The 43,160-nt window shown below is 64.4% G+C and carries 49 protein-coding genes and 2 tRNA genes; 30 read left to right on the plus strand and 21 right to left on the minus strand.

The window, feature by feature from the left end:
- Positions 1-29 precede the first annotated feature (29 nt).
- Positions 30-106 (minus strand) — tRNA-Met (locus F3J20_RS26435).
- 227 nt (positions 107-333) lie between these two features.
- Between F3J20_RS26435 and F3J20_RS26440 the strand changes: the two genes are divergently transcribed.
- Positions 334-831, plus strand: a complete 498-nt coding sequence (locus tag F3J20_RS26440; protein WP_167038696.1) for a heme-degrading domain-containing protein — start codon at positions 334-336, stop codon at positions 829-831.
- A 4-nt stretch (positions 832-835) separates the two neighbouring features.
- Entirely contained in the window at positions 836-1,174 is a 339-nt protein-coding gene (locus F3J20_RS26445; protein ID WP_167285136.1) for a multidrug efflux SMR transporter, read from the plus strand.
- Between the two features lie 40 nt (positions 1,175-1,214).
- Here F3J20_RS26445 and F3J20_RS26450 read toward each other — a convergent pair whose 3' ends face one another.
- Positions 1,215-1,604: a hypothetical protein gene (locus F3J20_RS26450; protein WP_167285138.1), complete on the minus strand. Its 390-nt coding sequence runs from the start codon at positions 1,602-1,604 to the stop codon at positions 1,215-1,217.
- A 97-nt stretch (positions 1,605-1,701) separates the two neighbouring features.
- A complete protein-coding gene (locus F3J20_RS26455; protein ID WP_167285140.1) occupies positions 1,702-1,893 on the minus strand; it encodes a hypothetical protein in 192 nt (63 codons plus the stop codon).
- Positions 1,894-2,175: 282 nt separating this feature from the next.
- Between F3J20_RS26455 and F3J20_RS26460 the strand changes: the two genes are divergently transcribed.
- Entirely contained in the window at positions 2,176-2,460 is a 285-nt protein-coding gene (locus F3J20_RS26460) for a DUF1488 domain-containing protein (protein WP_167038608.1), read from the plus strand.
- A gap of 87 nt (positions 2,461-2,547) precedes the next feature.
- On the plus strand, positions 2,548-3,684 hold the full coding sequence (locus F3J20_RS26465; protein ID WP_167285142.1) for an enoyl-CoA hydratase/isomerase family protein: 1,137 nt from the start codon (positions 2,548-2,550) through the stop codon (positions 3,682-3,684).
- Positions 3,685-3,747: 63 nt separating this feature from the next.
- On the opposite strand, the gene F3J20_RS26470 is transcribed toward F3J20_RS26465, so the two are convergent.
- The gene (locus tag F3J20_RS26470; RefSeq protein WP_167038604.1) at positions 3,748-4,173 is read right to left on the minus strand and encodes a hypothetical protein; all 426 of its coding nucleotides are present in this window, start codon (positions 4,171-4,173) and stop codon (positions 3,748-3,750) included.
- Between the two features lie 577 nt (positions 4,174-4,750).
- On the opposite strand from F3J20_RS26470, the gene ssuD reads away from it, so the two are divergent.
- The 4 genes from ssuD (at position 4,751) to F3J20_RS26490 (ending at position 8,200) form a co-directional block, all read left to right on the plus strand.
- On the plus strand, positions 4,751-5,911 hold the full coding sequence (ssuD, locus tag F3J20_RS26475; RefSeq protein WP_167285144.1) for an FMNH2-dependent alkanesulfonate monooxygenase: 1,161 nt from the start codon (positions 4,751-4,753) through the stop codon (positions 5,909-5,911).
- A 98-nt stretch (positions 5,912-6,009) separates the two neighbouring features.
- Positions 6,010-6,861 carry an aliphatic sulfonate ABC transporter permease SsuC gene (gene ssuC, locus F3J20_RS26480; protein WP_167285146.1) on the plus strand — a complete coding sequence of 284 codons (852 nt, stop codon included), beginning with the start codon at positions 6,010-6,012 and terminating at the stop codon, positions 6,859-6,861.
- The gene (locus F3J20_RS26485) at positions 6,858-7,925 is read left to right on the plus strand and encodes an ATP-binding cassette domain-containing protein (protein WP_167285152.1); all 1,068 of its coding nucleotides are present in this window, start codon (positions 6,858-6,860) and stop codon (positions 7,923-7,925) included. The genes ssuC and F3J20_RS26485 overlap by 4 nt, the downstream gene beginning before the upstream one ends.
- Before the next feature lie 59 nt (positions 7,926-7,984).
- Positions 7,985-8,200, plus strand: a complete 216-nt coding sequence (locus F3J20_RS26490) for a molybdopterin-binding protein (protein WP_008922916.1) — start codon at positions 7,985-7,987, stop codon at positions 8,198-8,200.
- 53 nt (positions 8,201-8,253) lie between these two features.
- Here the strand turns inward: F3J20_RS26490 and F3J20_RS26495 are convergent, their stop codons facing one another.
- A complete protein-coding gene (locus F3J20_RS26495) occupies positions 8,254-8,541 on the minus strand; it encodes a hypothetical protein (RefSeq protein WP_167285154.1) in 288 nt (95 codons plus the stop codon).
- Between the two features lie 185 nt (positions 8,542-8,726).
- Between F3J20_RS26495 and F3J20_RS26500 the strand changes: the two genes are divergently transcribed.
- Both F3J20_RS26500 and F3J20_RS26505 read left to right on the plus strand, forming a co-directional pair.
- Complete coding sequence (locus F3J20_RS26500; RefSeq protein ID WP_167038594.1) at positions 8,727-8,924, plus strand: hypothetical protein; 198 nt, start codon at positions 8,727-8,729, stop codon at positions 8,922-8,924.
- 131 nt (positions 8,925-9,055) lie between these two features.
- Positions 9,056-9,298 carry a DUF6566 family protein gene (locus F3J20_RS26505; RefSeq protein WP_167285156.1) on the plus strand — a complete coding sequence of 81 codons (243 nt, stop codon included), beginning with the start codon at positions 9,056-9,058 and terminating at the stop codon, positions 9,296-9,298.
- Positions 9,299-9,542: 244 nt separating this feature from the next.
- Here the strand turns inward: F3J20_RS26505 and F3J20_RS26510 are convergent, their stop codons facing one another.
- The 4 genes from F3J20_RS26510 to F3J20_RS26525 all read right to left on the minus strand — a co-directional run bounded on the left by F3J20_RS26510 (position 9,543) and on the right by F3J20_RS26525 (position 11,801).
- Positions 9,543-9,809: a hypothetical protein gene (locus tag F3J20_RS26510; protein WP_167038591.1), complete on the minus strand. Its 267-nt coding sequence runs from the start codon at positions 9,807-9,809 to the stop codon at positions 9,543-9,545.
- A gap of 366 nt (positions 9,810-10,175) precedes the next feature.
- Positions 10,176-10,251 (minus strand) — tRNA-His (locus F3J20_RS26515).
- Positions 10,252-10,340: 89 nt separating this feature from the next.
- A complete protein-coding gene (gene dusA / locus F3J20_RS26520) occupies positions 10,341-11,342 on the minus strand; it encodes a tRNA dihydrouridine(20/20a) synthase DusA (RefSeq protein WP_167038589.1) in 1,002 nt (333 codons plus the stop codon).
- A gap of 150 nt (positions 11,343-11,492) precedes the next feature.
- Positions 11,493-11,801, minus strand: a complete 309-nt coding sequence (locus F3J20_RS26525) for a hypothetical protein (protein ID WP_167285157.1) — start codon at positions 11,799-11,801, stop codon at positions 11,493-11,495.
- A gap of 378 nt (positions 11,802-12,179) precedes the next feature.
- On the opposite strand from F3J20_RS26525, the gene F3J20_RS26530 reads away from it, so the two are divergent.
- Positions 12,180-13,781, plus strand: a complete 1,602-nt coding sequence (locus F3J20_RS26530; protein WP_167285164.1) for a sulfotransferase — start codon at positions 12,180-12,182, stop codon at positions 13,779-13,781.
- A gap of 65 nt (positions 13,782-13,846) precedes the next feature.
- On the opposite strand, the gene F3J20_RS26535 is transcribed toward F3J20_RS26530, so the two are convergent.
- On the minus strand, positions 13,847-14,206 hold the full coding sequence (locus F3J20_RS26535) for a hypothetical protein (protein WP_240162915.1): 360 nt from the start codon (positions 14,204-14,206) through the stop codon (positions 13,847-13,849).
- Positions 14,207-14,451: 245 nt separating this feature from the next.
- A complete protein-coding gene (locus F3J20_RS26540) occupies positions 14,452-14,676 on the minus strand; it encodes a DUF3820 family protein (RefSeq protein ID WP_167285166.1) in 225 nt (74 codons plus the stop codon).
- Positions 14,677-14,900: 224 nt separating this feature from the next.
- Here F3J20_RS26540 and F3J20_RS26545 point away from each other — a divergent pair, with 224 nt between their 5' ends.
- Entirely contained in the window at positions 14,901-15,953 is a 1,053-nt protein-coding gene (locus F3J20_RS26545; RefSeq protein ID WP_167285168.1) for an NADP(H)-dependent aldo-keto reductase, read from the plus strand.
- Positions 15,954-16,032: 79 nt separating this feature from the next.
- On the opposite strand, the gene F3J20_RS26550 is transcribed toward F3J20_RS26545, so the two are convergent.
- The gene (locus tag F3J20_RS26550; protein WP_240162916.1) at positions 16,033-17,493 is read right to left on the minus strand and encodes a M20 family metallopeptidase; all 1,461 of its coding nucleotides are present in this window, start codon (positions 17,491-17,493) and stop codon (positions 16,033-16,035) included.
- Positions 17,494-17,904: 411 nt separating this feature from the next.
- Here F3J20_RS26550 and F3J20_RS26555 point away from each other — a divergent pair, with 411 nt between their 5' ends.
- Entirely contained in the window at positions 17,905-18,327 is a 423-nt protein-coding gene (locus tag F3J20_RS26555; protein WP_167038580.1) for a hypothetical protein, read from the plus strand.
- A 156-nt stretch (positions 18,328-18,483) separates the two neighbouring features.
- Here the strand turns inward: F3J20_RS26555 and F3J20_RS26560 are convergent, their stop codons facing one another.
- Together F3J20_RS26560 and nodI are read right to left on the minus strand one after the other, a co-directional pair.
- On the minus strand, positions 18,484-19,311 hold the full coding sequence (locus F3J20_RS26560) for an ABC transporter permease (protein ID WP_167285169.1): 828 nt from the start codon (positions 19,309-19,311) through the stop codon (positions 18,484-18,486).
- 189 nt (positions 19,312-19,500) lie between these two features.
- Positions 19,501-20,415 carry a nodulation factor ABC transporter ATP-binding protein NodI gene (gene nodI / locus F3J20_RS26565; RefSeq protein WP_167285171.1) on the minus strand — a complete coding sequence of 305 codons (915 nt, stop codon included), beginning with the start codon at positions 20,413-20,415 and terminating at the stop codon, positions 19,501-19,503.
- A 400-nt stretch (positions 20,416-20,815) separates the two neighbouring features.
- On the opposite strand from nodI, the gene F3J20_RS26570 reads away from it, so the two are divergent.
- Positions 20,816-21,280, plus strand: a complete 465-nt coding sequence (locus tag F3J20_RS26570; RefSeq protein WP_167038692.1) for a universal stress protein — start codon at positions 20,816-20,818, stop codon at positions 21,278-21,280.
- 41 nt (positions 21,281-21,321) lie between these two features.
- Here the strand turns inward: F3J20_RS26570 and F3J20_RS26575 are convergent, their stop codons facing one another.
- From F3J20_RS26575 to lexA, 4 genes are all read right to left on the minus strand, one after another.
- A complete protein-coding gene (locus F3J20_RS26575; RefSeq protein WP_167038574.1) occupies positions 21,322-21,468 on the minus strand; it encodes a hypothetical protein in 147 nt (48 codons plus the stop codon).
- 116 nt (positions 21,469-21,584) lie between these two features.
- Positions 21,585-22,202, minus strand: coding sequence for a DUF2939 domain-containing protein (locus tag F3J20_RS26580; protein WP_167285173.1), 618 nt, complete (start codon positions 22,200-22,202; stop codon positions 21,585-21,587).
- A 141-nt stretch (positions 22,203-22,343) separates the two neighbouring features.
- Positions 22,344-22,697, minus strand: coding sequence for a hypothetical protein (locus tag F3J20_RS26585; RefSeq protein WP_167285174.1), 354 nt, complete (start codon positions 22,695-22,697; stop codon positions 22,344-22,346).
- Between the two features lie 87 nt (positions 22,698-22,784).
- Positions 22,785-23,435, minus strand: coding sequence for a transcriptional repressor LexA (lexA, locus tag F3J20_RS26590; protein WP_167038568.1), 651 nt, complete (start codon positions 23,433-23,435; stop codon positions 22,785-22,787).
- Between the two features lie 312 nt (positions 23,436-23,747).
- Here lexA and F3J20_RS26595 point away from each other — a divergent pair, with 312 nt between their 5' ends.
- The 6 genes from F3J20_RS26595 to F3J20_RS26620 all read left to right on the plus strand — a co-directional run bounded on the left by F3J20_RS26595 (position 23,748) and on the right by F3J20_RS26620 (position 30,424).
- Complete coding sequence (locus F3J20_RS26595; RefSeq protein ID WP_167285176.1) at positions 23,748-24,794, plus strand: sulfate ABC transporter substrate-binding protein; 1,047 nt, start codon at positions 23,748-23,750, stop codon at positions 24,792-24,794.
- 139 nt (positions 24,795-24,933) lie between these two features.
- Positions 24,934-25,893, plus strand: coding sequence for a sulfate ABC transporter permease subunit CysT (gene cysT, locus F3J20_RS26600; protein ID WP_240158753.1), 960 nt, complete (start codon positions 24,934-24,936; stop codon positions 25,891-25,893).
- The gene (gene cysW / locus F3J20_RS26605; RefSeq protein ID WP_205299381.1) at positions 25,890-27,062 is read left to right on the plus strand and encodes a sulfate ABC transporter permease subunit CysW; all 1,173 of its coding nucleotides are present in this window, start codon (positions 25,890-25,892) and stop codon (positions 27,060-27,062) included. Before cysT ends, cysW begins: the two co-directional genes overlap by 4 nt.
- Complete coding sequence (locus F3J20_RS26610) at positions 27,063-28,121, plus strand: sulfate ABC transporter ATP-binding protein (protein WP_167285178.1); 1,059 nt, start codon at positions 27,063-27,065, stop codon at positions 28,119-28,121.
- Between the two features lie 153 nt (positions 28,122-28,274).
- Complete coding sequence (locus tag F3J20_RS26615; RefSeq protein ID WP_167038562.1) at positions 28,275-29,201, plus strand: CysB family HTH-type transcriptional regulator; 927 nt, start codon at positions 28,275-28,277, stop codon at positions 29,199-29,201.
- Between the two features lie 179 nt (positions 29,202-29,380).
- Positions 29,381-30,424, plus strand: a complete 1,044-nt coding sequence (locus tag F3J20_RS26620; protein WP_167285179.1) for an asparaginase — start codon at positions 29,381-29,383, stop codon at positions 30,422-30,424.
- A gap of 542 nt (positions 30,425-30,966) precedes the next feature.
- On the opposite strand, the gene F3J20_RS26625 is transcribed toward F3J20_RS26620, so the two are convergent.
- The gene (locus F3J20_RS26625) at positions 30,967-31,878 is read right to left on the minus strand and encodes a 2-hydroxy-3-oxopropionate reductase (RefSeq protein ID WP_167038559.1); all 912 of its coding nucleotides are present in this window, start codon (positions 31,876-31,878) and stop codon (positions 30,967-30,969) included.
- A 75-nt stretch (positions 31,879-31,953) separates the two neighbouring features.
- A complete protein-coding gene (gene hyi / locus F3J20_RS26630; RefSeq protein ID WP_167285181.1) occupies positions 31,954-32,763 on the minus strand; it encodes a hydroxypyruvate isomerase in 810 nt (269 codons plus the stop codon).
- Between the two features lie 81 nt (positions 32,764-32,844).
- Between hyi and F3J20_RS32460 the strand changes: the two genes are divergently transcribed.
- Positions 32,845-32,967, plus strand: coding sequence for a hypothetical protein (locus F3J20_RS32460; protein ID WP_275691487.1), 123 nt, complete (start codon positions 32,845-32,847; stop codon positions 32,965-32,967).
- Here F3J20_RS32460 and gcl read toward each other — a convergent pair.
- The gene (gcl, locus tag F3J20_RS26635; protein WP_167038555.1) at positions 32,951-34,726 is read right to left on the minus strand and encodes a glyoxylate carboligase; all 1,776 of its coding nucleotides are present in this window, start codon (positions 34,724-34,726) and stop codon (positions 32,951-32,953) included. The two genes, F3J20_RS32460 and gcl, sit on opposite strands and share 17 nt — an antisense overlap.
- A 213-nt stretch (positions 34,727-34,939) precedes the next feature.
- Between gcl and F3J20_RS26640 the strand changes: the two genes are divergently transcribed.
- The 9 genes from F3J20_RS26640 to F3J20_RS26680 all read left to right on the plus strand — a co-directional run bounded on the left by F3J20_RS26640 (position 34,940) and on the right by F3J20_RS26680 (position 42,606).
- Positions 34,940-35,854 (plus strand): substrate binding domain-containing protein, encoded by a 915-nt coding sequence (locus F3J20_RS26640; RefSeq protein WP_167285183.1) that lies wholly within the window; start codon positions 34,940-34,942, stop codon positions 35,852-35,854.
- A gap of 341 nt (positions 35,855-36,195) precedes the next feature.
- Positions 36,196-37,113 (plus strand): RNA polymerase sigma factor, encoded by a 918-nt coding sequence (locus F3J20_RS26645; RefSeq protein WP_167285190.1) that lies wholly within the window; start codon positions 36,196-36,198, stop codon positions 37,111-37,113.
- On the plus strand, positions 37,103-38,242 hold the full coding sequence (locus F3J20_RS26650) for a zf-HC2 domain-containing protein (RefSeq protein WP_167285184.1): 1,140 nt from the start codon (positions 37,103-37,105) through the stop codon (positions 38,240-38,242). The genes F3J20_RS26645 and F3J20_RS26650 overlap by 11 nt, the downstream gene beginning before the upstream one ends.
- 338 nt (positions 38,243-38,580) lie before the next feature.
- Entirely contained in the window at positions 38,581-38,955 is a 375-nt protein-coding gene (gene rpsF / locus F3J20_RS26655; RefSeq protein WP_167038547.1) for a 30S ribosomal protein S6, read from the plus strand.
- 69 nt (positions 38,956-39,024) lie between these two features.
- Positions 39,025-39,324: a primosomal replication protein N gene (gene priB / locus F3J20_RS26660; protein ID WP_167038545.1), complete on the plus strand. Its 300-nt coding sequence runs from the start codon at positions 39,025-39,027 to the stop codon at positions 39,322-39,324.
- Between the two features lie 2 nt (positions 39,325-39,326).
- The gene (gene rpsR / locus F3J20_RS26665) at positions 39,327-39,602 is read left to right on the plus strand and encodes a 30S ribosomal protein S18 (RefSeq protein WP_167038543.1); all 276 of its coding nucleotides are present in this window, start codon (positions 39,327-39,329) and stop codon (positions 39,600-39,602) included.
- Positions 39,603-39,629: 27 nt separating this feature from the next.
- Positions 39,630-40,082 carry a 50S ribosomal protein L9 gene (gene rplI / locus F3J20_RS26670; RefSeq protein ID WP_167038541.1) on the plus strand — a complete coding sequence of 151 codons (453 nt, stop codon included), beginning with the start codon at positions 39,630-39,632 and terminating at the stop codon, positions 40,080-40,082.
- 154 nt (positions 40,083-40,236) lie between these two features.
- Positions 40,237-41,625: a replicative DNA helicase gene (locus F3J20_RS26675; protein WP_167038539.1), complete on the plus strand. Its 1,389-nt coding sequence runs from the start codon at positions 40,237-40,239 to the stop codon at positions 41,623-41,625.
- Between the two features lie 462 nt (positions 41,626-42,087).
- Positions 42,088-42,606 carry a DUF2778 domain-containing protein gene (locus F3J20_RS26680; protein WP_167285186.1) on the plus strand — a complete coding sequence of 173 codons (519 nt, stop codon included), beginning with the start codon at positions 42,088-42,090 and terminating at the stop codon, positions 42,604-42,606.
- Positions 42,607-43,160: the final 554 nt, after the last annotated feature.

Raw genomic sequence — 43,160 nt, forward strand, 5'->3', positions numbered from 1 at the left:
GCAAAAATGCTGTAACCCTTTGATTTGACTGGTTGCGGGGGTAGGATTTGAACCTACGACCTTCGGGTTATGAGCCCGACGAGCTGCCAGACTGCTCCACCCCGCGTCCGTCGAAGAAAAGATTATAGAACAACCCGACAGCCGGCGCAATAGCCATGTAAGGATTAGCTTCATTACGCTTCGCGCGGGCGGCTCGTTGCCGCGCGAGTCCTCTGCCGTACCGCTGCTTGCGCGAGGCCGCCCGCAAACGCTGCGCTAGAATTCCGGTTCCTTACGCGCCTCGCCATGCTTCACGACGGCGAGCGCTTCAACTCTTTCCTCGCTCCGGATTTCATGGATATCGCTCACGATCTGCAGGTGATTGCCACTCAGGAAAAGACCCTCGTGTTTCCGCGTTTCGATGCCGACCGCGCGTGGCAGGTCGGTGTCCATTTGCGCGAGGTCGCGAAGGCGCGCGGCGTTGCCGCCGCGATCGACGTGCGCACTTTCGGCCAGCCGCTGTTTTTCAGCCTGCTCGACGGCGCGACGCCCGATAACGTCGACTGGGCGCGCCGCAAGGGCAACACGGTCGCGCACTTTCGCCGCAGTTCGTACGCGATCGGCCTGAAGATGCAGCTGGCCGGCGCGACGCTCGCCGACCGGCACGGTCTGCCGGTGGCCGAATATGCGTCGCACGGCGGCGCGTTTCCGCTGACGGTGGAGGGCGCCGGCGTGATCGGCTCGATCACGGTGTCGGGGCTGCCGCAGCGCGCCGATCACGAGTTCGTCGTCGAGGCGCTGTGCGCGCATCTCGGGCACGACTACGGCAAGCTCGCGCTTGCGAAGGTCTGACGCGATGCGGCTGCCTCCGTATGCCTTGCTCGCCATCGCGATCGTCGCCGAAGTGATCGCGACCTCTGCGATGCGCGCCTCCGACGGCTTTTCGCGGCTGCTGCCCTCGGCGGTCGTGGTGGCCGGTTACGGCATCGCGTTCTACTGCCTGTCGCTCACGCTGAGGAGCATTCCGGTCGGCATCGTCTACGCGGTGTGGTCGGGCGCGGGCATCGTGCTGATCACGCTGGTCGCGCTCCTGTTCTACCGGCAGGTGCCTGATCTACCGGCGATGATCGGGCTCGGGCTCATCATCTCGGGCGTCGTCGTGCTGAATCTTTTTTCGAAGATGCAGGCGCATTGAGCGGGCGATCCGTACTCGCGCACGTCGAGCGCCGCGCCGCTTACTTGCAGCGCACGATCATCGAGCGGTTCTTGACGTTGGCCGACACGACGTTGGTGACGCTGCCGCCCGCGGTGCCGCCTTCGTCGTTGTCCTTCGAGACGATGTCGTAGCCGGTCGCGCCGCATGCCTTGCCGGCCTGCACGTAGCACGAGGCCCAGCTCGAACCGGCGTCGGCGCCGCTGCAATTGACCGCGAAGCCGGTCTGTCCGTTCGGCAGGTTGATCAGGGTGGTGGTGTTCGACGACGCGCAGCCCGCGAGGCCCGCGGCGAGCAGCAGGGCGGCCGCCGGCGCGATCGCCCGCGACGCGCGGCACACGAGGGCAAGCGCGGCACCTGGCCGGAGACGGTGGAGGCGGCCGGCGTGTCGCGGTTGCGTCGTGAAATGCATCGTGAAGTTTCCTTTCGTTCGGATAAAGAGAGGCGCTGCCGGGCCAGGAGTCTTGTGCCGGCCCGGCAGCGCGCGGCGCGCGTGGCGCCTGCGCCGGTTAACGTATTTCGATCGTAATGCCCGCCGCGCTGACGAGCCGGCGGCTTTCCACGCCGGCCGCTGTGGCCGCGTCTTCCCAGATGCTGATGGCTCTCGGGATGTCGATGTCGTGACTTTCGGCGTAGGCAAACCATCGGTTCGCCGCGTCCGGCTCGGGCAGTTCCTGATTCTGCAGAAAATATTTTCCCATATTGCGCTCGCTGATTTCGGAATCGTGCCGCCGACGTCAAACCCGTCGACGGGATGGAGTGGGCCGATCGGACGGTTCGACCGGCGGGAGCCGCATAAGTGCGGCGGGCGGTGGCCGGTCGGCGCAGAATCCGGCGCTTCCGGCACTGCCTCGGGCGAGCCGCCGCCCGCTGGACCCCGGTCCGGCGGCACGAGTACCATAGCGTGACCCGCGGAGGCCGGCCGCGTCTGGCCGATTATCGCTGGCGCAGCCTTCCCGCCGGAACCTTTTGATGAGGCGATCATGGACATTCGCTTTCCCGCGGACGCGCCCGCTTATCGCGACTCGAATCTGACCGTCGTCTTTCCCGCGCTGGTGGACGGCGAACCGGTGCCGTGCGCGATCTCGGTCGAAGCGCTCGAGGACCATTTCGGCGCCTATAGCGAGGATCTCGAAGGCTGGCTGCGCGCATTCGACGCCGGCCGGCCGCGTATCGAAGCGGTGGCGCGCGAGCATCTGCAGATCAGCAACGGCACGCCGGTGTTGCTGAAGAGCGGGCATTTTCCGCCGGGGCAGGTGGCGGGCTAGCGCCGAATCTGCCCGTAAGGCGCAAAGCCGCGAGCCCGTGATAACGTTCAGTTCCCTCTCACCTCGCGCCGCCGCGCCCTGTTTCCCATGTCCATCTCCGTCTCGCCCGCCGCCAGCGACGAAATCGCGACTCACGTAGCCAACCGCATCGGCTTTATCGAACTGGAGCGGCCCAAGGCGCTCAACGCGCTGTCGACCGGCATGATCCGCGCGATGCACGCGGCGCTCGATCAATGGCGCGAAGACCCCGAGGTGCTCGCGGTCGTGGTGCGCAGCCAGCATGCGCGCGCGTTCTGCGCGGGCGGCGACATCCGCTTCATGTACGAGGCGGCGCAGCGTGGCGATCAGGCATCGCGAGATACATTTTTCACCGAGGAATATCGCCTCAATCACGCGATCTTCACGTATCCGAAGCCCTATGTCGCGCTGATGAACGGCATCGTGATGGGCGGCGGCATGGGCATTTCGCAGGGCGCGCATCGCACGGGCGGGCTGCGGGTCGTCACGCAATCGACGAAGATGGCGATGCCCGAAACGCGCATCGGCCTCTTTCCCGATGTCGGCGCGAGCTGGTTTCTCGCGCGCACGCCGGGGGCGATCGGCCGTTATCTGGCGGTGACCGGCGAGACGATCGGCGCGGCCGACGCGCTCTACGCGGGTCTCGCCGATACCTATATCGACGAGGAGGCGCTGCCCGCGCTGCTCGACACATTGCGCTGCGAACTGTTCGAGCGCGGCGCGGACGTGGTTGCCTGCATCGAGCGCGAGGCGCGCGCGTATCAGGTCGCGCCGCAGCCCGACGAGTCGCCGCTCGCGGGGGCGCGCGCATTGATCGACCGGCATTTCGCGCTGCCCGATGTCGCGCGGATTCTCGCCTCGCTCGACGAAGCGCGCGAGCGGGGTGGCGACGCGGCGGAGTGGGCCGAGCAGACGATCGCGGTGTTGCGCGAGCGCTCGCCGTTGTCGATGGCGGTATCGCTGGAAGTGGTCACGCGCGCCGAGGGTTCGATGGCGGATGCGCTGCGCGTCGATCTCGATCTGACGCGTTCGAGTTTTTTAATTGGCGACACGGTGGAAGGGATTCGCGCGCGCATCATCGACAAGGACAACGCGCCGACCTGGCGAGTCGCTCGCATCGAGGACGTGCGCGCGGCCGACGTCGAGAAGATGTTCGACAGTCCGTGGGCGGAGAGCGAGCATCCGCTGCGCGATCTGCGTGGCTGAAGCACGCTCGAACCGCTGAAGAAGCAAGCGGAGCGAGGCCGGCGCGAGCCGATTCGCCCGCGCTTACGCTTCCTCTTCGCTCGCCATGAACGCGCGCATGAACACGAGCGCGCCCCAGCCCCACATCGCGTTGGCCGCGAAACCGACCGCGAGCCGCGGCAGCATGTTGCCGCTCGGCCAGATGCCGCGCAGCGGATCGACGACGAACACGCTCGCTGCCGTCAGCACGATGCCGCCGAACACGAAGGCCGGCACCCACGGCGCGCGCCGCTGCGGCGCGACGCGCAGCAGCCACGCCATCAGCACGGCCCAAAACGCGCTCCAGATCGCGTTGGCGATGAATTCAGGCAGTCCGAGCGGCAGGAACGGCGCGGTCGAAAAGCCGCTCGGGTCGATGAGGCCGGCGGCGTGCAGCAGCGCCAGCGTTGCTTCGCGAAAGAACAGGGAGGCCAGAAAGCCGGCGACGAACGGCAGGATAAGTTTTTGCATGCATTGCACCGCGCAAGGTACAGGCGGCGCGAATCTGCAAAGCCTGTAGCGGATGATCGGAAAACGTGCGCCATTATATCGACAGGGTTGGCGCCGCCCGTCGCCGCGTGCATAAAGCGCAACACCTGTATGCGCGCGAACCCGTATGCTCGGGCGTCGGGCTAATCACGAAAGCGGAAAACCTAAGCTCAAAAAAATCGTTCAAAAGCCTCGGGCCGCTCCATAGACTGTTTCCTCATGCAGACGGCGCCGGTCGCCGTCATCCGTTGAATCGGGCGCGTTACGCGCACGTTGGTCGAGGAAAGCCGCCGCGATGTTCAGCCTGCCGCCGTCGAAGTATTTCCATTGCCGCGTCGGCATGCGCGCGCGGCCGTGCCACGGCTCGCGGGGCGGTTCGCTCCGTAGCTCGCGCTGTCCGCCTCGCCGCGAGTAAGCCGCCTCCGGCCTGAACCGGCCGGCCATTTTTCAATTTCCCCATGCGTTGCAGCGCGTGGCCGCATGCCGGCTCGATGCGCGCGGCAGGCGCTCGCGCAGCGTTTTCCCATTACTTCGTTAGAACAGGCAGGAGCAACAACTCATGAATGTGTTCTGGTTCATTCCGACTCACGGCGACAGCCGGTATCTCGGTACGTCCCAAGGCGCGCGCGCAGCCGATTACGATTACTTCCGACAGATCGCCGTCGCCGCCGACACGCTCGGCTACGAAGGCGTGCTGCTGCCGACCGGGCGCTCGTGCGAGGATGCATGGGTGGTCGCCTCGAGCCTGATTCCCGCGACCCGGCGGCTCAAGTTTCTCGTGGCGATCCGCCCGGGGCTCTCGTCGCCGGGGCTGGCCGCGCGCATGGCGGCGACGTTCGACCGATTGTCGAACGGGCGGCTGCTGATCAACGTCGTGACCGGCGGCGACGCGGCTGAACTTGCGGGCGACGGCGTGTTCGTCGATCACGACACGCGCTACGAAATCACCGACGAATTCCTGCATATCTGGCGCAAGCTGCTGAGCGCGGCGCATACCAACGACGCGATCGATTTCGACGGCCAGCATCTGCAATCGAAGGGTGGCAAGGCGTTGTATCCGCCGGTGCAGAAGCCGCATCCGCCATTGTGGTTCGGCGGTTCGTCGGCGGCCGCGCACGACATCGCGGCCGAGCACATCGATACGTACCTGACCTGGGGCGAGCCGCCCGAAGCGGTGGCGAAGAAGATCGCCGACATTCGCGCACGCGCCGCGGCGCGCGGCCGGCAGATCCGCTTCGGCATCCGCCTGCACGTAATCGTGCGCGAGACCGAAGAGGAAGCGTGGGCCGCCGCCGACAAGCTGATCAGCAAGCTCGACGACGACACGATCGCGCGCGCCCAGGCCTCGTTCGCGAAGATGGACTCGGAAGGGCAACGCCGCATGGCCGCGCTGCACGGCGGCAAGCGCGGCGGGCGCGAGCAGCTCGAAATCTATCCGAATCTGTGGGCGGGCGTCGGCCTCGTGCGCGGCGGCGCGGGCACGGCGCTGGTCGGCAGTCCGGAGCAGGTGGCCGCGCGCATGAAGGAATACGCGGAACTCGGCATCGAAACGTTCATCCTGTCGGGCTATCCGCATCTGGAGGAGTCCTATCGTTTCGCCGAACTCGTGTTCCCGCTGCTGCCGAAGCGGCTCAACAAGGTCGCGAACGGACCGCTGTCGGGGCCGTTCGGCGAGATCGTCGGCAACCACCATCTGCCGAAGGCGGCGAGCGCGAGCTGAATGGCGCCGTGAGGCGCGCGGGTGTCGCGGCGCCCGCGCGCCAGCGCCACGACGACTTTCGACCGGCCGACTTTCGACAGACAACAAGGACAGCCATCATGACCCCAACCACTTTGAGCGCGGGGCAGCGCGCCGGCGCTGCGGCGCCGGCGGCCGGTACGCGCGCGAATCCGTTGCGCCGCTTCGGCGCGCATCTGCTGCCATGGCTCGCGCCGCTCGCGATTCTGCTCGCATGGGAAATCGCGGCGCGCAGCGGCGTGTTGTCGACGCGCGTGCTGCCCGAACCGCTTGCGGTCGTGAAGGCCGCCTGGTCGCTGATCCAGTCCGGCGAAATGTGGGCCGACGTGCGGGTCAGCACGTGGCGCGCGGTGTCGGGCTTTGCGATCGGCGGGGGCATCGGGCTCGGGCTCGGACTCGCGACCGGGCTGTTCAGGCCCGCCGAAGTCGCGCTCGACTCGACCGTGCAGATGATCCGCAACATCCCCGCGCTCGCGATGATTCCGCTCGTGATCCTGTGGTTCGGCATCGAAGAAGAAGCGAAGGTGTTTCTCGTCGCGCTCGGCGTGTTTTTCCCGGTCTACGTGAACACGTTCCACGGTATCCGCTCGGTCGACGCGAATCTGGTCGAGATGGCGCGCAGCTATGGCGTCAATGGTTTCGCGCTGTACCGGCACGTGATCCTGCCGGGCGCGTTGCCGTCGATTCTGGTCGGCGTGCGTTTCGCGCTTGGGCTCATGTGGGTCACGCTGATCGTCGCCGAAACTATTTCCGCGCAATCGGGCATCGGCTACATGACGATGAACGCGCGCGAATTCCTGCAAACCGATGTGGTAGTGGTCGGCATTCTGCTGTACGCGGCGCTCGGCAAGCTCGCCGACGTGCTCGCGAAAAGCCTCGAACGCGTGTCGCTGCGCTGGCATCCGGTTTATCAGCGAGGAGCAAAAGCATGAGTGCAACGATATTGTCGACGACCTTCGGCGCAGTCGCGGGACGCGATCTCGAAGCCGAGCTCGCGCAGACGCGGGTCGCGGACCGCGATGCAAATGAAGCGCTCGATGCGGGGCGCGGCGGCGCGGTACAGCATGCGCTGGAGCGGGCGCAGTTGCAGACGAAAACGCAGACGCAGACGCAGTCGCGCGAAAAAGCACGACACGGCGCGGGCGATAAAACGCTGGCGGCGGACGGCGCGCTTTCCCGCCACGACGCGCGTTACGACAGCGATTACGCCGTGCAATTGCGCGGTGTCGGCAAGCGGTATGGCGAGCGCCAGGTGCTGTCGGATTTCGATCTGTCGATCGAGCGCGGCAGTTTCGTTGCGATCGTCGGCCGCAGCGGTTGCGGGAAATCGACACTACTGCGGCTCGTCGCCGGTCTCGAAGAGACCAGTTCGGGCGTACTCGAAAAGCGTGCGGCAGACGAGGGGGCGCTCGACACCCGTATCATGTTTCAGGACGCGCGCCTGCTGCCGTGGAAGAACGTGCTGCAGAACGTGATGCTCGGTCTCGGCCGTGGGGCGCGCGACGACGCGCGCGCCGTGCTCGCCGAAGTCGGTCTGCTCGAACGCGCGAACGACTGGCCCGCGCAACTGTCGGGCGGCCAGCGTCAGCGCGTCGCGCTTGCGCGGGCGCTCGTGCATCGTCCGCAATTGCTGCTGCTCGACGAACCGCTGGGCGCGCTCGATGCATTGACGCGCATCGAAATGCACGCGTTGATCGAGCGGCTGTGGCGCGAGCATCGCTTCACCGCGCTGCTCGTCACGCACGATGTGCACGAAGCGGTCGCGCTCGGCGACCGGATTCTGCTGATCGAAGAGGGGCGCATCGCACTCGATCAGCCGGTGGCGCTCGAGCGTCCGCGCGCGCGCGCGTCGGCGGGTTTCGCCGCGCTCGAAGAACACGTGCTGCAACGCGTGCTGAAAACCGGCCCCAACGACGACACGCTTCTGCATCGCGCCTATGGCGAACCGGCGCCGGAGCGGTTCGCGCGTCCGACCGACGTGCGCTGGGCGATCTGACATCCCAATCCGCGGTTCTTACCGATTCGTTTCCAACCGTTTTTCTGGAGTCACTTTAAATGAGCATTTCCGCAATCAACGTGCGCAATCAGTTCAAAGGCAAGGTCAAGGAAATCATTCGCGGCTCGGTGGTGTCCGAAGTCGACGTGGAGACGCCGTTCGGCATCGTCACCTCGGTGATTACGACGCGCTCGGTCGACGAACTCGAACTGAAAGTCGGCTCGGAAGTAGTCGCGCTCGTGAAGTCGACGGAAGTGTCGATCGCGCGGCTGTGATCGCTGCGAGTATCGGGCGCTGACCGAGTTATAGCGCCGGCGCTCGCACGCGCCTATTTCGCGTTCGCGCCGCTTGCGGGCGGCTCGTGTGTCATGCGATCGTTGGCTGGCGTCCGCGGATGCCCGATCGGCATGTTGTCCGGATTGTCCGAACCGCCCGGGCGCGATGTCGTTGCGGGCGGCGTGACCATCGGCGAGTGACGGTCGCGGTTGCTGTCGCCGTCGCGCGATGCCGTGGTTTGCGCGATTGCCGCCGTGCCGCTGCTCGTAAGTGCTGTCGCGAGCGTCGTCGCAAGCGCGATGCTTGTGGCCGCCAGCGTTGTCGATCTGCCTTGCTTCATGTCGTTCTCCTTCGCGGTGCCGCCGACAGGTCCCGGTGCGCTCGCACTGCATGCGCGGCCCATGCCCGCCCCAGCCGCCAATCGTCAGCGTTTGCAGCGCACACCGCGTTCCTGCGCGGCATAGTGAACCTGCATCCGCCGATGAAACTTGCTACGATGAATCAAGCGTTCCGACGGAGACGGCCATGTCGAAGTCCTTGAGTCCCGAAGCGGTTGAAGCGTTGCGGCGTCTGAACGACGTCGGCGTTGGACAGACGGCGCCCGAACTCGCGCAGTCCGTCGTCGCTGAGTTATTGGCGAGCGATCTCGTCGCCGAGTCGGGGAGCGGCGAGGTCGAGATCAACTGCAATGGCCGGCAATATCTTTCCGGCGATTGCGACTGATCCTCAAGCAGGGCATCGAGCCAGGGTGGCCTGATGACGAAGCAGAGTCTCGCGGGTGTCGGCGACGCTCGCGGGATGAGTGCGTCCGCTTTCTTTCATGCATGCGATCAGGCGATACCACGGAGGCGGGCATGGAGCCAAAGGGCCTCGATATGGGGGACTACCAGGAGCGCTACGGAGACTACGACATCGAGGTCGCGGTCGAGCAGGTGCTGACCGGCGTCAAGGCGCATTTTCGGGTGCTGCGCAACGATGCTGTGGTCGTCGACTGGCAACTCGTGCATATCGACAGCTTGTGGTCCACCGAGCATGCGGCGGCCGAGGCGGGCTTTCGCGCGGCACGCGAATTGATTGACGCGGGGCTCCCGCGTTAGCGGCGGATAACCGCAGATAAAGGACGTCGTGCGGATTGGCACATGCATTGGCTGTGGCGCGCTGCGGCACCTGTTTTGCGAACGCCTGCCTTAAGGCGATGGGCTGGCGCGTGGATCCTGCCCATACGTGAGACGACCACGCGGTAAACGCAACTGGGCGCCGGCATCGATACCCGATGCGCGGCGCCCAGATCGATCGCGGTCCGCCCGAGCGGGCCGCGAATCGACGTGACTGCTGATTGGCTTAGTGGCCGAAGAACACCGATTGCGGGCCCGAAGCCGGCTCGCGCGTGCCCGATTGCGACGACACGTTCTTCACGCCGCCGTAGGCATTCGTCGTGGCTTCGTTGCGTTCAGCGGCAACGGTCTGCGCGTTCTGGCCTTGTTGCGAGGCCGGAGCGCCAACCGCCGGACGATAGAACGGTGCCGGACCATAACCGCTTGCAAAAGCGGGAGCGGCGATCGAGGCAGAAGCGGCAACCAGCAGGGCGGCGATGAACTTGGTCTTCATGGTAGGACTCCGATAACGTTCGACTGCATTTCAGGGAGGCGTCGCAGGGAGCTACTGAGGTGTGTCTGCAACGTCGATGGAATGCAGTGTATACCCCTACTATTGAAAATTTGTGCCGATAAACTGAAATTACTATTCCTCGCTGCGAAACAATCTCTCAGACGTAAGCGCGGCAAGGCTCGACGATGATCGGTCCCCATTGACCAAGTTTTTTGAAGCCGAGACCATAGAGCGGGGAGGGTTTAGAAAAGGGAGATAGCCCTTGGAGCCGGAAAAGCGGAGAACAGTGGAAAATCCCAACCCAAAACAAAAACGGCGTTGTGATTTCTCACAACGCCGTTTGCAAAACTTTACCGCTGAATTCTCTGGGGTGGCTGATGGGACTCGAACCCACGACGACAGGAATCACAATCCTGGACTCTACCAACTGAGCTACAGCCACCACTAACATCTGCTTGACTTGCTTTAAAAACCTGTCTCGCCGACGAAGAAACGAGATTATAGGGACTAGATTTGCGTTTGCCTAGTCCTTTATTCAGAAATTTCGACAGGCTCGCGCAGATGCTGTCTTGCTTCGTTGAAGATGGACAGATCGCGCGCCGCGAGCCGCTTGCTATCGGACAGCACGCGCCGCCAGCCGCGCGCACCCGCTTCGCCGCGATAAAGCCCCAGCGCATGACGCGTGATCGCGCCGAGATACGTGCCGCGCGCCATTTCGGCGGCGCAGTATTCGATCAGCTTCGCTTCGACTTCGTCGCGCGTCGGCGGCGTTTGGCTGGAGCCGTAGAAGCGCGCGTCGACCTCGGCGAGCACATACGGGTTGTGATAAGCCTCGCGTCCGAGCATCACGCCATCGACGTGCTGAAGATGCTGTTCGACTTCATCGAGCGTCTTGATGCCGCCGTTGATAATGATCTCGAGTTGCGGAAAATCGCGCTTCAACTGATACGCGTAGTCGTACTTGAGCGGCGGAATTTCGCGGTTTTCCTTTGGGCTCAATCCCTTCAGGATCGCATTGCGCGCGTGAACGATGAACACCTCGCAACCGGCCTGCGCGATCGTGCCGACGAAGTCGCGCACGAAGCCATACTCCTCGACCGTATCGACGCCGATCCGGTGCTTGACCGTCACCGGCACCGAGACCGCGTCGCGCATCGCTTTCACGCAATCGGCGACGAGCTGCGGCTCGTTCATCAGACACGCGCCGAATGCGCCGCGCTGCACGCGCTCGGACGGGCAGCCGCAGTTCAGATTGATTTCGTCGTAACCCCATTGCTCGCCGAGCTTCGCCGAACGCGCGAGGTCATCGGGCTCGCTGCCGCCCAGTTGCAGGGCGACGGGAGCTTCGTCGGGCGTGAACGCGAGGTGGCGCGGCACGTCGCCGTGCAGCAGCGCGCCGGTCGTCACCATTTCCGTGTAAAGCCACGTATGGCGCGAAATCATGCGATGCAGCGAACGGCAATGGCGATCGGTCCAGTCCATCATCGGCGCGACGGAAATGCGACGCGGGCTGGGAGTGCGAGGTACAGACATGGGACGGCGGGGCTTGATTCAAAACGCTAATTTTACCGCAACGCCGTAAATTGCCGATGGCGTGGGCCGACGGCGAGCCACGGGGCGCCGCTGTCGCGGTCATTGCATGCATGTCACGGCATGACGGGCCGCGCCGCCTCGCACGCCACCTCAATGACCATGCCCGCCGCTACTCCACGAACTTCCGCCACCATGTCCGCCGCCATGGCCGCCATGGCCGCCATGGCCGCCATGCCAGCCGCCGCCGTGCCCGTATCCGTGGCCGCCGTGGTAGTAGCAGCACGGACCGCCAAAACCGCCCCAGACGTCGACCGTGCCGTACACCGGCGCATAGGGCGGGCCGTATGCGTACGGGTAATACGGTTGTGCGTACGCGTAGCCCGCCGGCGGCGCGACCACGCATCCGGTCAAGCTCGCTGCCGCCGCTAGCAGCGTCATCGATGCAATGAGCCTGCTCACGATTTTCTCCTTCATATATACGTGAGAAAAACCGCGCGCCGTGGAGTTCAGTGGCATTTGTGTCCGCGCGTTACCGCGCGAGCGCATCGGGACACGGTCGTCACTCATGCTACGCGGTCGAATGCCGTCATGCTCAACCTTGGCCGCAATCTTGCCGCGTCTTACGAGACGACCCCGCGGTAACACTTGGTTAACGATTCGAAACGCAACTGAAGGGCGTGGCTGCTAATTTCGGCCCAGACAATGAGCCTTTGAATCCGGGCCGTTCGATAACCCTGCGCATGCGATTGCGCATGCCGAAGCCGGAAGAAAAGAACGTACCCGCCCTCGAGCCGTTATCGGGCCGCCCGGGCGACGCCTGCCCGAATCCAGTTCTCGATGAAGCACGATCCTCCGCCGGCCACCGCGGCGCAATGGCGCGCCGAAGCCGACGCCTGCCTCGCACGCGCGGAGCACGAAGCCGCATTGCGCTGTTTCGAATCCGCATGCGCGCTCGAACCCGCCGATGCCGGCCATCACGAGCGCCTTGCCGCGACGCTGGTCGTGCTGGAGCGTTTCTCCGAAGCCGAAGTCCGTTATCGCGAGGCCATTGCGTGCGATCCCGGTAACGCCGATCTGCATCACGGGCTCGGCTGGACGCTCGAACGGATGAACCGGCTGGAACCGGCGGTCGATGCCTATCGCGAGGCGGTGCGTGTCAATCCGTGCGCCGACGGGTCGCACAACAACATCGGCAACTGTCTGCAGGCGCTCGGCCGCTTCGAGGAAGCGCATGAAGCGTATCGGCGCGCGATCGACGGGGCGCCGCGCGTGCCGCTCTATTACCGCAATTTCGTGCAGATCCAGCACCTTGCCGCCGACGACCCCGTGTTCGTCCGGCTCGCACAGCTTGCCGCCGATACGGCATCGTTCAATCCCGCCGAACAGGCCGAGTTGCATTTCGCGTACGCCGCGGCGCTGTCGGGCGTGGGGCGTGACGACGAATCGTTCGATCATCTGCTCAAAGGCAACGCGCTGTTTCGCGCCGGCCTGCGCTACAACGAGGCCGAATCGCTCGGACTGTTCGCGAGCCTGCCCGGGTTGCTCAGCGCGGATACGCTGGCGGCCGCGCGAGGTCTCGGCGATCCATCGGCGGCGCCGATTTTTATCGTCGGCATGCCGCGTTCGGGCTCGACGCTGATCGAGCAGATTTTCGCGAGTCATCCCCATGTGTTAGGCGCGGGTGAGCGCACCGAATTCGGCGAGGCGCTGGTGACGTGCATTCGCCGTGACGCCGCCGACCCGTTGCGGATCGATATCGAAGCGTTGCAGCAGGCCGGCGCCGCGCAATGGCGCACGCTGGGCGCCGACTATCTGCAACGGATGCAACGCGTGCTGGCGGAAACCGGGGCGCGCGCGGGGAACGCCGCACCGCGCCACACCCATTTCACCGACAAATATCCGTTCAATTTCATCAACGTCGGCCTGATTCATCTGGCGCTGCCGAATGCGCGCTTCATTCACTGTCGCCGTTCGCCGTTGCAGACCTGTCTGTCGATTTTTTCGCGGATTTTCCACGACGTGCCGTTCGGCTACGATCTCGGCGAACTGGGCCGCTATTACCGCGCGTACGATGCATTGATGTCGCATTGGCGGCGCGTGCTGCCCGAAGGCGTGATGATCGAGATCGAATACGAAGACCTGGTCGACGATTTCGAGGCCAATGTGCGTCGTCTGCTCGCGCATTGCGGACTCGACTGGGACGAGCGTTGTCGCGCGTTTTACCGGACTTCGCGGCGCGTGAGCACCGCGAGTTCGGCGCAGGTGCGCCGTCCGCTTTACCGGACTTCGATACGTCGCTGGCAGCCGCGCGCGGAGTTGCTCGAACCGTTGTTGACGGGGCTGGGGGCGGAACTGGGAGCGGCGCGGGAAATGAGGCGGCGAGAAGAGAGATCGCAGGAGAGAGGACTACCGGAAGCCGACGTAAACAACCCGCCTTGATCCCGGCACGCAGCGAACACGACCGGCACCGGCACCGGCACGAGCGGATAAAAACGTAGCGCGCGTCAACGCGCGATCGCCGCCGCGTGATGCAGCGCAGGGTACACGCCGACGATGAACGCCGCGTAGAGCGCGGCCATCGTCACGCCGGCGGCCGTGCCCCAGATATCGCGCGATGCCGCGCCCTGGCGGAAATGCACGGGCAGCCCGACGATCACATAGCCGATCACGAAGAACACGATGACCGCGCGCACGGGCGACAGATCGTGACCGATAAATTCAAGCAGGGCGGACAGATTGAATGCGGGCATGGACAGGCAGGCAATCGCGCGGTCGGAGGTGTCGCGCGCGAAGCCGGAAGCCGAGAGCGACGAGTGCGAGGCAGCGAGCGGTTCGCTCCATTTCACTCGTGCGGCGAGCTTCATCGCGCGATGACTTATGCGCATTAAAGGCTACGCACTCGCGACACGCAAGAAAAAGACTGTATAAATTTGTACGGCGCCGCTTTGCTTGCAGCGGGCCTGCAAGGCGACTTTCAGCGGGGCTTCACGGCGCTCCGGATGGCTTTCGACGCGAGGGTGCCGGCGTATGTCCGGCGCTGCCTTAATGTCGCTTCAACGTCGCTTCAATAGTGCTTTAACGTTTCCCCGAGGCGACGCCCGAACCGTGCCTAAGCGCCCGCTTCGCGCTTGCGCAATGGATCGAGCAACGGCTTCAGACCGTTGTGATCGATCTCCTGCATCAACGAGAGCAGACGGCCGATTTCGCCAGGCGGAAAGCCCTGGCTCGCGAACCAGTTCAAATAGTGGCCAGGCAGATCGGCAATCACGCGGCCCTTGTATTTGCCGAAGGGCATCACGCGCGTGACCAGCAGTTCGAGTTGTTCGGGATTCATGGCGGATTCATGCGGGGTAATTGCCGGGAAGCCGGCGCGAGGTTCATGAAGCGCGCCGCGAAGGATCGGGCCCGAGGCGCGGCCGCGAGCACGACCATCGAGGCCCGGCAGCGCCGGTCCGGCTTGGGTTCCGCGCAGGCACCGTATTCTAGCCGTGCTGCAGGCAGGGCGCCGGCATGGTAACGTCTGCGCTTTCCGTTCATCTATTCGACAGGACAAGCTAAATGGAATACCGCAGACTCGGTGACTCCGACGTGAAAGTCAGCCAGATCGGTCTCGGCACCATGACGTGGGGCGAGCAGAACACCGAACAGGAAGCGCATGCGCAGATCGACTACGCGCTCGATCACGGCGTCAATCTGATCGACACTGCTGAAATGTATCCGGTGCCGCCGCGCGCCGAAACGCAGGGCTCGACCGAGCGCTACATCGGCACGTGGCTCGCGCAGCACGGCAGCATGCGCGAGAAGATCGTGCTCGCCACCAAGATCACCGGGCCCGCGCGTCAACCGCATAACCCGCGCCATATTCGCGGCGAGGCCAACCAGTTCGATCGCAAGAATCTGACCGAGGCGCTCGACGGCAGCCTCAAGCGTCTGCAGACGGACTACGTCGATCTGTATCAGATGCACTGGCCCGATCGCAGCACGATGACGTTCGGCCGCCCCCTGTATCCGTGGGTCGACGACGCGTACACGGTGCCGATCGAAGAGACGCTCGCGGTGCTCGCCGACTTCGTCAAGCAAGGCAAGGTGCGTCACATCGGCGTGTCGAACGAAACGCCGTGGGGCGTCGCGCAATTCCTGCGCGCGGCCGAAAAGTTCGGCCTGCCGCGCATCGTCAGCGTCCAGAATCCGTACAACCTCGTGAACCGTACCTACGAAGCGGGCCTGTCCGAGTTCGCGCATCGCGATGGCATCGGCCTGCTCGCGTATTCGCCGCTCGCGTTCGGCTGGCTGTCGGGCAAGTACGAAGGCGGCGCGCGTCCGGCCGGCGCGCGCATCACGCAGTTCGAACGTTTCCAGCGCTACAGCAAGCCGCAGGCCATGCAGGCGACCTCGCGCTACGTCGAACTCGCGAAGCGTCACGGCCTGTCGCCCGCGCAGTTCGCGCTCGCGTTCGTCAACAGCCGCCCGTTCGTGACGAGTACCCTGGTCGGCGCGACCTCGCTCGAGCAGTTGAAGGAAAACATCGCGAGCGCGCAGGTGACGCTGTCGGCGGAAGCGCTGGTGGAAATCGACCAGCTGCACGAATTGCAGCCGAGCCCGGCGCCTTGAGCGTGAGGTGAGGGCGAGGTGAGCGCTGCGTGTTCCGGTGGGCCGGGCTGGTCTGCCGGGACACGCCCGTGAAGCTGTTTCAGCCCGCGGCCCTCGCTGCATCTGCCGCTGCGTTCCTGGGCTCATGCGTCGACTCATGCGTCGGTTCGCGCGTCGCCCCATGCGGCGCATTCTCGCCGAGATCCCAGAACAGTCCCGCCATCATCCGCAATCCCTCGCGCACGACCGGGCTAAGCAGATGCTCGTTCGGCGCATGCTGCGAGCAGGCCGGGTACGAATGCGGCACCCAGATCGTCGGCAGACCGAGCGTGTCGGCGAATACGTCGTTGGGCAACGTGCCGCCGAGGTTCGGCAGCACCGCGGTTTTCTTGCCCGTGGTCCGTTCGAGCGACGCGATCGCCCATTCGACCCACGGGTCGTCCGGATTCAGGCGCGTGGCCGGCGCGCCGCGTTCGACGTCGAGTTCGACGAGCTGAAAACCATGCGCGTCGAGATGCGCGCGCAGATGCTGGCCGAGGTTCTCCCAATCGGTGCCGACCACGAAGCGCAGCTGGCAAACCGCGAACGCCGACGGCGGAATCGCATTGACCGGGTTCTCGGGATTGCCGGCCTTGAACGCGAGCACCTCGACGCTGTTCCAGCCGAACACACGCTCGGGCGCCGTGAGACCCGGCTCGCCCCAGTTGTCGTCGATGGCCGGGTCGCCGGGGCCGCCGCCCACTGCGATGTCGGCGAGCGCGCGGCGCACGGCCTCGGGAATCGGCGGCGGACGCAAGCCTGCGACCGCGATCACGCCGCGCGTATCGACGAGACTCGCGAGCGCACTCGCGAGCACGGTGGCCGGATTGCGCAGCAGGCCGCCCCAATTGCCCGAATGGTGCGCGCCGTCGCGCAGGTTCAGCGACAGCCTGAAATTGACCGCGCCGCGCGAGCCGAGGAACACGGTCGGGCGGTGCGCGGCGAGACGCGGGCCGTCGGAGGCGATCAGCACGTCGGCGGCCAGTTCGTCGCGCTGCGCGCGGCAGATCGCATCGAGCCCCGGCGAGCCGGTTTCCTCGCCCATCTCGATCAGCAGCTTCGCGTTGAAGCCGAGCTTGCCGCCGCGCGCCTCGCGCACGCTCGCGAGCGCGGCGAGGTTGATCGTGTGCTGGCCTTTGTTGTCGGCGGTGCCGCGGCCGAACCAGCGTTCGCCTTCGACCGTCACGGCCCACGGCGTGAGCGGCGCGCGCCACTGGCTGTCGTAGCCGCGCACGACGTCGCCGTGGCCGTAGATCAGCACGGTCGGCAGAGCGTCGCCTTCATGACGGTTCGCGATCAGGAACGGTCCGAAGCCGTTCACCGGGTTATCGACGATGCGCGTCTGGAACCCGAGGCGTGTGGCTTCGGGTGCGATTTCGTCGCTCAGATAGGACCGCAGCAGTGCGTCGCGACCGCTTTCCTCGCTCTCGGTGCGAAAGCCGACGCGGCGGTTCAGGTCGGCGAGAAAGGCGCCGGATTCGAAATACCGGGTTGCGTGCTCGATCGCCTCGTTGCGGCTCATGGATGTCTCCGATGCGGGTTGGGCTGAATGGCTCGGGAGGCTGACGAGATCGTCATGCGTGTCATGCCCTGTCATTGAGAGCGATTCTAGAAGCCGGGCTTTTTTGTCACAATGGCCGCATGGCCATGTGCGACACCCAACGGCAAATGTTCTCCAGGATGCCGAATCACGGCCTACACTGTGGTGGACAGCGGCATCCCTCGACAATGCATTGCGTAAAAGGTCACGAAAAACGGCGCAGAGATAACTCAGGAAGTTCGCGGAAGAACCACGCAGAGGCAGCACGGTAACGCCGTCCGCCCGCGATGCTGCAATGCACATCGACGGCGGATATCGACCCGGACAAGAAGCGCGCACCCTCATCGGTACGAGGCGTTCGCTCACAACAGAGCAATAGGACCAGGACATCGAATGGCGCAGCAAAAAACCAATCCCAAACTCGAACAGGCGCTGACGCGCGGCGATCTGGCGATCCGTCAGGCGAACTCGGCACGCGCAACCGCGTTGTTGCGCGCGCTGGCCAAGATGATCGTCGATGCGTCGGCGACCATCGGCGTGGAAGCCTTCACGTTGATCCACGACGGCGACAGGATCTACGATCCCGCCGATGGTTTGTGGCCGCAGGCATTGCTGATTTCGCTCGACGGTCCGGTCGAGGATACCGATCCCGACGAAGTGCGCACGGTGCGGCTTATCGCCGACGATCCGGGCACGGTGTTCCGCGTCGAGTGGCAGCGCGCCGACGGCAAGATCGGACGTCATGAGGGAGGACCGTTCGCGACGGTCGCGTTTATCTCGGACGTCGATATTCCGTGGACCGATGACGAGGATTGATCGGGAGCCAGACTGAGGCGCGGGAGCGCTGCGGTTCAACCCCGCGCGCGGACAGCATCGCGCGTGCCCGATGCCTTGCACGGGTGGCTCACGTTTCTTGCCTGGCGTGACGTGCAGGGTTCCACGGAGTGGGGGCCGCGGCTTGCCGCACTCGGCCTACTTCATCATCCTGCGGCGAAACAGAATCGCGGCTACGACGAAGCCACCCACCGCATACGCGGCCAGCACGCCCGCGTGCCACAGCGCGTGAGCGACCGGCCGCCCGAGCATGACCGGGCGCATCAGTTCGACCGCATGCGCGAGCGGCAACGCGCCGGTCGCGGCCTGCGCGGCGGCAGGCAGTTGCGAGGTCGGAAAGAACACGCCCGAGAGCAGCAGCATCGGCGTGAGCACGAGCGTCTGATAGAACATGAAAAAGTCGTACGACGGCGCGAGTGCCGTCACGATCATCGCGATGCTGGCGAAGGCGAGACCGGCCAGCACGATGACCGGCAAGCCGAGCAACATCGATGGAAAGCTCGCGTAGCCGAGCACGCCGGCCACGAGCATGATCGCGGCGCCCGACAGCATCGACTTGCTGGCTGCCCAGATCACCTCGCCGAGCACGATATCACCGAGCGTGAGCGGCGTGTGCATGATCGCTTCCCACGTGCGCTGCACGTGCATGCGCGAAAAGCCCGAATACATCGACTCGAAACTCGCCGACATCATCACGCTCGAAGCGACCGTGCCCGCCGCGAGAAACGCGATGTACGAGACGCCGTCGACGTGCCCGACCATCAGCCCGAGTCCGAGGCCGAGCCCGAACAGATAGATCATCGGGTCGGCGAGATTGCCGAACATCGACGCAAGCGCGAGCTTCTTCCAGACCAGATAGTTGCGGCGCCACACCGCGATCCAGTTCACGGCGTTGGCGGGGAAAGCGGCGAACGGTTCCTGTGCCGAAGGCGTGCCGCCGTGGGTTTCGTAGGTGCGTGCGTCCATGAGGTGTCTCGGGTTGTTCTCGCGTGTCTGGCGTTTACCGGGTGCACCGGGTGTCTGCTTTGCGCGATTTTCTCGGTGGCGTCCCTTGTTTGCGGTTTCTATCCGGTTGCCGCATCTATTGTGCGACGTCGCGGCCGCTTATGCCTCGCGTGCCGGGCATGTTTCGACGCCTCGTTTCGATGCGCGTTCTCAATCCTGCATCTCGCGGCCCGTGAGCCGCAAAAACACGTCTTCGAGATTCGCCGGCCGATGCAGATAGCGCAGATCGGCGCGCTGCTTGAGCCGCGCATGCACAGGCTGCGCGTCGTTCACGTAGCAGAACAGGGTTTCGCCGCTGATCTCGGTTCGCTCGGCGAGCGGCGCGAGTTCGTCGCGCAACGCAAACGGGTCGGCGCCGTAGATCTCGATCACGTCGCAGCCGATCTCGGAGGCGATCAACTCGCTCGGCGCGCCCTCGGCGATCTTGCTTCCTTCCTCGATCACGCAGAGCCGATGACATAGCCGCTCGGCTTCTTCCATGAAGTGCGTGGTCAGCAGGATGGTTTTGCCGCGCGCGAGCAGCGAGCGCAACCGCTCCCAGATCAGATGCCGCGCCTGCGGATCGAGCCCGGTGGTCGGCTCGTCCATGATCAGCACGTCGGGGTCGTTGATGAGCGCACGCGCGAGCGTGAGGCGTCGCTTCATGCCGCCCGACAGTTCGCTCACGCGTGCGTCCGCCTTGCTTTCGAGCCGCGCGAATTCGAGCAGTCCGGGCACGGCCGCGCGGCATTGCGCGGCGCTCAAGCCAAAGTAGCGGCCGAACACGAGCAGGTTTTCGCGCACCGTGAAATCGGGATCGAGGTTGTCGAACTGCGGCACGACGCCGACGCGCGCCCGCGCCACGCGCGCACGGCCCGGAATCGGCTCGCCGCACAGGCGGATTTCGCCGGCATCGGGCGACGCGATGCCGAGCAGCATGCGCAAGGTCGTGGTCTTGCCCGCGCCGTTGGGGCCGAGCAGGCCGAAGCATTCGCCCGCATTGACATGGAACGACAATCCATCGACGACCGTTTTTTCGCCGTAGCTTTTCCTGACCTGATGGAATTCGATAGGGGCGGCAGGCATGGATCGATGAAGGCTCCGGAAGAACACGCTACGGCAGGCAATGGACGCGGTGCGCGCGGATGGCCGCAACGGCTACGAAAGCAGTCCATTCTAGGGCATTGTCGAGCGAAGACGCCTGCAGCCCTGTTGGGCGTAGACGCGTGTTGGACATCCTTCAGGCACCTATCGTGCTGGGGAATCGATGCTCGGGGGCGACGCTGAACGGAGCGTCGCCACGCCACGCGATATTTTTTGCGCTGCCATATTTGCGTGCAAAACCGGGCCGATGCCGCCGCAACGTCCGTGCGGCCTGCATTAACCTGTAGCGACTACGCACTTAGCGTTTTCCATCTCTTGCAAGCTGAATTGCGGCGCACCATGATTGACTCAGACCGCGCTTTCCGCGCGAAGGGAGAAAATGATGGCGAGCTACCAGAAAATCCTGTTGTGCTACGACGGCTCGCGCGAAGGCCGTAAAGCCCTGCGTTGCGGCGCCGATCTGGCGTTGGACCTGAAGGCGGAAACGCATTTGCTGTCGGTGGTCGACATGCGTTCCAGCATCGCGCAAAGCGCGGGCCTGTTGACCGACGTGGCCTGTGGCAGCTTCGAAAAAACCGCCCGCGAGATTCTGCAGGAGGGCGTGAACTGGCTGACCGAGCGCGGCGTGAACGCACAAGGGCATTTCGCGTTCGGCCATCCGATCGACGAGATCGCCAATCTCGCCAATGAGTTGCAGGTCGATCTCGTGGTGGTCGGTCATCGCTGCCGGACCGGCTTGTCGCGCTGGTGGATGGGCGCGGGTAATACGCCGCTGCTCGATCGCGTGTCGTGCAGCATTCTGGTCGCGTGTTCGTCGGTGCAGGAGCAGCAGCAGGCCGCAGCCTGACGCGGTGATGTACCGATGAGCGTTGCCTGAGCAACGCTTGCTTATGCAAGATGAGGCACGATCACGCGCGGGATTTCGACATGGCGCGATCGTGCATGAGAGTTGACGCGTGCGGCTCGTTGCGTGCCGGTCTGAATGAGGGCTTGCACGAAGGTCTGAATGACGGCCTGAATAACGGCGAGCGCCATTGAAAGACCTCGATGCGGTATCGAACAGCGCCGGGCGTATCGAAACGCTTGTCGCATCCTGTCGAGTGGCCGGCTACGATAGCCGGCCACTTGTCCATTCAGATCAAACTTCCCATTCACTCGTTCAGATTGATCGCGGCGAGCTTCCACGTGATCAGACCTTCGCGGCGGAAGATGGCCGAGTAGTTCGCATTGCCTTCGCCGCGCCGGTACGTGATGACGAATTCATTGAGGCTGCGATAACCGGCCGTGCTTTGCCGCGCGGGCGGTGCCGCATTCGGTTGATTGGTGTTGTTTGCGGCGGGTGGCGCCGGCTGGCCTTCCGTGCCCGCGGCAGGCGGTGCCGCCGGCTGCTCGCCCGGGGTGCCGCGTGGCGGCATGCCGTTCAGCAGGGCCGCGACACCGTCTGGTGTCGCATAGGCATCGACGTGCGGACCGATCAACGTCACGCCGATCACCGCGCCAATCGTGGCTATCTTGTTACCGGCGTCCGCTTCGAGCCGGCGCGTCAGCATGTCGGCCACCTGCAGCTTGAGGCTGTCGCGTAACGCGGGAAAGTCGACGTATGAATTGACGGTTTGCACGTCTCGCGCATCGGCCGCGCGTTTGAGATTGTTCACCGCGATATACGGCGACGCATAAATAAACCCTAGCGCGGCAATCACGATGACCACGATCAACGTGATAAGTAGTGGCCGGGTGGCACTGCCCTGGATGCGTTTCTGAACTCTCATCGGATCGGACTCTCCCGTCAGGTTGGGTCTAACGTGGACCACGGCGAGGACGAAACGATCCCAATATCACGCGAATACCTGAACACAGGAAGTACGCTCCGCGTTCATTCACAAATTATTCAGGACTCGCTCAGAATTTGCTCAGGACTCGAACACCGCGCCGTGCATATTGGCTTCGTCGGCTATGCAGCGATCGATCATACGGCATACGGCCTCGATCGTGCCGACCATGATTAATCGCGATGGCCCATGATAGACGCGCACCGGCGCGCGACGCGACGGCTCGGCCGTATTCAAGCCCGAATTCAGCGAGACGCGCGCGAATGCCGGCAACGACGACGGCAAGCCGGAGCTTGAAGCGGGCTCGTCGAACAGCGACGGCGTGTGCTCAGCGGGCGCTTCGATCAGTGGGCAGGGCGTGAGCTTGCGCAGATGGCGCAGATGGCGCAGACGGCCGAACTGGCGAAAAGGCAGCAGACGGGCAAGACGTTCCATGAGTCTCTCCAGGCGATGCGAGGTAAATGCAGCTTGGGTTGGACAAACCGGCGCGAGCGGTCCTGGCGGTACGGACGTACCAGCCAATCAGAACTCGCTCGGGCGAATCAGCCCTACGGCGATCCCTTCCAGCGCGAAATCCGCGCTGCCGGTTGCCACGAAGATGTTTTCGTAATCGGGGTTTTCCGCGATCAACTCAATGCCGTTCGAGCGGCGCTTCAGGCGCTTGACCGTGACGTCGTCGCCGAGCCGGGCAATGATGATCTGGCCGTCCTTCGCTTCGCTGCGCTTTTGCACCGCGAGCAGGTCGCCGTCGAGAATGCCCGCGTCGCGCATCGACAGGCCGCGCACCTTCAGCAGGTAGTCGGGCTTGCTCGAGAACAGCGCCGGGTCGCATGCGTAGTGCTGCGAGATATGTTCCTGCGCGAGGATCGGGCTACCCGCCGCGACCCGGCCGATGAGCGGCAGCGACAACTGCATGAGGCCCGCGTGCGGCAGCGTGAACTGGTGCGGCGCATCATCCTGCCCGGACAGCAGGCGGATGCCGCGCGAGGCGCCGGCCGCGAGCTCGATCACGCCCTTGCGGGCCAGCGCGCGCAGATGTTCTTCCGCCGAATTGGCCGAGCTGAAACCCAGTTCGGCCGCGATTTCGGCGCGGGTGGGCGGAAAGCCGGTGCGTTCGATCGCGCGGCGGATCAGATCGAAAACCTGCTGCTGTCGTGCGGTGAGTTTTGTCATGGCCACTGTATGTATGAACAGGTGACTGTATTTTTATACAGTATTCGGCGCATTTCAAGCTTTACTTTAAGTTCTCGAAACGGGGGACGTTCCGGCGTCGCTTTGGGGCGTCATCGCGGCTGTTTGGTCGTTACAGCGCCGCGCCCGTCTGCCGTTACCACTTTTGCGTATTAAAAAATGAAGAAACATTATTTTTAATGATGAAAGCGCTTCGATAGACTGGCTTCCGGGTTGGCGCTCATGTGCACGTGACCGCGACGCAAAACAACAGCAGATTCGCCGAGGCGGATCATCACGCGGAGAAAAGTTGACATGAACCATCGGCAGACGGGGCTTACGGGCAGGACGAAACGATTCATCGCGGCATTGGCCGTCGGCGCGGCGGGCGCGCTCGGCATGTTCGGCGCGAGCGGGGCGGCGCATGCCGACACGACGCTGCTCAATGTGTCCTACGACCCGACGCGCGAGCTGTACCAGGACATCAATCAGGCCTTCGGCAAGGAATGGAAGGCGAAGACCGGCGAGACGGTCAATTTCAGGCAGTCGCACGGCGGCTCGGGCGCACAGGCGCGCTCGGTGCTCGACGGCCTGCAGGCCGACGTCGTGACACTGGCGCTCGCTTACGACATCGACGCGCTCGCGAACAAGGGCCTCGTCGACAAAAACTGGCAGAAGCGCCTGCCCGACAATGCCTCGCCCTACACGTCGACGATCGTGTTCCTCGTGCGCAAGGGCAACCCGAAGCACATCAAGGACTGGGACGATCTCGTCAAGCCGGGCGTGTCGATCGTCACGCCGAATCCGAAAACCTCGGGCGGCGCGCGCTGGAACTACCTCGCCGCGTGGGCGTACGCCGAGCACCTGCCGGGCGGCAACGCGCAGACGGCGAAGGCGTTCGTCGGCAAGCTCTATAAAAACGCGGGCGTGCTCGATTCGGGCGCGCGCGGCGCGACCACGAGCTTCGTGCAGCGCGGGATCGGCGACGTGCTGATCGCCTGGGAAAACGAGGCGTTCCTGTCGCTGAAGGAATTCGGCCCGGACAAGTTCGAGATCGTCGTGCCGTCGGCGAGCATTCTTGCCGAGCCGCCGGTCGCGGTGGTCGACAAGGTCGTCGACAGGCATGGCACGCGCAAGCTCGCCGAGGCCTATCTGAACTTCCTCTATAGCGAAGAGGGCCAGGAGATCGGCGCGCGCAACTTCTATCGTCCGCGTTCGAACAAGGTGCCAGCCGAGCTGACCGCGAGGTTTCCGAAGCTGAAGCTCTACACGGTGGACGATTCGTTCGGCGGCTGGGCTAACGCGCAGAAGACCCATTTCGCGGACGGCGGCGTGTTCGATTCGATCTATCAGCCGCAGTAACAGCGGTTGCCGCCGCGCCTGAAAACGAGCGCGGCGGCAATGCCGCATCAGGCAGCATAAGACGACATAAGGCAACGCGCGGCGCGGCGGCGCGCGGGCCATCCGCCGCGCGAGCATCAACCCTGAACGAGTATCCAGCATGACCACGTTGACCTTTCGCAAGCCGAGCGCATTGCCCGGCTTCGGCCTGACACTCGGCATCACGGTGGCGTATCTGAGCCTCGTGGTGCTGATTCCGTTGGCATCGACCTTTCTGAAGACCTCGACGCTCGACTGGGACCAGTTCGTGCGCGCGGTCACCTCGCCGCGCGTGCTCGCGTCGTATCGGCTGACGTTCTTCTCGGCGCTCGGCGGCGCGCTCATCAACGCGGCGTTCGGCTTTCTCGTCGCGTGGGTGCTGGTGCGCTACACGTTTCCGTTCAAGCGCATCGTCGATGCGGTCGTCGATCTGCCGTTCGCGCTGCCGACCTCGGTGGCCGGCATTTCGCTCGCGGCCGTGTATGCGGGCAACGGCTGGATCGGCCAGTTTCTCGTGCCGCTCGGCATCAGGATCGCGTTCACGCCGGCCGGCGTGCTGGTCGCGCTGACGTTCATCGGCCTGCCGTTCGTGGTGCGCACGGTGCAGCCGGTGCTGGAGGAGTTCGAACGCGAGCAGGAAGAGGCGGCCGCCTGCCTCGGCGCGTCGCGCTGGCTCACGTTTCGCCGCGTCGTGCTGCCGGCCGTGTTGCCGGCGCTGCTGACCGGCTTCGCGCTCGCCTTTGCGCGCGCGCTCGGCGAATACGGCTCGGTGATCTTCATCGCCGGCAACGTGCCGATGAAATCGGAGATCACGTCGCTGCTCATCATCACGAAGCTCGAACAGTACGACTACGCGGGCGCGACCGCGCTCGCGGTCGTGATGCTGATCGTGTCGTTCCTGATGCTGCTGTTCATCAATACGTTGCAGTGGTATTTGCAGCGGCGCACGAGCCGCGGCGGCGCGGGGCCCGTGCCGCAGGGGCCGGCGGGCGGCGCCGTGAGCAACGCGGCGAGCGGCGCCACTGGCACAGCAACGAGCCATGCAGCGCGGGTCGCGGCAGTCGGCGGAGGTGCGCAATGAGCGGCCGTTCTACGAACCCGGGCAACCACGCGAACGGAGCCAGCGAAGCGCAGGGCGCAAATTCCGCGCGGGCCCGCGCCAGTGCGTCGCTTGACACCTCGCTTGGCACCTCGCCTGATACGTTACTCAACACGTCGCCCGGCGTGCCGCGCCGGCCCGATCCGGTCAGCGAGCCGCCGGCGGTGCGCTGGCTGCTGACCGGCATCGCGCTGCTGTTTCTCGCGCTGTTCCTCGTCGTGCCGCTTGTCGCCGTGTTCTATCAGGCGCTCGCCAAGGGGCTGCGCTTTTACTTCGCGTCGCTCGCCGATCCCGATGCGCTCTCGGCCATCAAGCTGACGCTGCTGACCGCCGCGATCGCCGTGCCGCTCAATCTCGGGTTCGGTCTCGCAGCGTCGTGGTGTATCGCGAAGTTCGAGTTTCGCGGCAAGGCGCTGCTGACCACGCTGATCGATCTGCCGTTCTCGGTCTCGCCGGTCATCTCGGGTTTGATTTACGTGCTGATGTTCGGCGCGCAGGGCTGGTTCGGCCCATGGCTCGCAGACCACGACGTGCAGATCATCTTCGCGGTGCCGGGCATCGTGCTTGCGACGATCTTCGTGACGTTCCCGTTCGTCGCGCGCGAACTGATTCCGCTGATGCAGGCGCAAGGCAACGACGAGGAAGAAGCCGCGCACGTGCTCGGCGCCTCGGGCTGGCAGATTTTCCGTCGCGTCACGCTGCCGAACATCAAATGGGGCCTGCTGTACGGCGTGATTCTCTGCAACGCGCGCGCGATGGGCGAGTTCGGCGCGGTGTCGGTGGTGTCGGGCCATATTCGCGGACAGACCGACACGATGCCGCTGCACGTCGAAATTCTCTACAACGAGTACAACTTCTCGGCAGCATTCGCCGTGGCGTCGCTGCTGGCGCTGCTCGCGCTCGTCACGCTCGGGCTCAAGCTGCTGGCCGAGCGCCATATGTCGGCGGAGCTGTCGGCCGCGCGCGAGGTGCCCGCGTATGCGGGGCCGGCGCCGGTGCCGTTGTCCACGGACACGGACACGGACACGGGCACGGGCACGGGCACGGGCACGGGCACGCGGCCGGCCGGTGCGCCGTCCGCGCCTCATTCGTTTTTCGCCAACGCAACGCCTGCGTCGCAGCCACACCCGCTCAAGCAAGGAGAGCTGTAAATGGGTATCACCGTTCGTCACCTGCACAAGCGCTTCGGCGATTTCGTCGCGCTCGACAATGTCTCGCTCGACTTTCCGCCGGGCGAACTGGTCGCGCTGCTCGGGCCGTCGGGGTGCGGCAAGACCACGCTGCTGCGCGTGATCGCCGGTCTCGAATACGCGGACGGCGGCCAGGTCGTGCTGCAAGGTCAGGACGTCGCGGCGGTCGGCGCGCGCGAGCGTGAAGTCGGCTTCGTGTTCCAGCATTACGCGCTGTTCCGTCACATGACGGTGTTCGAGAACGTCGCGTTCGGTCTGCGCGTGAAGCCGCGCAAGGAGCGGCCTGCCGAGAGCGTGATTCGCGAGAAGGTGCATGAGCTGCTCAGGCTCGTGCAGCTCGACTGGCTCGCGCAGCGTTATCCGTCGGAACTGTCAGGCGGGCAGCGGCAGCGTATCGCGCTCGCGCGTGCTCTCGCCGTGGAGCCGAAGGTGCTGCTGCTCGACGAGCCGTTCGGCGCGCTCGACGCGAAGGTGCGCAAGGAGTTGCGCAGCTGGCTGCGGCGTCTGCACGACGATCTGCATATCTCGACGATCTTCGTCACGCACGACCAGGAAGAAGCGCTCGAAGTGGCCGACCGCATCGTCGTGCTCAATCGCGGCCACGTCGAGCAGGTGGGCAGCCCGCAGGACGTCTACGATCATCCGCAGACGCCGTTCGTCTACGAGTTTCTCGGCGCGGCGAACCGTCTGCATGGCAACGTCGACGCACAGGGCTTCGTGGTCGATGGTGCGGCTCTGCCGGTCGCGATCACGGCCGGTTTCAGCGGGCCGGCGTTCGCCTACGTGCGGCCGCACGATCTGCAGCTGTATCCGCAGACGGCGGGGCATCGCGAGGGTATCGTGGTGGACGTGCAGCGCGTCGTGACGCTTGGCGGTTCGGTGCGCGTCGAACTCGCGGGCGGCGAGGGCAATCTGCTCGAAGCGGAACTCGATCGCGAGACGTGGCGCGATCTGCAACTGGCGGTCGGCGATGGCGTGACCGCGGTGCCGCGCGCGTTGCGCGTGTTTCCCGCGCAGTGAGAGGGGGGCGCCGCCGCGCGGCGCGCATGACAGGAGAGCAACGTATCGGCCGGACCCGGCGGTTGCGCCGGGTGAGTGGCTTCAAAGCGGTGACTGCAAATCGGCTTCAATAACTCAACATAACTCAACTCTGGCTGAACCGGAGACACATCGATGAATTTCCAGCAATTGCGCTTCGTGCGCGAGGCCGTGCGGCAGAACATGAACCTGACCGAGGTTGCGAACGTGCTGTACACGTCGCAGTCGGGCGTGTCGAAACAGATCAAGGATCTCGAGGACGAACTCGGCGTCGACATCTTCATCCGCCGCGGCAAGCGGCTCACGGGCCTGACCGAGCCGGGCAAGGCCGTGCATCAACTGATCGAGCGGATGCTGCTCGACGCGGAGAATCTGCGCCGCGTGGCGCGTCAGTACGCGGATCAGGACAGCGGCCATCTGGTCGTGGCGACCACCCACACGCAGGCACGCTACGCGCTGCCGAAGGTGGTCCGGCAGTTCACCTCGGTGTTCCCGAAGGTGCATCTGGCGCTGCGCCAGGGCAGCCCGCAGCAGATCGCGCAGATGATTATCAACGGCGAGGCCGACATCGGCATCTCGACCGAAGCGCTCGACCGCTTCCCCGACATCGTCACGTTCCCGTGCTATTCGTGGCATCACGTGGTGGTCGTGCCGAAGGGGCATCCGCTCGTGGGCCGCGAAAATCTGACGCTCGACGAGATCGCCGAATTCCCGATCGTCACCTACGACCAGGACTTCACGGGCCGCTCGCATATCGACCAGGCGTTCGCGAAAGCAGGTGCGTTGCCCGACGTCGTGCTGACCGCGATCGACGCCGACGTGATCAAGACCTACGTCGAACTCGGCATGGGCATCGGCGTGGTCGCGGCGATGGCCTACGATCCGAAACGCGACACCGAACTCGTCGCGCTCGACACGCAGCATCTGTTCGAGGCCAGCACGACGCGCGTCGGCTTGCGCAAGGGCGCGTTTTTGCGCGCCTACGCGTACCGGCTGATCGAAATGTTCGCGCCGCAGTTGAGCGAGGCCGATATCGCGGCGCAGTTGCGCGAGGCGGTGTGAGCGGGCGATGAAGGCGCCGGGTCCTTGAGACTGGGGTGCGTCTTCGCGGCGCCCGCGTGATGCCTTCATGATGCCCATCGCCTAATGCCCTCACGACACCCGCACGCGCCGCTCAAGCCTTGCGGGCTCCCGGTTTTCCATACATGGCGGCGGCTGGCGCATCGCTTACAATCGCCGCCATGAATACTTCCACTTCCTCTTCGCCGGTTTCTCCCGGCCACGGCGCGGCGCCGTCGCTGCCGCGCATCGCCGTGCTCGCGACCGGCGGCACGATCGCCGGCGCGGCCGCGGATGCGGCCAATACCTCGGGCTATCAGGCGGGCGTCGTCGGCGTCGAGCAGTTGCTCGCGGCAGTGCCGGCGTTGTCCGCGGTCGCGCGGATCGCACCCGAGCAGATCGCCAGCGTCGACAGCAAGGACATGGCGCTACCGCTATGGAGCACGCTGGCGCAACGCATCGACACGCTGCTCGCGAGCGAGGACGTCGACGGCGTCGTGGTCACGCACGGCACCGATACGCTCGAAGAAACCGCCTACCTGCTGCATCTGACCGTCAAGTCGGACAAGCCCGTCGTGCTGACCGCGGCGATGCGGCCGGCCTCGGCGTTGTCGGCCGATGGTCCGCTGAATCTGCTGAATGCCGTGACGGTGGCCGGGCATGCGTCGGCGCGCGGGCAGGGCGTGCTGGTGGTGTTCAACAACCGCATTCATAGTGCGCGCGACGTCGTCAAGACGAGCACCTATGCGGTCGACGCGTTCCAGTCGCCGGAGATCGGCGCGCTGGGCTGGGTGCAGGACGGCCGCGTCGAATTTCAGCGCGGCGTGGTGCGCGCGCATACGCTCGCGAGCGAATTCGCGAGCGGCGCGCAGTGGCCGCATGTGGAGATCGTCGCGAGCTATGCGGGCGTCTCGCGGCTTGCCGTCGATGCGCTCGTCGCGGCCGGTGTGCGCGGCATCGTCGTGGCGGGCACGGGCAATGGCTCGATCCATCAGACGCTGCAGCAGGCGCTGGCCGAGGCGGTGACGCGCGGCGTCGCGGTGGTGCGCGCGTCGCGCGTCGGCTCGGGCCACGTGATGCGCAACGGCGCGGCCGCCGACGACGCGCTCGGTTTCGTCAGCGCAGGTTCGCTGAATCCGTACAAGGCGCGGGTGCTGCTGATGCTGGCGCTGGGCGCGGGCCATACGGCGCCGGCCGCGCTGCAGAAGGTGTTCGATACGTATTGATTGACGGCCCGGCGGTGTGAGCCGATGCGAGCCGGTGAGCGCCGATCAGGCGTCGGATCGGCAACGCGTGCCGCCTGCAGCGATGTGACGACGGTTCCAGCGGATGGCCGCTCGACCCGAAGTAGAGTCCAGGATTGTGATTCCTGTCGTCAACGCGGCGTTTGGCAGAGCGCGGGAAACCCGCTCAAAGAATCGCCACGACAACCGATCCGACAGCCGGACACCCGACGACGACGTCTGACCGACCAAGGCTTCCCCGCCTTCGCCGGGTGCCGCTGCGGACCCCACTTGCCGCTCTCAGCCCAGAGCGGCACGATTTGCCCATTGCGCCGCGCGGACAGCCGAAGCTGCCGCGCGACCAACAGGCGCCCCACCTGTGCTTGCCGTGACGCCGCCCGCCGATGCCGGGCGGCGGGCCGAAGTCGGCCGCGATTGGTAACCGTCATTGGCAACCGTCGTCGGCAACCGGCAATAGCCACGAATAGCCGGCAATAAATAGCCAGCAACAACCGCCGGCAAGCTCAACCGCGAAAACCGGAACCTCAGGCCGCCTTCGCTTCCTCACCGCCCGGCGCCTGCGCGACCTCATGGTTCGCCATGATTTCGAGGGCGCGCACCATCGCCGAGTGATCCCACGCCTTGCCGCCGTTCGCCGCGCACACGCTGAACAGTTGCTGCGCGCTCGCGGTATGCGGCAGCGCGATACCGAGCTTGCGCGCGCCGTCGAGCGCGAGGTTCAGGTCCTTCTGATGCAGCTCGATGCGAAAGCCCGGGTTGAAGGTGCGCTTCGTCATGCGCTCGCCGTGCACTTCGAGAATCCGCGACGACGCGAAGCCGCCCATCAGCGCGCGGCGCACGCGTTCCGGATCGGCGCCCGAGCGCGACGCGAACAGCAGCGCTTCGGCCACCGCCTCGATGTTCAGCGCGACGATGATCTGGTTCGCGACCTTGCAGGTCTGGCCCGCGCCGTTCTCACCGATCAGCGAGATGTTCCTGCCCATCAGCTCGAACAGCGGTTTCGCCAGCGCAAAGGCTTGCTCGGGACCGCCGACCATGATCGTCAGCGTCGCGTCGCGCGCGCCGATTTCGCCGCCGGATACCGGCGCGTCGAGATAGTCGGCACCGAGCGCGTTGATCTTTTTCGCGAATACCTGCGTGTCGAGCGGCGAGATCGAGCTCATGTCGATCACGAGCTTGCCTCGCGTGAGGCCGGCGGCGACGCCGTCGTCGGCGAACAGCACGTTGGCGACGTCGGGCGTGTCCGGCACCATGATGATGACGATGTCGGCGGCCTGCGCGACGGCGGTCGAACTGGCGGCCACGCTGGCCGTTTTCGCGATGTCGTCCGGCACCGGATACGCGCCGTTCACGAACAGCGCGTGACCGCCCTTGATGAGGTTGCGCGCCATGTGCGCGCCCATGATGCCGAGGCCGATGAAACCGATCTTTGCCATGTGTCTGAATCTCCAGGGTGATAGGGAGGCGTGCGTCAGGCCGCTTCAGGGGACCATGAGGAAACCGAAGCAGGCTCAGGCCGCCGCGTGCGCCGCGCCGCGCGATTGACCGGCCACGCTGTGCAGCCAGCCGAGGCCGGCCTCGGTCGTCGCACGCGGCTTGTATTCGCAGCCGACATAACCGTCGTAGCCGAGCGAGTCGAGCAACGCGAACAGATACGGGTAGTTGATTTCGCCGCTGCCCGGTTCGTGCCGCCCGGGGTTGTCGGCAAGCTGGATGTGCGCGATCTGCGCGAGGTTCTTTTCGATCGTCGCGGCGAGTTCGCCTTCCATCCGTTGCATGTGATAGATGTCGTATTGCAGGAACAGATTGTCCGAGCCGACCTCGCGAATCACGTCGAGCCCGTCGCGCGAACGGTTCAGCGCGAAGCCCGGAATGTCGTACGAGTTGCACGGCTCGACGAGCAGGCGGATGCCGGCTTTCTTCAGTTCGGCCGCGGCAAAGCGCAGGTTCCCGACGATCGTCGCGCGCGCGGTGTCGGCATCGACGCCCGTGCCCGGAATGCCGACGAGGCAGTTCAGTTGCGGCACCTTCAATGCGCTGGCGTACTCGATCGCGCGGTTGACGCCTTCCCGAAACTCGCCGACCCGATCGGGCAGGCACGCGATGCCGCGTTCGCCGGCGTCCCAGTTGCCCGCGGGCAGGTTGTGCAGCACGAGCTTCAGGCGGTTCTGCTGCAGACGGTCGCTCAAATCGGCGATCGAATACGGATACGGAAACAGGAATTCGACGGCATGAAAGCCGGCGTTGGCCGCGGCCGCGAAACGGTCGAGGAACGGCACTTCGTTGAACAGCATCGTCAGATTCGCTGCAAATTTCGGCATGGTGCGTGTGTCTCTCTGGTCGGTCAGGGCGGTCAGGGGAATCGCGCGCGCGGTTCTCGCGCGGCGAGGGCGGGGCGTTTCATGCGAACGACCCCGGCCCTCGCGCGCGGCATGCATCGCGTGCGCTACAGCTACGGCGGTGACGGCGGCCGCCGCGAGCGCGGCCGGCTCAAACTCAGGCCCGGTCTCAGTCCAGCAGGCTGATCGCGGTCGGTGCGTCCTCGTGCCTTTCGGCCAGTTCCTCGAACTCGTTGATCGCGTCGATCTCGGTGCCCATCGAGATATTGGTCACGCGTTCGAGAATCACTTCGACGATCACCGGCACGTTGAACTCGCCGAGCATCGACTGCGCCTTCTCCAGCGCCGGTTTCAGCTCTTCGGGCTTGAACACGCGAATCGCCTTGCAGCCGAGACCTTCGGCCACCGCCACGTGATCGACGCCATAGCCGTTCGTCTCCGGCGAATTGATGTTCTCGAAGCCGAGCTGCACGCAGTAGTCCATCTCGAACGCGCGCTGCGCCTGGCGGATCAACCCGAGATACGAGTTGTTCACGACCACATGCACGTACGGCAGCTTGAATTGCGCGCCGGCCGCGAGTTCCTCGATCATGAACTGGAAGTCGTAGTCGCCCGAGAGTGCGACGATCGGCCGTTGCGGATCGGCCGCGCGCACGCCGAGCGCCGCCGGAATCGTCCAGCCGAGCGGGCCGGCCTGGCCGCAGTTGATCCAGTTGCGCGCCTTGTAGACGTGCAGGAATTGCGCCGCGGCGATCTGCGACAAACCGATCGTACTCACGTAGCAGGTATCGCGGCCGAACACCTGGTTCATCTCTTCGTAGACGCGCTGCGGCTTCATCGGCACGTTGTCGAAGTGCGTCTTGCGCAGCATCGTGCGCTTGCGCTCCTGGCAATCGGCAACCCATGCGCTGCGGTCCTTGAGCTTGCCCGCGGCCTTCCACTCGCCCGCCACGTCGACGAACAGTTCGAGCGCGGCCTTCGCGTCCGAGACGATGCCGAGATCGGGGCCGAACACGCGGCCGATCTGCGTCGGTTCGATATCGACGTGCACGAACTTGCGGCCCTTCGTATAGACGTCGACGCTGCCGGTGTGGCGGTTGGCCCAGCGGTTGCCGATGCCGAGCACGAAGTCGGAGGCGAGCATCGTCGCGTTGCCGTAGCGGTGCGAGGTCTGCAGACCGACCATGCCGGCCATCAGCGGATGGTCGTCGGGAATCGCGCCCCACGACATCAGCGTCGGGATCACCGGCACGCCGACCGTTTCGGCGAACTTCACGAGCAGGTCTTCGGCCACGGCGTTCAGCACGCCGCCGCCCGAGACGATCAGCGGCTTGTCGGCCTCGTTGAGCAGCGCGAGCGCGGCTTCGATCTGTTTTCTCGTCGCCTTCGGCTTGTAGACAGGCAGCGGTTCGTACGTGTCGATGTCGAATTCGATTTCGGCGAGCTGCACGTCGATCGGCAGATCGACCAGCACCGGGCCCGGACGGCCCGAGCGCATCAGATGGAACGCCTGCTGGAACACGCGCGGCACCAGCGCCGGCTCGCGCACGGTCACGGCCCACTTGGTGACGGGCTTGGCGATCGATTCGATATCGACCGCCTGGAAGTCTTCCTTGTAGAGACGCGCGCGCGGCGCCTGGCCTGTGATAGCCAGAATAGGAATCGAGTCGGCCTGGGCGGAGTACAAACCGGTGATCATGTCGGTGCCAGCAGGCCCCGAGGTGCCGATGCACACGCCGATGTTGCCCGGCCGAGCGCGCGTGTAGCCTTCGGCCATGTGCGAGGCGCCCTCGACGTGGCGCGCAAGCACGTGGCTGATGCCGCCGGCTTTGCGCATCGCCGAGTAGAACGGGTTGATCGCGGCGCCCGGCACGCCGAACGCGGTATCGATACCTTCTTTTTCGAGCACCAGCACGGCGGCGTCGACGGCTCTCATTTTGGCCATGAATGTCTCCTCAATGTCTGGAAATGGGCAAACCAAAGTCTGTTGAGATGCACTTTAGGCCTGACCTAAAGGTTTGATAAGATCAGTTCGGGTCGCTTATTTCGAAACAAAAAGTATTGAATGGCGTGAAGCCCGACGGAGGGCCGGCGACAGCCGGCAGCAACCGGGCGGCAGACAGGTGGAAAACGGGTAGGAGACGGGTAGGAGACAGGCATGGACCGCTTCAAACAGATCGAAACCTTCGTGCGCGTCGCCGATGCGGGCAGTCTCGCGGCGGCGGCGCTCGAAGAGGGCGTGTCGCCGGTGATTCTCGGTCGCCGCATCGACGCGCTCGAAAAGCGCCTCGGCGTGAAGCTGATGTACCGCACGACGCGGCGGCTCGTGGTCAGCGAGGACGGCGCCGCGTTTCTCGAACGCTGCCGGGGCCTCCTCAGCGAATGGGATCAGGCCGAAAACGAACTGAGCGCGGGGCGCCGCGCGGTGAACGGCCATCTGATCGTGTCGGCGCCGGCCGCGTTCGGCCGCAAGCACGTCGCGCCGCTCGCGCCGGCGTTTCTCGCGGGCAAGCCCGAGTTGCAGATGTCGTTCAACCTGACCGACCGGGTCGTCGATCTGGTGCGCGAGGGCTACGACCTGTCGATCCGCATCGGCGGCACGGTCGATCCGAACTTCGTCGCGGTGAAGCTCGCCTCGAACCGGCGTGTGGTGTGCGGCACGCCCGAGTATTTCCGCCGTCACGGCAAGCCGAAGACGCTCGAAGACCTGCCGGCCCACAACTGCCTCGCGTTCAATCTGCAAGGCGGGCAGAACCGCGGCTGGTATTTCCGCCGCAACGGCAAGCTCGCGACGGTGCGCGTCGGCGGCACGCTCGATTGCAACGACGGCGAACTGCTGCACCGCTGGGTCTCGGAAGGGCTCGGGCTCGGCTGGCGCTCCACCTGGGAAATCCAGCAGCAGCTCGCGCGCGGCGAACTCGAAACCGTGCTCGACGAGTACGCGCTGCCCGATTACGACATCCTCGCGGTCTATCCGCAGCAGCGCTACGTGCCGGCACGCGTGCGCTATTTCATCGACTACCTGAAGGACGTGTACGCGAGCGACGACTATTGGAACCGGCCGTCTTACTAGCCTGCCAGCGCGCCGCGCCGGTCTTTTTGCGAATTTGTGCCATGGGGCGGGAATAAACTCGGCGTGCGGCGGGTTATGCGATGAAAGGGGCGTCGTGAGGCACGGCGAAGCGCATGCGGTTTTGGCTGTTGCGGGAGCGGCGGGGCGTGGTTTGGTCGCGTGGCCTGGTCGTACGGCTTTGCCGCATGACGCCGCGCGAGCCGTGCGGTTCGGCGCGCAGCGATAAGCGCGCCAGTCGCACCGGAGCGCGCTCCAGCCGAGGCCCGTTCGCGACCCCGGCGCGCCCCTGTCGCACCCCAATCGCACGACCTACGCAGCCGCAATGCCCTTGGAGGGCCCACGTGGTCCAGACCGATCCAGACTCCGCCCGCGCGCGCGGCGCAGCCGATGCCGATGCCGGCGCCGACACCGATGCCCATACCGTGCGAAGCCGTCGCTTCGAGCAGTTGGCGCTACCGCATCTCGACGCCGCGTACAACCTCGCGCGCTGGCTGTGCGGCAACGCCCACGATGCCGAGGACGTCGTGCAGGAAGCTTTCATGCGCGCGTTCCGTTTTTTCGATACGTTTCGCGGCGATTCCGCACGGCCGTGGCTGCTCGCGATCGTGCGCCGCACCTGGTACACGGAATGGCGGCGGCGTGCGCCGTCGCACGAGATGCTCGAATTCGACGAAACAATGGACGACGCGACTTTCGACGGCTGGAGCGCGGGCGGCGACGATCCGCAAACCCTGCTGATCCGCGACGAGGATACGAGGCAGGTGCATGACGCGCTCGCGCGTCTGCCGGTCGAGTATCGCGAGGTGCTGATTCTGCGCGAACTCGAGGAGATGGGGTATCGCGAGATCGCGCTCGTTGCCGACGTGCCGATCGGCACGGTGATGTCGCGGCTCGCACGCGGCCGGCGCAAGCTAGCCGAGATGTTGAGGGGGGAGCGGGGCGCGGTGCGCAGGGATACGCGGAGTGCGCCGGACACGCGCGAGCCCGCGCGGTGTTCTGAACTCATGGGGGGCGAGCCGGGCAAAGCCGCCGGTTTGACTGCCGATGCGGGAGCGCCGCCGTTCGCAATACCAGACGATCCGCATGCGCAGTCCACGCGCACGGGACGAGACGGCGAGGAGCGCGCCACATCGTTCACGCCGCGCGCGTCGGCTGCCGGCGCGACGGTTGCACAGCTCCGGGCGTTCGTGGACGGCCGGCCCCTCGAGATTCCCGGCACGGCCGCGGACCCAGCTCAGGAGACGCCGGATGAACTGTAACGAAGCACGGCCGCTCCTCGATGCGAATGCCGATCACGAATTGCCGGCGCCCGATGCGCGCCGGGTCCAGCAGCATATCGAGAGCTGCGACGATTGCCGGCGCGCGAGTGAAAACCTGCGCGCGTTGCGGGGAGCGTTGCGCGCGGCGCCGTATCATCGGGCGCCATCGTCGCTGCGGGCGCGGATTGTCGCCGGCTTGCCGGCTGCGCTCGATGAGGGGCGCGGGGTGGCGGATCGGGTTGAGGCTGGGGCGCAGATGGTTGAAGGCATGCCGGCTGACGGGGCGGCTAATGCGCCCAATGCGCCCAATGCGCCCAATGCGCCCAATGCGCCCAATGCGCCCAATGCGCCCAATGCGCCCAATGCGCCCAATGCGCCCAATGCGCCCAATGCGGCGAAGGAACCTCGACGTCGGCGGGGCGTGGCGTGGTGGTCCGCGTGGCTCGATGGGTTGCTCGGTTCCGCCGGCTCAGGTGGTCGAGGCCATACCGGAGGTTGGAGTGGCCCAGGCGGTTCGGGTAGCGCAGACGGCTGGGGCGGCTTCGGTCGTCCCGCCACTGCAGGCGGCGTGAACCGCGTGGCCGTGCGCGGCGGGCTCGTCGCGCTCGCCATTGCGTTGTGTGCGGCCGCGGCGATCCTCACGCTGAATCTGCACCGTCCCGCCGACGCCCAATTCTCGCCGTTCATCGACGAACTCGTGGAAAGCCATGTCCGGGCACAGGTATCGGGCCGCGACATCGACGTGATTTCGACGGACCGGCATACGGTCAAGCCGTGGTTCAACGGTCGGCTCGATTATTCGCCGCCGGTCGAGGATCTCGCCGCGAGCGGTTTTGCGCTCGAAGGCGGCCGCCTCGATTACATCGCGCATCAGCGGGTCGCGGTGCTCGTGTACCGCTATCGCAAGCACGTGATCGACGTGTATGTGTTCCCGCAAGGCGCCGCGCGCGGGGCCGACGGCGCGATGGCTGCGGTGCTCGGCCACGACGGCTATTCGATCGCGCACTGGGACGCGCAAGGCATGACCTGGTGGGCGATCTCCGATGCCGCGCCCGACGCGCTGAGCGGCCTCGAAGCCGCGCTGAAGGCGCGCTTGCAGAGCGGCAGCGAGAGCACGGAGGCCGGTTAGGGGGCCACGGCGGGGAGACGCAGAAGCCGGCAAAAGAGGGCGCGCCCGGGCGAATTTTGCCGAGGCAAGCGTTCGGTTCTCACCGCGCAGGCCGCCGGCCCCGCCGTCTGCGCAGTGGCGCCTGGCATCGCACCGAGCCACTCCGCCACGATGTTTTTCACCCACGCCTCTCGGTCAACCCTCCTAAGCTCTTGAAAACACTCCCGATTCGCTTGCCGAATCGGCGGAATATCTTGCAACCCGGCCCCATTCTGGTTATACTCTTTGGCTTCTCACTTGCCGCACCGGTTCCGACGCCCGGGCGGCTTCAATCCAAAAGTCAGCACAAGGAGTGTGTAATGCGTCATTACGAAATCGTCTTTATCGTGCATCCCGATCAAAGCGAGCAGGTGCCCGCCATGATCGAGCGTTACAAGGGCACGATCACGTCGCACGGTGGTCAGGTCCACCGCGTCGAAGACTGGGGCCGTCGTCAACTGGCCTACATGATCGAGAAACTCGCGAAGGCTCACTACGTCTGCATGAACATCGAATGCGACCAGACCACGCTCGACGAGCTGGAACATGCGTTCAAGTTCAACGACGCCGTTCTGCGTCACCTTATCGTCAAGATGAAGAAGGCTGAAACCAGCCCGTCGCCGATGATGAAGGAAGTGCAGCGCGAAGAAGCCAAGAAGTCGGCAGCCGCTCAGCCGACCGAAGCGCAGGCTTAAGACACACTATTTAAGCTACCAGACCCCAGCGTCGCTGTCGCTCACGTACACGAAGGCATACCCAGGTACATGAACCGGCTGCAACTCACGGCGAGCGTCGTCGAACGCGAACCGGTGCGGTATACCCCCGCCGGCGTTCCGATTGCCAGCTGCACGTTGCATCACCGCACGGAAGTCGTCGAAGCGGGCATTGCCCGCCAGGTCGAACTGACCATGCAGGCGGTGGCCGCGGGCGAAGCGAGCGGTCAGCTCGAAAGCTGCCAGATGGGCGTGGAAACGCTCTTCACCGGCTTTCTGGCCAAGAAGCACCGCAACGCAAGAACTCTGGTATTTCATATCACAGCATTGCAGGACATTGGAAAGGACTAATCATGCCCCGCCCGACTGGTAAGAAATTCGACAAGCGTCGTCAGCAACAGAACCCGCTCTTCAAGCGCAAGAAGTTCTGCCGTTTCACGGCTGCTGGCGTCGAAAACATCGACTACAAAGACATCGAAACGCTGAAGGACTTCATCGGCGAAAACGGCAAGATCACGCCGGCGCGTCTCACGGGTACCAAGGCTCACTATCAACGCCAGCTGGACACGGCTATCAAGCGCGCGCGTTTCCTCGCGCTGATGCCGTACACCGACCAGCACAAGGCCTAACCCGACGACGCGATAAGGAGCATCCGAATGCAAATCATTCTTCTGGAAAAAGTCGTCAATCTGGGCAACCTCGGCGACATCGTGAAGGTTAAGGACGGTTACGCACGTAACTTCCTGATCCCGAACAAGAAAGCCCGTCGTGCAACGAAGGAAGCGCTGGCCGAATTCGAAGTGCGTCGCGCGGAACTCGAAAAGATCGCCGCTGAAAAGCTGGCTGCCGCTCAGGCTCAAGGCGAGAAGCTGGCTGGCTCGACGGTTCAGATCAATCAGAAGGCTGGTGTCGACGGCCGTCTGTTCGGTTCGGTGACCAACGCCGACGTGGCCGAAGCACTGGCCAAGCAAGGCTTCGCAGTGGAAAAGGCGCAAGTGCGTCTGCCGGAAGGCCCGCTGAAGATGGTTGGCGAGCACGCTGTCCAGGTTTCGCTGCACACCGACGTTCTCGTCGATGTGACGGTGGCCGTGATCGGCGAGCACGTCTAAGCATCATGTAGGATCAGCCAGGACGTTGCTGGCGAAAAGCAGGGGCCGGGTGACCGGCCCCTGCTTTTTTTATGCCGGTTTTTATATCGGCTCTTTCCGTTCCGTCTGTTTTTCCGCTCGCCGCAACCGGCGGATTGCCCGATAATTCCACCCCATGAACGCACCGTCGAAAGATCCCCAACTCGAGTCGCTGAAAGTCCCGCCGCATTCGATCGAGGCCGAGCAATCGGTGCTGGGCGGGCTGCTGCTCGATAACGCGGCGTGGGACCGCATCGCCGACTTCCTCGCGCAAAGCGACTTCTACCGCTACGACCACCGCATCATCTTCGAACATATCGGCAAGCTGATCGCGGCCACGCGTCCGGCCGACGTGATTACCGTGTACGAAGCGCTCGGCACCTCGGGCAAGGCGGAGGAGGTCGGCGGTCTCGCCTATCTGAACGCGCTCGCGCAGAACACACCGAGCGCGGCCAATATTCGCCGCTATGCGGAAATCGTGCGCGATCGCGCGGTGCTGCGCCGGCTCGTGTCGGTTGCTGACGAAATCTCCGCCGACGCGTTCAACCCGCAAGGCAAGGAAGTCCGGCAACTGCTGGACGAAGCCGAATCGAAGGTGTTTTCGATCGCCGAAGACGGCGCGCGCGGCACACAGGGCTTCCTCGAAATCGGGCCGTTGCTGACTGAAGTGGTCGAGCGGATCGACACGCTCTATCACACCGCCAATCCGAGTGACGTGACCGGCACGCCAACCGGCTTCGTCGATCTGGACCGCATGACTTCGGGCATGCACGGCGGCGAATTGATCATCGTCGCGGGTCGTCCGTCGATGGGTAAGACGGCGTTTTCGATGAACATCGGCGAATACGTCGCCGTGGAGTACGGGCTGCCGGTCGCGGTGTTCTCGATGGAAATGCCGGGCACGCAGCTCACGATGCGTATGCTCGGCTCGGTCGGCCGGCTCGACCAGCACCGCATGCGAACCGGGCGTCTGACCGACGAGGATTGGCCGAAGCTCACGCACGCGGTGCAGAAAATGAGCGAGGCGCAGATTTTCATCGACGAAACCGGCGGCCTGAACCCGATGGAGTTGCGCTCGCGCGCGCGCCGGCTTTCGCGCCAGTGCGGCAAGCTCGGCCTCATCATCATCGACTATTTGCAGTTGATGAGCGGCTCGTCGTCCGGCGAAAACCGGGCGACCGAAATCTCGGAAATCTCGCGTTCGCTGAAGAGCCTCGCGAAAGAACTCGACGTACCCGTGATCGCCTTGTCGCAGCTGAATCGCGGTCTCGAACAGCGCCCGAACAAGCGGCCGATCATGTCGGACCTGCGTGAATCGGGCGCTATCGAACAGGACGCGGACGTGATCCTGTTCATTTACCGCGACGAGGTGTACAACCCCGACAGCCCCGACAAGGGCACCGCGGAGATCATCATCGGCAAGCAGCGTAACGGTCCGATCGGTCCCGTTCGGCTCACGTTCCACGGCCAATACACGAAATTCGACAACTTTGCCGGTGCGCAGAATTTCTACGGCGGCGAGTGACGCGCACCCGGCGCCGTTGTTGTAACGGCGCCGTCATAAAGTGCGGCATTGGTGACACAACGGTACAATATGGCGGTTTTATGTCAGCCATTACGTGACCAATTTTCGGGATCCCAATGTTCGGTCGTTTCATGCCCACCGAGGGCAAATGAGCCGAAAAAAGAACGCGTTGTAGGAAGCTACAGCGCGTTTTTTCATTTCTAAGACCTTGAAAAGTCTAAGAAAGTGGCGAAAAGTGAAATAGAATCGCTCCTATTGCGTTTTTCTGTTTTCCGTACTTTTCCATGCTGGCCTGGTATCCTGCTGCTTCTACAAGGCAATCGGACAATTCTGAAAAGTAGCGGGCCACAGAAAAGCCTCTAACCCCACACAGATCGACAGCACGGATTAAGAATCGTCTGATTGCCCGCTGCCCGTCCTTGCCGCTACCGTGGGCGTTTCACCAACGGGAATAGTTGAATAATGGCTCTTACTGGCAAGTTTGTAGTAGATAACCAGGAAATGTGTAAGCTCGATATTATTGGGATCGGCACCTTTAGAGCATATTCTGGAAACAAGCAATACATGAATCGCGGCGGCTGTACGGATGTTCCAAAGAACGGACCGATTCCGGTCGGCAAGTATTGGATCGTAGATCGTCCCAAGGGCGGATTCAGATCGCAGGCGTGGACTACATTAAAAGATGTCGCTGTATCCTCGATATGGACACCTGTAGACCATCGCGAATGGTTCGGGCTCTATCGCGATGATGGTGCGATTGATGACGTGACGTGGGTAAATGGTGTAGAGAGGGGGAATTTCCGATTGCATCCGGCAGGTGGGTTAGGTGTTTCGCTCGGATGCATTACTATGCCAAGCCATGTCGATTTTTCGATTATTCGGAGTGCCTTGCTACGTACCGAAACTATCCCCCTCCGTAATTCAGGGCTTCATGCATATGGAACAATTGAGGTAGTGACCTATGGCAACACTTGCCCGTAGGCTTTTCAAGGTTGCTCTATTCTGCGTGCTGTTCCGCATCTCATTGGCCTACGTTCACCCGCCCCCACCGACTGAAAGCGATAGGGTTGCATGGTTGAACGCGGCAAATCAGCTTGGAATTAGCGACCCCGACGACCTATTCGTACCACTTCTCTTAATAGTCAATCTGTTCGTTGCCGCATTGCTCTATATGGCGATCATGAAGCTATGGCGGTGGTATCGCTCGAAATAGAGCCGCGTTATGCAAAAGCCCGCATTGTGCGGGCTTCGTCATTTACAGATGCGTGAAGAGCTTTCGACAGGCTCGAAGGAAGTCAACGATCCAGCCGGGTTCGCGTCGCTGACGCTCGAAGAACTTCCGAGCGGAAATCCGCCACTCTTTGAACAGTTCCTTCGCGATTGTCCACGCGATAATCAAGCAAATGAATGGAGCGGCCCCCTGAATCGCCGGACACAGTCTCCCGCTTAAACTAACGGGTAGGCATAGGACTGTGTTAATGGGATGGTCGCCCCCGCCTCCCCGGCAAGAGTACGCTATGGAGGCAATCACCAAG

Source organism: Paraburkholderia sp. Cy-641, from assembly GCF_011752945.1.
Taxonomy (GTDB): domain Bacteria; phylum Pseudomonadota; class Gammaproteobacteria; order Burkholderiales; family Burkholderiaceae; genus Paraburkholderia.

Excerpts from the sequence above, each read along its gene's own strand:
- F3J20_RS26620 (WP_167285179.1), top strand. The coding sequence starts at position 29,381 with ATGAATACTTCCACTTCCTCTTCGCCGGTTTCTCCCGGCCACGGCGCG.
- nodI (WP_167285171.1), bottom strand. The coding sequence starts at position 20,415 with ATGCCTGCCGCCCCTATCGAATTCCATCAGGTCAGGAAAAGCTACGGC.
- F3J20_RS26540 (WP_167285166.1), bottom strand. The coding sequence starts at position 14,676 with ATGAATCCCGAACAACTCGAACTGCTGGTCACGCGCGTGATGCCCTTC.
- F3J20_RS26485 (WP_167285152.1), top strand. The coding sequence starts at position 6,858 with ATGAGTGCAACGATATTGTCGACGACCTTCGGCGCAGTCGCGGGACGC.
- F3J20_RS32460 (WP_275691487.1), top strand. The coding sequence starts at position 32,845 with ATGCGAACGACCCCGGCCCTCGCGCGCGGCATGCATCGCGTGCGCTAC.
- F3J20_RS26610 (WP_167285178.1), top strand. The coding sequence starts at position 27,063 with ATGGGTATCACCGTTCGTCACCTGCACAAGCGCTTCGGCGATTTCGTC.
- F3J20_RS26545 (WP_167285168.1), top strand. The coding sequence starts at position 14,901 with ATGGAATACCGCAGACTCGGTGACTCCGACGTGAAAGTCAGCCAGATC.
- F3J20_RS26625 (WP_167038559.1), bottom strand. The coding sequence starts at position 31,878 with ATGGCAAAGATCGGTTTCATCGGCCTCGGCATCATGGGCGCGCACATG.
- F3J20_RS26440 (WP_167038696.1), top strand. The coding sequence starts at position 334 with ATGGATATCGCTCACGATCTGCAGGTGATTGCCACTCAGGAAAAGACC.
- F3J20_RS26585 (WP_167285174.1), bottom strand. The coding sequence starts at position 22,697 with ATGGAACGTCTTGCCCGTCTGCTGCCTTTTCGCCAGTTCGGCCGTCTG.
- F3J20_RS26680 (WP_167285186.1), top strand. The coding sequence starts at position 42,088 with ATGGCTCTTACTGGCAAGTTTGTAGTAGATAACCAGGAAATGTGTAAG.
- F3J20_RS26580 (WP_167285173.1), bottom strand. The coding sequence starts at position 22,202 with ATGAGAGTTCAGAAACGCATCCAGGGCAGTGCCACCCGGCCACTACTT.
- F3J20_RS26510 (WP_167038591.1), bottom strand. The coding sequence starts at position 9,809 with ATGAAGACCAAGTTCATCGCCGCCCTGCTGGTTGCCGCTTCTGCCTCG.
- cysW (WP_205299381.1), top strand. The coding sequence starts at position 25,890 with ATGAGCGGCCGTTCTACGAACCCGGGCAACCACGCGAACGGAGCCAGC.
- dusA (WP_167038589.1), bottom strand. The coding sequence starts at position 11,342 with ATGTCTGTACCTCGCACTCCCAGCCCGCGTCGCATTTCCGTCGCGCCG.
- F3J20_RS26505 (WP_167285156.1), top strand. The coding sequence starts at position 9,056 with ATGGAGCCAAAGGGCCTCGATATGGGGGACTACCAGGAGCGCTACGGA.
- ssuC (WP_167285146.1), top strand. The coding sequence starts at position 6,010 with ATGACCCCAACCACTTTGAGCGCGGGGCAGCGCGCCGGCGCTGCGGCG.
- F3J20_RS26550 (WP_240162916.1), bottom strand. The coding sequence starts at position 17,493 with ATGAGCCGCAACGAGGCGATCGAGCACGCAACCCGGTATTTCGAATCC.
- F3J20_RS26595 (WP_167285176.1), top strand. The coding sequence starts at position 23,748 with ATGAACCATCGGCAGACGGGGCTTACGGGCAGGACGAAACGATTCATC.
- F3J20_RS26465 (WP_167285142.1), top strand. The coding sequence starts at position 2,548 with ATGTCCATCTCCGTCTCGCCCGCCGCCAGCGACGAAATCGCGACTCAC.
- F3J20_RS26570 (WP_167038692.1), top strand. The coding sequence starts at position 20,816 with ATGGCGAGCTACCAGAAAATCCTGTTGTGCTACGACGGCTCGCGCGAA.
- F3J20_RS26640 (WP_167285183.1), top strand. The coding sequence starts at position 34,940 with ATGGACCGCTTCAAACAGATCGAAACCTTCGTGCGCGTCGCCGATGCG.
- F3J20_RS26555 (WP_167038580.1), top strand. The coding sequence starts at position 17,905 with ATGGCGCAGCAAAAAACCAATCCCAAACTCGAACAGGCGCTGACGCGC.
- F3J20_RS26495 (WP_167285154.1), bottom strand. The coding sequence starts at position 8,541 with ATGAAGCAAGGCAGATCGACAACGCTGGCGGCCACAAGCATCGCGCTT.
- rpsR (WP_167038543.1), top strand. The coding sequence starts at position 39,327 with ATGCCCCGCCCGACTGGTAAGAAATTCGACAAGCGTCGTCAGCAACAG.
- F3J20_RS26675 (WP_167038539.1), top strand. The coding sequence starts at position 40,237 with ATGAACGCACCGTCGAAAGATCCCCAACTCGAGTCGCTGAAAGTCCCG.
- hyi (WP_167285181.1), bottom strand. The coding sequence starts at position 32,763 with ATGCCGAAATTTGCAGCGAATCTGACGATGCTGTTCAACGAAGTGCCG.
- F3J20_RS26615 (WP_167038562.1), top strand. The coding sequence starts at position 28,275 with ATGAATTTCCAGCAATTGCGCTTCGTGCGCGAGGCCGTGCGGCAGAAC.
- F3J20_RS26575 (WP_167038574.1), bottom strand. The coding sequence starts at position 21,468 with ATGGCGCTCGCCGTTATTCAGGCCGTCATTCAGACCTTCGTGCAAGCC.
- cysT (WP_240158753.1), top strand. The coding sequence starts at position 24,934 with ATGACCACGTTGACCTTTCGCAAGCCGAGCGCATTGCCCGGCTTCGGC.
- F3J20_RS26535 (WP_240162915.1), bottom strand. The coding sequence starts at position 14,206 with ATGAAGCTCGCCGCACGAGTGAAATGGAGCGAACCGCTCGCTGCCTCG.
- F3J20_RS26530 (WP_167285164.1), top strand. The coding sequence starts at position 12,180 with ATGAAGCACGATCCTCCGCCGGCCACCGCGGCGCAATGGCGCGCCGAA.
- rplI (WP_167038541.1), top strand. The coding sequence starts at position 39,630 with ATGCAAATCATTCTTCTGGAAAAAGTCGTCAATCTGGGCAACCTCGGC.
- lexA (WP_167038568.1), bottom strand. The coding sequence starts at position 23,435 with ATGACAAAACTCACCGCACGACAGCAGCAGGTTTTCGATCTGATCCGC.
- F3J20_RS26445 (WP_167285136.1), top strand. The coding sequence starts at position 836 with ATGCGGCTGCCTCCGTATGCCTTGCTCGCCATCGCGATCGTCGCCGAA.
- F3J20_RS26455 (WP_167285140.1), bottom strand. The coding sequence starts at position 1,893 with ATGGGAAAATATTTTCTGCAGAATCAGGAACTGCCCGAGCCGGACGCG.
- gcl (WP_167038555.1), bottom strand. The coding sequence starts at position 34,726 with ATGGCCAAAATGAGAGCCGTCGACGCCGCCGTGCTGGTGCTCGAAAAA.
- priB (WP_167038545.1), top strand. The coding sequence starts at position 39,025 with ATGAACCGGCTGCAACTCACGGCGAGCGTCGTCGAACGCGAACCGGTG.
- F3J20_RS26500 (WP_167038594.1), top strand. The coding sequence starts at position 8,727 with ATGTCGAAGTCCTTGAGTCCCGAAGCGGTTGAAGCGTTGCGGCGTCTG.
- F3J20_RS26490 (WP_008922916.1), top strand. The coding sequence starts at position 7,985 with ATGAGCATTTCCGCAATCAACGTGCGCAATCAGTTCAAAGGCAAGGTC.
- F3J20_RS26450 (WP_167285138.1), bottom strand. The coding sequence starts at position 1,604 with ATGCATTTCACGACGCAACCGCGACACGCCGGCCGCCTCCACCGTCTC.
- F3J20_RS26560 (WP_167285169.1), bottom strand. The coding sequence starts at position 19,311 with ATGGACGCACGCACCTACGAAACCCACGGCGGCACGCCTTCGGCACAG.
- F3J20_RS26650 (WP_167285184.1), top strand. The coding sequence starts at position 37,103 with ATGAACTGTAACGAAGCACGGCCGCTCCTCGATGCGAATGCCGATCAC.
- ssuD (WP_167285144.1), top strand. The coding sequence starts at position 4,751 with ATGAATGTGTTCTGGTTCATTCCGACTCACGGCGACAGCCGGTATCTC.
- rpsF (WP_167038547.1), top strand. The coding sequence starts at position 38,581 with ATGCGTCATTACGAAATCGTCTTTATCGTGCATCCCGATCAAAGCGAG.
- F3J20_RS26470 (WP_167038604.1), bottom strand. The coding sequence starts at position 4,173 with ATGCAAAAACTTATCCTGCCGTTCGTCGCCGGCTTTCTGGCCTCCCTG.
- F3J20_RS26460 (WP_167038608.1), top strand. The coding sequence starts at position 2,176 with ATGGACATTCGCTTTCCCGCGGACGCGCCCGCTTATCGCGACTCGAAT.